Annotated in this window: 50 protein-coding genes and 2 pseudogenes (2 of these 52 running past the window's edge); 31 read left to right on the forward strand and 21 right to left on the reverse strand. The window is 70.4% G+C overall.

Annotated features, from left to right (window positions below; translation table 11 throughout):
• Positions 1–1,720, reverse strand: partial view of a PA14 domain-containing protein gene (locus tag OG385_RS00480; RefSeq protein ID WP_266850745.1) — the 5' portion only. Its footprint begins 890 nt before the window's first position; the window shows 1,720 of its 2,610 coding nt (coding positions 1–1,720); its start codon is at positions 1,718–1,720; its stop codon lies off the left edge, out of view.
• A 133-nt stretch (positions 1,721–1,853) separates the two neighbouring features.
• On the opposite strand from OG385_RS00480, the gene OG385_RS00485 reads away from it, so the two are divergent.
• The 6 genes from OG385_RS00485 (at position 1,854) to OG385_RS00510 (ending at position 8,899) form a co-directional block, all read left to right on the forward strand.
• Positions 1,854–2,927 carry a LacI family DNA-binding transcriptional regulator gene (locus tag OG385_RS00485; protein ID WP_266850747.1) on the forward strand — a complete coding sequence of 358 codons (1,074 nt, stop codon included), beginning with the start codon at positions 1,854–1,856 and terminating at the stop codon, positions 2,925–2,927.
• A 191-nt stretch (positions 2,928–3,118) separates the two neighbouring features.
• Positions 3,119–4,207: an ABC transporter substrate-binding protein gene (locus OG385_RS00490; RefSeq protein ID WP_266850749.1), complete on the forward strand. Its 1,089-nt coding sequence runs from the start codon at positions 3,119–3,121 to the stop codon at positions 4,205–4,207.
• A gap of 50 nt (positions 4,208–4,257) precedes the next feature.
• Entirely contained in the window at positions 4,258–5,769 is a 1,512-nt protein-coding gene (locus OG385_RS00495) for a sugar ABC transporter ATP-binding protein (RefSeq protein WP_266860525.1), read from the forward strand.
• Positions 5,762–6,724, forward strand: a complete 963-nt coding sequence (locus OG385_RS00500; protein ID WP_266850751.1) for an ABC transporter permease — start codon at positions 5,762–5,764, stop codon at positions 6,722–6,724. The genes OG385_RS00495 and OG385_RS00500 overlap by 8 nt, the downstream gene beginning before the upstream one ends.
• Before the next feature lie 5 nt (positions 6,725–6,729).
• Positions 6,730–7,740 (forward strand): ABC transporter permease, encoded by a 1,011-nt coding sequence (locus OG385_RS00505; protein ID WP_266860527.1) that lies wholly within the window; start codon positions 6,730–6,732, stop codon positions 7,738–7,740.
• Positions 7,741–7,912: 172 nt separating this feature from the next.
• Positions 7,913–8,899, forward strand: coding sequence for a DMT family transporter (locus OG385_RS00510; RefSeq protein WP_266850753.1), 987 nt, complete (start codon positions 7,913–7,915; stop codon positions 8,897–8,899).
• Here the strand turns inward: OG385_RS00510 and OG385_RS00515 are convergent.
• Positions 8,869–10,197, reverse strand: a complete 1,329-nt coding sequence (locus tag OG385_RS00515) for a transglycosylase family protein (RefSeq protein WP_266850756.1) — start codon at positions 10,195–10,197, stop codon at positions 8,869–8,871. The genes OG385_RS00510 and OG385_RS00515 overlap by 31 nt on opposite strands.
• A 396-nt stretch (positions 10,198–10,593) precedes the next feature.
• On the opposite strand from OG385_RS00515, the gene OG385_RS00520 reads away from it, so the two are divergent.
• The 3 genes from OG385_RS00520 to OG385_RS00530 all read left to right on the forward strand — a co-directional run bounded on the left by OG385_RS00520 (position 10,594) and on the right by OG385_RS00530 (position 12,899).
• Positions 10,594–11,376: an SAM-dependent methyltransferase gene (locus OG385_RS00520; protein ID WP_266850757.1), complete on the forward strand. Its 783-nt coding sequence runs from the start codon at positions 10,594–10,596 to the stop codon at positions 11,374–11,376.
• A gap of 99 nt (positions 11,377–11,475) precedes the next feature.
• Positions 11,476–11,850, forward strand: coding sequence for a PadR family transcriptional regulator (locus tag OG385_RS00525; RefSeq protein ID WP_266860529.1), 375 nt, complete (start codon positions 11,476–11,478; stop codon positions 11,848–11,850).
• The gene (locus tag OG385_RS00530) at positions 11,847–12,899 is read left to right on the forward strand and encodes a hypothetical protein (protein ID WP_266850758.1); all 1,053 of its coding nucleotides are present in this window, start codon (positions 11,847–11,849) and stop codon (positions 12,897–12,899) included. The genes OG385_RS00525 and OG385_RS00530 overlap by 4 nt, the downstream gene beginning before the upstream one ends.
• A gap of 88 nt (positions 12,900–12,987) precedes the next feature.
• On the opposite strand, the gene OG385_RS00535 is transcribed toward OG385_RS00530, so the two are convergent.
• A complete protein-coding gene (locus OG385_RS00535) occupies positions 12,988–14,316 on the reverse strand; it encodes an ROK family transcriptional regulator (RefSeq protein WP_266850760.1) in 1,329 nt (442 codons plus the stop codon).
• Positions 14,317–14,457: 141 nt separating this feature from the next.
• Here OG385_RS00535 and OG385_RS00540 point away from each other — a divergent pair, with 141 nt between their 5' ends.
• The 5 genes from OG385_RS00540 (at position 14,458) to gndA (ending at position 20,845) form a co-directional block, all read left to right on the forward strand.
• On the forward strand, positions 14,458–15,783 hold the full coding sequence (locus tag OG385_RS00540) for a sugar ABC transporter substrate-binding protein (protein WP_266850761.1): 1,326 nt from the start codon (positions 14,458–14,460) through the stop codon (positions 15,781–15,783).
• A gap of 13 nt (positions 15,784–15,796) precedes the next feature.
• On the forward strand, positions 15,797–16,861 hold the full coding sequence (locus OG385_RS00545; protein ID WP_266850763.1) for a carbohydrate ABC transporter permease: 1,065 nt from the start codon (positions 15,797–15,799) through the stop codon (positions 16,859–16,861).
• Positions 16,854–17,762 (forward strand): carbohydrate ABC transporter permease, encoded by a 909-nt coding sequence (locus OG385_RS00550; protein ID WP_266850765.1) that lies wholly within the window; start codon positions 16,854–16,856, stop codon positions 17,760–17,762. The genes OG385_RS00545 and OG385_RS00550 overlap by 8 nt, the downstream gene beginning before the upstream one ends.
• A gap of 121 nt (positions 17,763–17,883) precedes the next feature.
• Positions 17,884–19,239 carry a GH1 family beta-glucosidase gene (locus tag OG385_RS00555; protein ID WP_266850767.1) on the forward strand — a complete coding sequence of 452 codons (1,356 nt, stop codon included), beginning with the start codon at positions 17,884–17,886 and terminating at the stop codon, positions 19,237–19,239.
• Between the two features lie 166 nt (positions 19,240–19,405).
• A complete protein-coding gene (gene gndA, locus OG385_RS00560; RefSeq protein WP_266850769.1) occupies positions 19,406–20,845 on the forward strand; it encodes an NADP-dependent phosphogluconate dehydrogenase in 1,440 nt (479 codons plus the stop codon).
• 557 nt (positions 20,846–21,402) lie between these two features.
• Here the strand turns inward: gndA and OG385_RS00565 are convergent.
• The 3 genes from OG385_RS00565 to OG385_RS00575 all read right to left on the reverse strand — a co-directional run bounded on the left by OG385_RS00565 (position 21,403) and on the right by OG385_RS00575 (position 23,961).
• Positions 21,403–22,020: an aspartate/glutamate racemase family protein gene (locus tag OG385_RS00565; protein WP_266850771.1), complete on the reverse strand. Its 618-nt coding sequence runs from the start codon at positions 22,018–22,020 to the stop codon at positions 21,403–21,405.
• Between the two features lie 100 nt (positions 22,021–22,120).
• Positions 22,121–22,552 carry an aspartate 1-decarboxylase gene (panD, locus tag OG385_RS00570; protein ID WP_266850773.1) on the reverse strand — a complete coding sequence of 144 codons (432 nt, stop codon included), beginning with the start codon at positions 22,550–22,552 and terminating at the stop codon, positions 22,121–22,123.
• 137 nt (positions 22,553–22,689) lie between these two features.
• Entirely contained in the window at positions 22,690–23,961 is a 1,272-nt protein-coding gene (locus tag OG385_RS00575; RefSeq protein ID WP_266850774.1) for an MFS transporter, read from the reverse strand.
• A gap of 269 nt (positions 23,962–24,230) precedes the next feature.
• Between OG385_RS00575 and OG385_RS00580 the strand changes: the two genes are divergently transcribed.
• On the forward strand, positions 24,231–25,436 hold the full coding sequence (locus OG385_RS00580) for a CdaR family transcriptional regulator (protein ID WP_266850776.1): 1,206 nt from the start codon (positions 24,231–24,233) through the stop codon (positions 25,434–25,436).
• Here OG385_RS00580 and OG385_RS00585 read toward each other — a convergent pair.
• Positions 25,426–27,309 (reverse strand): alkyl/aryl-sulfatase, encoded by a 1,884-nt coding sequence (locus tag OG385_RS00585; RefSeq protein WP_266860531.1) that lies wholly within the window; start codon positions 27,307–27,309, stop codon positions 25,426–25,428. The two genes, OG385_RS00580 and OG385_RS00585, sit on opposite strands and share 11 nt — an antisense overlap.
• Positions 27,310–27,401: 92 nt before the next feature.
• On the opposite strand from OG385_RS00585, the pseudogene OG385_RS00590 reads away from it, so the two are divergent.
• The 4 genes and pseudogenes from OG385_RS00590 to OG385_RS00605 form a co-directional block, all read left to right on the forward strand.
• Positions 27,402–27,785 (forward strand): annotated as a pseudogene (locus OG385_RS00590) (SDR family NAD(P)-dependent oxidoreductase); the annotation flags it as partial.
• Positions 27,786–27,884: 99 nt separating this feature from the next.
• Positions 27,885–28,010 (forward strand): annotated as a pseudogene (locus OG385_RS00595) (IS5/IS1182 family transposase); the annotation flags it as partial.
• An 84-nt stretch (positions 28,011–28,094) separates the two neighbouring features.
• Entirely contained in the window at positions 28,095–28,835 is a 741-nt protein-coding gene (locus tag OG385_RS00600) for a class I SAM-dependent methyltransferase (protein WP_266850778.1), read from the forward strand.
• A 610-nt stretch (positions 28,836–29,445) separates the two neighbouring features.
• Positions 29,446–30,063 carry a transglycosylase SLT domain-containing protein gene (locus OG385_RS00605; RefSeq protein WP_266850780.1) on the forward strand — a complete coding sequence of 206 codons (618 nt, stop codon included), beginning with the start codon at positions 29,446–29,448 and terminating at the stop codon, positions 30,061–30,063.
• A gap of 261 nt (positions 30,064–30,324) precedes the next feature.
• On the opposite strand, the gene OG385_RS00610 is transcribed toward OG385_RS00605, so the two are convergent.
• The 5 genes from OG385_RS00610 to OG385_RS00630 form a co-directional block, all read right to left on the reverse strand.
• Complete coding sequence (locus OG385_RS00610; protein WP_266850782.1) at positions 30,325–30,747, reverse strand: hypothetical protein; 423 nt, start codon at positions 30,745–30,747, stop codon at positions 30,325–30,327.
• A gap of 170 nt (positions 30,748–30,917) precedes the next feature.
• Complete coding sequence (locus OG385_RS00615) at positions 30,918–31,811, reverse strand: NAD-dependent protein deacetylase (RefSeq protein WP_266850784.1); 894 nt, start codon at positions 31,809–31,811, stop codon at positions 30,918–30,920.
• A 138-nt stretch (positions 31,812–31,949) separates the two neighbouring features.
• Positions 31,950–32,645 (reverse strand): N-acetylmannosamine-6-phosphate 2-epimerase, encoded by a 696-nt coding sequence (locus tag OG385_RS00620; RefSeq protein WP_266860533.1) that lies wholly within the window; start codon positions 32,643–32,645, stop codon positions 31,950–31,952.
• 186 nt (positions 32,646–32,831) lie between these two features.
• On the reverse strand, positions 32,832–33,824 hold the full coding sequence (locus tag OG385_RS00625) for an ROK family protein (protein WP_266850786.1): 993 nt from the start codon (positions 33,822–33,824) through the stop codon (positions 32,832–32,834).
• Positions 33,821–34,531: a GntR family transcriptional regulator gene (locus OG385_RS00630; protein ID WP_266850788.1), complete on the reverse strand. Its 711-nt coding sequence runs from the start codon at positions 34,529–34,531 to the stop codon at positions 33,821–33,823. The genes OG385_RS00625 and OG385_RS00630 overlap by 4 nt, the downstream gene beginning before the upstream one ends.
• A gap of 244 nt (positions 34,532–34,775) precedes the next feature.
• Here OG385_RS00630 and OG385_RS00635 point away from each other — a divergent pair, with 244 nt between their 5' ends.
• On the forward strand, positions 34,776–36,173 hold the full coding sequence (locus OG385_RS00635; protein ID WP_266850790.1) for a sugar porter family MFS transporter: 1,398 nt from the start codon (positions 34,776–34,778) through the stop codon (positions 36,171–36,173).
• 137 nt (positions 36,174–36,310) lie between these two features.
• On the opposite strand, the gene OG385_RS00640 is transcribed toward OG385_RS00635, so the two are convergent.
• Positions 36,311–37,288, reverse strand: a complete 978-nt coding sequence (locus OG385_RS00640) for a TIGR03557 family F420-dependent LLM class oxidoreductase (protein ID WP_266850792.1) — start codon at positions 37,286–37,288, stop codon at positions 36,311–36,313.
• A gap of 200 nt (positions 37,289–37,488) precedes the next feature.
• Here OG385_RS00640 and OG385_RS00645 point away from each other — a divergent pair, with 200 nt between their 5' ends.
• The 3 genes from OG385_RS00645 to OG385_RS00655 all read left to right on the forward strand — a co-directional run bounded on the left by OG385_RS00645 (position 37,489) and on the right by OG385_RS00655 (position 41,075).
• Positions 37,489–37,863 (forward strand): VOC family protein, encoded by a 375-nt coding sequence (locus OG385_RS00645; protein ID WP_266850794.1) that lies wholly within the window; start codon positions 37,489–37,491, stop codon positions 37,861–37,863.
• Between the two features lie 412 nt (positions 37,864–38,275).
• Positions 38,276–39,730, forward strand: coding sequence for an MFS transporter (locus tag OG385_RS00650; protein WP_266850796.1), 1,455 nt, complete (start codon positions 38,276–38,278; stop codon positions 39,728–39,730).
• A gap of 175 nt (positions 39,731–39,905) precedes the next feature.
• Entirely contained in the window at positions 39,906–41,075 is a 1,170-nt protein-coding gene (locus tag OG385_RS00655; protein ID WP_266850798.1) for an epoxide hydrolase family protein, read from the forward strand.
• 78 nt (positions 41,076–41,153) lie between these two features.
• Here the strand turns inward: OG385_RS00655 and OG385_RS00660 are convergent, their stop codons facing one another.
• The gene (locus OG385_RS00660; protein ID WP_266850800.1) at positions 41,154–41,345 is read right to left on the reverse strand and encodes a DUF6381 family protein; all 192 of its coding nucleotides are present in this window, start codon (positions 41,343–41,345) and stop codon (positions 41,154–41,156) included.
• A gap of 261 nt (positions 41,346–41,606) precedes the next feature.
• Between OG385_RS00660 and OG385_RS00665 the strand changes: the two genes are divergently transcribed.
• The 3 genes from OG385_RS00665 to OG385_RS00675 all read left to right on the forward strand — a co-directional run bounded on the left by OG385_RS00665 (position 41,607) and on the right by OG385_RS00675 (position 42,605).
• Positions 41,607–41,846 (forward strand): DUF6296 family protein, encoded by a 240-nt coding sequence (locus OG385_RS00665; protein WP_266850802.1) that lies wholly within the window; start codon positions 41,607–41,609, stop codon positions 41,844–41,846.
• 72 nt (positions 41,847–41,918) lie between these two features.
• Positions 41,919–42,179, forward strand: a complete 261-nt coding sequence (locus OG385_RS00670; protein WP_266850803.1) for a type B 50S ribosomal protein L31 — start codon at positions 41,919–41,921, stop codon at positions 42,177–42,179.
• Between the two features lie 63 nt (positions 42,180–42,242).
• On the forward strand, positions 42,243–42,605 hold the full coding sequence (locus OG385_RS00675) for a DUF488 domain-containing protein (protein ID WP_266850805.1): 363 nt from the start codon (positions 42,243–42,245) through the stop codon (positions 42,603–42,605).
• A gap of 131 nt (positions 42,606–42,736) precedes the next feature.
• On the opposite strand, the gene OG385_RS00680 is transcribed toward OG385_RS00675, so the two are convergent.
• Complete coding sequence (locus OG385_RS00680) at positions 42,737–43,339, reverse strand: MBL fold metallo-hydrolase (protein ID WP_266850807.1); 603 nt, start codon at positions 43,337–43,339, stop codon at positions 42,737–42,739.
• A 207-nt stretch (positions 43,340–43,546) separates the two neighbouring features.
• On the opposite strand from OG385_RS00680, the gene OG385_RS00685 reads away from it, so the two are divergent.
• From OG385_RS00685 to OG385_RS00695, 3 genes are read left to right on the forward strand one after another with little or no spacing between them, the layout of a single operon-like run.
• Positions 43,547–45,517, forward strand: coding sequence for a RiPP maturation radical SAM C-methyltransferase (locus OG385_RS00685; RefSeq protein ID WP_266850809.1), 1,971 nt, complete (start codon positions 43,547–43,549; stop codon positions 45,515–45,517).
• Positions 45,511–46,722 carry a hypothetical protein gene (locus OG385_RS00690; protein WP_266850811.1) on the forward strand — a complete coding sequence of 404 codons (1,212 nt, stop codon included), beginning with the start codon at positions 45,511–45,513 and terminating at the stop codon, positions 46,720–46,722. The genes OG385_RS00685 and OG385_RS00690 overlap by 7 nt, the downstream gene beginning before the upstream one ends.
• Complete coding sequence (locus tag OG385_RS00695; protein WP_266850813.1) at positions 46,719–49,145, forward strand: peptidylprolyl isomerase; 2,427 nt, start codon at positions 46,719–46,721, stop codon at positions 49,143–49,145. The genes OG385_RS00690 and OG385_RS00695 overlap by 4 nt, the downstream gene beginning before the upstream one ends.
• Positions 49,146–49,212: 67 nt before the next feature.
• Here OG385_RS00695 and OG385_RS00700 read toward each other — a convergent pair whose 3' ends face one another.
• From OG385_RS00700 to OG385_RS00720, 5 genes are all read right to left on the reverse strand, one after another.
• Positions 49,213–50,046: an ABC transporter permease gene (locus OG385_RS00700; RefSeq protein WP_266850815.1), complete on the reverse strand. Its 834-nt coding sequence runs from the start codon at positions 50,044–50,046 to the stop codon at positions 49,213–49,215.
• Positions 50,033–50,800 carry an ABC transporter permease gene (locus OG385_RS00705; RefSeq protein ID WP_266860535.1) on the reverse strand — a complete coding sequence of 256 codons (768 nt, stop codon included), beginning with the start codon at positions 50,798–50,800 and terminating at the stop codon, positions 50,033–50,035. The genes OG385_RS00700 and OG385_RS00705 overlap by 14 nt, the downstream gene beginning before the upstream one ends.
• Before the next feature lies 1 nt (position 50,801).
• Positions 50,802–51,794, reverse strand: coding sequence for an ABC transporter ATP-binding protein (locus OG385_RS00710; protein WP_266850816.1), 993 nt, complete (start codon positions 51,792–51,794; stop codon positions 50,802–50,804).
• Positions 51,791–54,106 carry a putative PEP-binding protein gene (locus tag OG385_RS00715; RefSeq protein ID WP_266850818.1) on the reverse strand — a complete coding sequence of 772 codons (2,316 nt, stop codon included), beginning with the start codon at positions 54,104–54,106 and terminating at the stop codon, positions 51,791–51,793. Before OG385_RS00715 ends, OG385_RS00710 begins: the two co-directional genes overlap by 4 nt.
• A 105-nt stretch (positions 54,107–54,211) precedes the next feature.
• Positions 54,212–54,358 (reverse strand): hypothetical protein, encoded by a 147-nt coding sequence (locus OG385_RS00720; protein WP_266850820.1) that lies wholly within the window; start codon positions 54,356–54,358, stop codon positions 54,212–54,214.
• 330 nt (positions 54,359–54,688) lie between these two features.
• Here OG385_RS00720 and coaD point away from each other — a divergent pair, with 330 nt between their 5' ends.
• Positions 54,689–55,165, forward strand: a complete 477-nt coding sequence (gene coaD, locus OG385_RS00725; protein ID WP_266850822.1) for a pantetheine-phosphate adenylyltransferase — start codon at positions 54,689–54,691, stop codon at positions 55,163–55,165.
• Between the two features lie 26 nt (positions 55,166–55,191).
• Here the strand turns inward: coaD and OG385_RS00730 are convergent, their stop codons facing one another.
• On the reverse strand, positions 55,192–55,671 hold the full coding sequence (locus tag OG385_RS00730) for a hypothetical protein (protein ID WP_266850824.1): 480 nt from the start codon (positions 55,669–55,671) through the stop codon (positions 55,192–55,194).
• Between the two features lie 189 nt (positions 55,672–55,860).
• On the opposite strand from OG385_RS00730, the gene OG385_RS00735 reads away from it, so the two are divergent.
• Positions 55,861–56,554, forward strand: partial view of a sensor histidine kinase gene (locus tag OG385_RS00735; RefSeq protein WP_266850826.1) — the 5' portion only. It continues 503 nt past the right edge of the window; the window shows 694 of its 1,197 coding nt (coding positions 1–694); its start codon is at positions 55,861–55,863; the stop codon falls past the right edge of the window.

Here is a 56,554-nt window from a genome sequence, read left to right on the forward strand (position 1 = left end):
AGTAGCTGCCGACCCGGTCGGAGCCGACGGTGACCCTGAGCCGGTAGAGATGCGGATCGTCCGCCGACCAGAGGTGCGGCTCGGGCACCGGTACGTTCAGTGCCGCGCCGGTACGGCCGGTGGCGGTGCCCACCTTGCGCTTCCCGTCATACGCGGTGGCCGTGACGGGCACCCCGTCGCGTACGCCCCGCACGTCGACGGCGACCTGCTGCGCCGTGATGTCCGGGGTGAGCTTGAGGGAGTCCGCGTGGTCGGCCGCGACCGGCTCCATCCACACGGTCTGCCAGATGCCCGACGACGGGGTGTACCAGATGCCGCTCGGGTCCAGGCGCTGCTTGCCCATCGGCGGATTCTCGCCGCCCTTGGCGTCGGTCGGGTCATAGACCCCGACGATCACCTCCTGGGTGCGGCCCGGCTTCAGCGCGTCGGTGATGTCCGCGCTGAACTTGTCGTAGCCGCCCTTGTGTTCGGTGACCTTGGTGCCGTTGACGTACACCTCGGCCTGCCAGTCGACCGCCCCGAAGTTGAGCTGGAGCCGCTTGCCCGAGCCGACCTTCCAGCCCTTGGGGACGGTGAACGTACGCCGGTACCACATCCGGTCCTCGTGCCGCTCGATCCCGGAGAGCTGCGACTCCACCGGGTACGGCACGAGGATCTTCTCCGCCAGCTTCTTGCCGACCGGCGGCTTCTCGCCCGCCTTGGCAGCGGCGAACTGCCAACTGCCGTTGAGGTTCTGCCAGTCGTCACGGGTGAGCTGGGGCCTCGGGTACTCGGGGAGTGCGTTGGACGGGCTGACGTCGTCCGCCCACTTGGTGCGCAGTTCGTACTCGGAGTCGTTGCCGCCGCTCGACCAGAAGGCTCCGACCGTCTTGCCGTCCCGGCCCTTCAGCGCGCCCTTGCCGTCGTAACGGATGTCCGCGAGGCCGTTGGCGCCGCCGCCCTTCTTGCCGACCACGGGCTTCTTGAGTGCCACGATCAGGCTGCGCGGGTCGGCCGGGTCCGCCTTGACGGCGCCCAGCGGCCAGGTCGCGCCGCCGATGACGGCATCGAGATGGCCCGCCAGTCCGGCGGGCACGGGCGCGAGCTTCTGCGCGAAGTCCAGCTTGAGGGTGCGGCCGGACTTCTGGACGGTGGCGGCGATGGCACCGTCGTAGTCGTAACCGTCGGGCAGCCGGAACGCGGACTGCGGGACCGGCGTCTTGGTGCCGCCCGGCGGGGTCCACTTCAGATGGAGGTCGGACCCGCCCTCGTGCTCGAAGTACTCGATCTTGATGTCGTAGGCCTTGCCCGCCGTCAACTCGACCGGCTGGGAGGTCTGTTCCTTCTCCCAGTCGTCCACCCAGTGGTCGATGACCGGTTTTCCGTCGATCCAGAGCCGGAAACCGTTGTCGCCGATCATCGAGAACGTGTGGGCGCCGGACTTCTCCGGGACGATCTTCCCGGTCCAGCGGACGCTGTCGTTGTCCGACTGTCCGGTGGCGGACTGGAGCCGTGACTCCAGGGTGGGGAAGTCGATATCCGGGTCGAACCCGGTGGCTTTGAGCTGCCCGAAGTCGAAGGCGCCCGGGGCCGATTGGGTGTAGTACTCCCCCTTCAGCCCGTGGGCTGTGACGGCGGGACTCGGGTGTGCGGGCGTGGCGGACGCGGCCGGCAGGGCGGAGAGCCCCGCGAAGCCGGTGACGGCGGCGAGGAGTAGGGCCAGATTTCTTCGGATGCGCACGGATCCTCCTTTGGTGAGGAAGGGTGGCGGCTCGTTGCGACAGTCTGTACAACGTTGGAAGGAACGGCAGTTGGCATGACAGCACGACTCCTGCCTGCTGTCCAGCGGCATGACCACTCGGAGGGGAGACTCAGTGGGCGTAAGCCTCAAGGACGTCGCCGGGCTCGCGGGCGTCTCGATCAAGACCGTCTCGAACGTGGTGAACAACTACCAGCACGTCACTCCGGCCATGCGGGCCAGAGTGCAGGCGGCGATCGACGAACTCGGCTACGTACCGAACCTCACCGCGCGCCACCTGCGGAAAGGCCGTACGGGAATCCTCGCGCTCGCGGTGCCCGAACTGGGCAACCCCTACTTCGCCGAGCTGGCGGGGGCCGTCATCGACGCGGCGGCCGAGCACGACTACACGGTGCTGCTCGACCACACCCGGGGCGAACGCGAACAGGAGATCCTGGTCAGCCAGGGCTTCCGGGGCCGGGTCATCGACGGGCTGATCCTCTCCCCCATCGAGCTGGAGGCCGACGACCTGCGCAGCCGGATCCACGACGCCCCGCTGGTGCTGCTCGGCGAGCGCGAGTACGACCTGCCGTACGACCACATCGCGATCGACAACGTCGCGGCGTCGCGCAGCGCGGTGCGGCATCTGATCGGACTCGGCCGCACCCGCATCGCGTACCTCGGCGCGCGCACCGACCGGATCAACAGGCCCGCCCAGCTGCGGCTTCGTGGCTGGCGCGAGGAGCTGACCGCCGCCGGTCTGCCGGCGCCGGACACTCTGGTGGCTCCCACCAGCGGCTGGGACCGGGATGACGGGGCGCAGGCGATGGCCTGGCTGCTGGACTCGGGCCGGCGCCCGGACGCGGTCTTCGCCTATAACGACCTGGTCGCGGTCGGTGCGATGCGGGTGCTCTCGGAACGGGGACTGCGGGTGCCCTGGGACGTGGCGGTGGTGGGGTTCGACGACATCGCGGAGGGCAGGTTCGGCGCGGTCACCCTCACCACCGTCTCGCCGGACAAGCAGTCCATCGCCCGGCTCGCGGTCGAGTCGGTCATCGACGGTCTCCAGGACTCCGAAAGGGGCCCCGGAACGGGATCCGGCAGCAGCTCCGGCCGGCACCCGGGGCAGGTGGCCGACGCGCCGGCCGGACGTGAACTCGCCGCGGAATTCCGGCTGGTGGAGCGGGAGAGCACCCTGGGCCGCCGGTGACGCGGCATCAGGCCCGGTATCGGCTCCGGCGCCGGGCCCGATATCGGGTTGTCAGGTACGCGAAGGGTTTACAGGACTCTTCTAACGTTGTAAAAAGTGGCCCGGAACGCTGAGTCGACTCGTACGAGCCCGCCTCCCGTGCCTCGTTGCCACGGGCCCGCGCCACATCTGGGGACGCCATGAATCCGACCATGCTCCTTCGACGTACCACCAGCAAAGCCCTACTCGCCACCGGTCTCGCCGCGAGCCTCGCGCTCGCCTCCGGCTGCGCCAAGTCGGAGGACGACGGCGCGAAGGACACCTCCGCCTCGTCCGGCAAGGGCGATTCGGGCCAGGTCGTCGCCACCCCGTCCGCCGGGGACGCCAAGAGCTGCACCATCGGTCAGTTCGGCGGCAAGAAGCTCGACATCAAGAGCGCCACCATCGGTTTCTCCCAGTCCGAGAAGGAGGCCAACCCCTTCCGGATCGCCGAGACCGCCTCCATGAAGGCCGAGGCCCACAAGCGCGGCCTGAAACTGCTCACGGCCAACGCGCAGTCGCAGTTCTCCAAGCAGATCAGCGATGTCCAGGACCTGATGGCCAAGGGCGCGGACCTGCTGGTCATCGCCCCGCTGAACTCGGACGGCTGGGGACCTGTGCTCCGCACGGCGCGGGCGAAGCACATCCCGATCGTCACCGTCGACCGCAAGATCAACGCAACCCCGTGCAAGGACTACGTCAGCTTCATCGGCTCCGACTTCGTCCAGCAGGGCAAGCGGGCGGCCGACCAGATGATCGCGTCGACCGGCGGCAAGGGCAAACTCGCCATTCTGCTCGGGTCCGCGGGCAACAACGTCACGACCGAACGCACCAAGGGCTTCAAGGACGAGCTGAAGGCGAAGGCCCCCGGGCTCAAGGTGGTCTTCGAGCAGACCGGTGAGTTCGTCCGCGAGAAGGGCCAGCAGGTCACCGAGCAGCTCATCCAGTCGAATCCGGACATCGCCGGGATCTACGCGGAGAACGACGAGATGGGCCTCGGCGCCGTCAACGCGCTCAAGGGCGCGGGCAAGAAGGCCGGTGCGGTGAAGATCGTGACCGTGGACGGTACGCGCAACGGCGTCCAGCAGATCGTGGACGGCTGGATGAGCGGAGATGTGGAGTCCAACCCGCGCTTCGGACCGCTCGCCTTCGAGACGCTCGACAACTTCACCAAGGGCCAGAAGGTCCCGCAGAACATCATCATCCAGGACAGCGAGTACAGCAAGGACAACGCCAAGTCCGACATCGGCAAGGCGTTCTGAGCGTGGAGGCGCCGGAACAGCCGGTGAACAGGGAGGCGCCGGAACGGCCGGTGCTGTCCGTCACCGGTCTGACCAAGACGTTCCCGGGCGCCCGTGCGCTCGACGGGGTGGACTTCGCGGTGCGGCCCGGCGAGGTCCATGCGCTGATCGGTGAGAACGGCGCCGGGAAGTCCACCCTCATCAAGGTGCTGACCGGCGTCTACCGTCCCGACGAGGGCGAGTTGACCTACCGTCAGAGGCCGGTGTCGTTCGCCACCCCGCTCGCCGCACAGCACGCCGGGATCTCCACGATCTACCAGGAGGTGAATCTGGTCCCGCTGCTGAGTGTGGCCCGCAACCTCTTCCTCGGCCGCGAGCCCCGCAACCGTATCGGCCTGATCGACTTCCGCCGGATGCACCGCGAGGCGGACGAGGCACTGTGCTCGCTGGGGGTACGGACCGACGTCCGCAGACCGTTGCGTTCGCTCGGCGTCGGCACGCAGCAGATGGTGGCACTCGCCCGTGCGGTCTCGGTCGACGCGCGGGTGGTCATCATGGACGAGCCGACGTCCTCACTCGAACCGGCGGAGGTCCGGACCCTGTTCGGGGTGATCCGAATGCTGCGCGAGCGCGGGATCGCGGTGATCTATGTCAGCCACCGCCTTGAGGAGCTGTACGAGGTCTGCGACACCGTGACCGTGCTGCGGGACGGCGAAGTCGTACACACCGGACCAATCGCCGAGCTCGGCCGGCTGCGGCTGGTCTCCATGATGCTCGGGCGCGAGATGGGCGAGGTGCGCAGCGAAGGCCTCACTCAGTTCACCGGCGGACACGCCGACGAGACCGAACCCGTGCTGCGAGCCGAGGAATTGACGATCCGCCATGTCCTGAAGGATGTTTCGATCGGCATCCGGCCCGGCGAGGTGGTCGGGCTGGGCGGGCTGCTCGGCTCGGGCCGCAGCGAGACCGCCAAGGCCATCGCCGGCGCGCTGTCGCCCGAATCGGGGCGAGTGCTCGTCGCGGGTGGCGCCGTCCGTACGGGATCAACCCCCGCGGCCATCCGGGCGGGCATCAGTCTGCTGCCGGAGGACCGCAAGGCCGAGGGCATCGTGCCGGGGCTCTCGGTCCGGGAGAACATCGCACTCGCCGCGCTGCCGGGGCTCTCGCGCTTCGGCCTGGTCGACGAGAAACGTATCGACAGCATCGTGGAGACCTTCATGACGCGTCTGCGGATCAAGGCCGCGGGCCCGCACCAGAAGGTGGGCGAACTCTCCGGCGGCAACCAGCAGAAGGTGCTGCTCGCCCGCTGGCTCGCCATGCGGCCCAAGGTGCTGCTCCTCGACGAGCCGACCCGGGGCATCGACGTCGGTGCCAAGGCCGAGGTCCAGAGACTCATCGACGAACTCGCCGAGGACGGACTGGGCGTGCTGCTGATCTCCTCGGACCTGGAGGAGCTGATCGAGGGCTCCGACCGGGTGGTCGTCCTGCGGGACGGCGCCGTCGTCGCGGAGCTGTCGGGTGACGCCGTCACCGGGGAGCAGTTGCTGCGAGCCATCGCGGCGAAGGGCGGGGACGATGACTGACCTGGCGCTCCGGCGCACTTCGGCCGACCGCGACCGGCTGCTGCGGCTCCTCCAGGAGTACGGGGTGTACGCCGGGGTGGCCGTGCTGATCGTGGCCAACATCGCCTTCACTCCGCACTTCCTGTCCGCGGAGAACTTCCGTACCCAGGCCGTGCAGGTCGCACCGGTCCTCATCGTGGCGCTCGGGATGGCGCTGGCGATCGGCAGCGAGGGCGTCGACCTGTCGGTGGGCTCGGTGATGGCCCTCTCGACCTCACTGGTCTCGCTCTATCTCGGCTACGGGGTGTGGATCGCGCTCATCACGGCCGTCATCGGCGGAATCGTGGTGGGGGTGGCCAATGGCTCGCTGATCGCGTTCATCGGTGTCCAGCCCATCGTCGCGACACTGGCGCTGATGGTCGCCGGACGCGGGGTCGCCCTGGTCCTGCTCCCCCAGCTCAAGGACATCCACGACCCCCGGATGGCGTCGCTGGGCTCGGGGGACGTGCTCGGCATCCCCTATCTGGTGCTGATCGCGGCAGCCCTCGCCCTGGTCGTCGCGTTCACCGTGCGACGTACGACGTTCGGCAGGCAGCTGCTGGCCATCGGCGACAGCCGGCCGGCCGCGCAGCTGGCGGGACTTCCGGTCCGGCGGGTGCTGATCCTGGTCTATGTCTGTTCCGGGGTGCTGGCCGCCGTCGCCGGTGTCCTCGCGTCGGCGCGCCTGCAGGCCAGTGACCCGACCTCGCTCGGCACTCTGATGGAACTCTCCGCGATCACCGCCGTGGTCGTCGGCGGTACGCCACTGAGCGGCGGCCGCATCAGGATCGGCGGCACCGTGGCGGGGGCCGTCCTCATCCAGCTGCTCACCGCCACGCTCATCAAGCACGATCTGCCGCCGTCCTGGACGCAGATCGCTCAGGCCGTGGTGATCGTGCTCGCGGTGTACGCGGCACGGGAACGGGGGAAGCGGTGACCGCCGTGCAGACCATCGGGACCGGCCGGCCGACCGAAGGGGCCGGGCCGGACGGCCCGACCCGCGGGGAGCGGATCAGCGCACTCGCCCAGCAGCACGGCGCGCTGGTGACACTCGTCGTCGCCGTGATCGCTGCCTCGCTGAGCTTCGACACCTTCCTCACCACCGACAACCTCGGCAACATGGCCGTCTCCTCGGCCTTCCTCGCCGTCGTGGCCCTCGGTATGACCTTCGTGATCATCACGGGCGGAATCGACCTGTCGGTGGGCTCGCTCTTCGCGCTGGGGGGCGTGCTCGGCGCCTGGGGCTCGCGGTACGGGACCGTGGTGGCCCTGCTCCTCCCGTTGGCGGTCTGCGGGCTGATCGGCCTGGTCAACGGCCTGTTGATCGCGAGGGCCAGGCTGGCACCGTTCATCGTGACACTCGCGTCGCTGCTCGCCGCACGCGGCATTCTGCTGGCGATCACCCATGAGGGCGCGACGACCTATCTGGTCGACGACACGTCGTTCTTCGCCCGTCTCGGCCAGAACAAGCTGCTCGGCGTCGGGGTGCCCGTCTGGATCACGGTGGCGCTCTTCGTGCTGGGAGCGGTGGTGCTGCGCCGCACCCGCTTCGGCCAGTACGTGTACGCGGTCGGCGGCAACGAGGACGCGGCAGCGCTGATGGGCGCCCCCGTCGCCCGTACGAAGACCACCGTGTACGCGCTCTCCGGGGTCTGCGCGGGGCTCGCGGGGGCGCTCAACGCGGCCTGGCTGGTCTCCGGTGTCACCATCCTCGGCTCGGGCATGGAGCTGGAGGCGATCTCGGCCGTCGTCATCGGCGGCACCCTGCTGACCGGCGGATTCGGCTTCATCAGCGGCTCGCTCGTCGGTGTGCTGCTGCTGAAGGTCATCCAGAACGTCATCAACCAGATCGGCTCGCTGGACTCCGCGTACCAGCAGGTGGTCAGCGGCGCCTTCCTGGCGGCCGTGGTCATCGCCCAGACCTGGCTGGGCAGGCGCCGCAGGATGCTGTGAAGCCCGGCCCGCCGCCCGGGGCGGCGCGTGGCGTCACACCGGACGGATCCCGGCCTCCCGCACGACCGCCGCGAGGACTACGCCCCGGGCAGCCACGTACTGCTCTGGTAGTACGAACGATTCGGTGCCTGGGTACGACGACATTACGGCCGAAAGGAGAGATCGTTGATACATGAGTGCCCTCGCGCTGTCCGTGCTGCTGTCGCTGGTCTCCGCGGTCGCGTATGCGGCCGGAGCCATCGTGCAGGAACGCGTCGCCGCGGCCACCCCCGGCAGCCCGTACGCACCTCTGCGTCATGGCGGCTGGTGGGCCGCCATGACGCTGAACGGCCTCGGAGCGGGACTGCACGTGGTCGCGCTGGCGTACGGGCCGCTGAGCCTGGTGCAGCCGCTCGGCGCGCTGACCATCGTCTTCGCACTACCGATGGCCGCCGTGTTCGTACATCGCAAGGCGGGCGCTACCGCCTGGCGCGGCGCGATCATGGCCGCCGTGGGTCTGGCCGGGCTGCTCGCGCTGACCGGCGGTGCGGACAGCGGCACGCTCCCCGGCGGTGAGCGGACCGTACTGGCGCTCGCGACCTTCGGCGGGATCGCGGTGCTCTTCCTGGCGGCCCTGCGCGTGCGCAAGCCGGTCGTGCGGAGCATTGTGCTGGCGACGGGCGCGGGCGTGGCCTTCGGCGCCGCTTCCGTCTTCACCAAGACCGTCGCGGTGGACCTGACCTCGCACACGCCGACCGCAGAGTGGGCGAGCCTGCTGGCGATCGCCGGGTTCGCGGCGACCGGAGTGCTGCTCTCGCAGGCGTCGTACCGGGGAGCCGGTCTCGCCGCCCCGCTGGCGACCGTCACCGTCGTCAACCCGGTGCTGGCCGCGGCGATCGGGGTCACGCTCTTCGGCGAGCAGTTCCGTTACGGGGTGGCCGGTACGGTGCTGGCGCTCGCCTGCGGTGTCGTGGCGGCGGGCGGACTGATCCTCCTGACGACGGAGCGGCTCTCCGCCGACCGGCCGGGGTCCGAGGACGAGCGCGTGTCAGGGGACCGGCAGAACTCCGCCCAGGTACCACCACCCGGCGGCCCCGCGGGACCGGCGCCGCGGCTGGTGCCCGCGCGCACCAGGTCCAAGAAGGACGATCACACGGTGACGCCGCCCGCCCTGAGGTAGGCCAGCGGATCGGTGTCGCTGCCGTACTCCGGGCCGGTCCGCGCCTCGAAGTGCAGGTGCGGACCGGTGGCGTTCCCGGTGGCCCCCGAGCGGGCGATGCGCTGTCCCCGCTGGACGTTCTGGCCCATTCGGACGGTCACTGCGGACAGATGGGCGTACTGGGTGTACGTGCCGTTCGTATGCCGGATGACCACCTGGTAGCCGTAGGCCCCGCCCCAGCCCGCGGCGACGACCCGGCCCGCGGCGACCGCCTTCACCGAGGTGCCGGTCGGGACCGGGAAGTCGATACCGGTGTGGTGGCCGCTGGACCAGGACCCGCCGGACGCACGGTAGGGCGTGGTGTGGTGGCCGGGTACGGGCGCGACCAGGGCCGTCGATGCCGCGGCCGGCGCCGCGGAGTGGTGTTCCGCGGAGTGGTGTTTCGCGGGCGGCGGTGTCCGGCGCGGTTTCGAGTGCGGCGCCGCGGGCTCGGCAGGGGCCGCTTCGGTCCGCGTCGTGCGGGGCTTCGCGGGGCCGGTCCTCGCGGGCGCGGTCTTCGCGGACCGGGGCTCCGTGGGGCCGGCCGGGTGCCCCGTCGTGGCCTTCTGCTGCTGCTCGCCGATGCTCAGCCGCTGGCCGGGACGGATCAGATCGGGGTCGGCGCCGACCACCCGGCGGTTCCCCTCGTACAACCGGTGCCAGCCGCCACTGACGTTCTCGGACTCGGCGATCCCGGAGAGCGAGTCGCCGCTGACCACGGTGTAGGCGGCAGGGTGCGCGGCGGGGGCGGTGGACGCCGCCGGTCTCGCGGACGGTGCCGGCCGGGTCCGCGACTCCGGCTCGCTCCGGGGCTTCGCGGTCCGCGCCCCCGTGCGAGTCCCCGTGCCAGTGCGGGCTCCGGCCCCCGTGCCCGTCCGTACGGCGGTCTCCGGGGCGGCGTCGTCCCTGCTGAGCCCGGCCCGTACCGAGCAGACCGGCCAGGCCGTGGGCCCCTGCGCCCTGAGCACCTTCTCCGCGACCGCGATCTGCTGCCGCTCGGTCGCCAGGTCCGCCCGCGCGGCGTAGACGCCACCGCCGTACGCCTGCCAGGTGGAGCGGCTGAACTGGAGCCCGCCGTAGTAGCCGTTGCCCGTGTTGATCTGCCAGTCGCCGGTGGATTCGCAGCGCGCCACCTTGTCCCAGACGTCCCCCGATGCCGCGCCGGCCGAACCGGCGGTGAGCAGCGGGAGCGCGAGTCCGGCACCGCCGGCGGTGACCGCGAGCGAGGCACGGTTGATCCGGCTCGGCTCGTAACGGCGATGACGACCGGATGCGGCCATGCTGGGCTCCCCCACTCGCGCGTCGGACACGCCCGTCGGTCACGTCCGTCGGACCCGTCGCAGGGCGCAAAAGTAAGGCCGCTGTGGAGGGAATGACAAGAGCGCGTGTGCACCGTAACTTCGCGGGCGGTCCCGGAGAGCGGTCGGAGTGCCGCGGCTGACAGCGCATCCGGTCGGATGACCCACGCCGAACCGGCAGCCGGGCTGCGGCCGTTGGCCGTATCCGACGGGCCGGCGGCCGCACGGCGGGACCCGTGGTCCCGGCGCCCGGACCGTGCCCCGGCACCGACCGGCCCCGGAGTGACAGACTTCGAGGTGGGGACGGGCGGCTGAGCGGTGCGTGAGCGCCTGGCTCCGCCGCCCTCCCGCCCCCTTCGGACCCGCAACGGAGCACCCATGACGGCAGGCAACCCCAAGCACCAGATCGACACCAGCAAGCCGCACCCCGCGCGTGTCTACGACTATCTGCTGGGCGGCAAGGACCACTATCTCGTCGACCGTGAACTGGGCGAGCAGCTGGCCGACTTCATCCGGGTCGGAGCGGAACAGAACCGGGCGTTCATGCACCGCGCCACCGCCTGGGCCGCGCACCAGGGCATCGACCAGTACCTGGACATCGGCACCGGAATCCCGACCGAGCCGAACCTCCACCAGATCGTCCAGGAGATTATTCCGGCGGCCCGGGTCGTCTACGCGGACAACGACCCCATCGTGCTGCGCCACGCCGAGGCCCTGCTGGTGAGCACCCCGGAGGGCGCCACCCACTACATCCAGGCCGATGTCCGCGAACCGCAGGTGATCCTCGAACACGCCCGTACGTTCCTGGACTTCAGCCGGCCGGTCGCCCTGTCGCTCATCGCCATCATGCACTTCATCCTGGACGAGGAGGACCCGCACGCGATCGTGCGGGAGCTGGTCGGCCGGCTGCCGTCCGGCAGCTGCCTCATCCTCGCGCAGGCCAGTCTCGACTCGTTCCCGGAGGCCGAGGAGCATGTGGCCAGTACCTACTCCAGCCACATCCCTTTCCGGCCCAGGGCGCGCGCCGAGATCGTGCGGTTCTTCGACGGGCTCGACCCGGTGGAGCCGGGCGTGGTGACGGCACCCGAGTGGTTCAAGGACACACCCGCACCCGAGCTCATTCCGTATCCCGGCTATGTCGGCGTGGGGCTGGTCCCGTAGCGGCGTAAGGGCCCCGCGCGGCGGGCGACGGCGCGCTCACTCGCCCTCTCGCTATATATCGGAAGCCGATATAACATGACCCACATGGCTTCCCGAGGCATGACCCAGGCCGCGTTCTTCATACTGACCGCACTGATCGACGAGCCGAGACACGGTTACGGCATCGTGCGCGAGGTCGAGGAGCTGTCCGACGGCGAGGTCCAGCTCCGGGTCGGGACGCTGTACGGCGTCCTGGACCGGCTGGCGGCGGACGGGCTCATCGAACTGGACCGCGAGGAGGCGCAGCAGGGCCGGCTCAGGCGGTACTACGCCCTCACCGACGACGGTGCCTCCGCACTGTCCGCCGAGGCGGAGCGGATGGCCGCCGGAGCGCGTACCGCGACCCGCCGGATGGCCGCGCACCGCCCGGCGGACGCCCGCGCGCAGCCCACCACCCGGCCAGGACGTCCGGGCCTCGCAGGAGGTGGCGCATGACCACACTGCTCGAACAGCGCTACCGGACGGTGCTGCGGATGCTGCCCGCGTACTACCGGGCCGAGCGGGAGGAGGAGATGGTCGAGACCTATCTGGACGACATGGACGAGGCCGATCAAAACCTCGTGCGCCCCGCGTGGGGAGAGGTGGCAAGCATCGCCACCCTCTCGGTCCGCACCAGGCTGGGCAGCGCGGGTGCCCCGCCCCGCTACGCGGCCATCGGATCGGCGGTGCGCCTCTTCGCCCTGCTGAGCGTGGCGCTCCTGGCAGCCGACGCCCTCACCCAGCGGGCGCTTCCCGCCGCCTGGCTCACCGGCGCCGCCCCCAAGGACCGGGCCGACTTCATGAGGACATTCACCGGCAATGGGGTGCTCATGGGGGTGGCCCAGACCCTGCTCTGGGTGCTGCCGCTGGCCTGGCCGGTGGCGTACGCCGCGCTGCTGCGGGACCGCCGGCGGGCGGCGTTCACGCTCGCCCTGCTCGGGGCTGCGCCCTCGCTGTCGTACCTCGTCGGCCGGCCGATGGGCCAGGGGCTCGGGGTGGCGCCGTCCGCGCTGACGGTCGTGACGGCCGCGACGGCCTGGCTGACGGTCGCCGCCGTCGGGTGCGGGTACCACTCGGACGCCCCGCCCGCCCGGCTGCCGTTCGCTCCGGCGGGCCCCGCGCTCCTGGGCACCTGCGTACTCATGGGCGGTTCGATGGTGGTGTGGCCGCAGGGCGCGGACTCGGTCTGGGGCAGTGGCACCGTCGTCGTCGCGGCGGGCTGCGCCTGGTGGGTCGCACGGATCCGGGCGTCGCGGCGCGGCGCGGGGACCCCGGAACCGGCCCTGCCGCTCGCGCTGGCTGTGCTCGGGACCGTCGTTCTGGCCCAACGCTGCGCCCTGATGGGCCTGTTGACGTCGGCGCAGGCCCCGTACTCCACCATCGTCGGCGGTGAGATCCAGGCGGCGGCCCTGGCCGCACTGGTGGTGACGCTGACGGTCAGCGGTACCCGCGGTCTGCTCGCGCGGACGAAGGCCACCGCCGCCGGCGCCGCCCCGCACGCCTGAGAACGGGGCCGGGCCGGCGAGAGCCTGGCAGAGCGGCAGGTCCGGCACCCGCCCGAGCGCGACCGTGGGGGGGATGTCGGCCCCCGCCTCATCGCCGTTCGACCACGACAGGCCGCCAGTTCCCCTGCCCCCGCAGCAGCGCGGCAGGTCCGGCGCCCGCGTCCGGGGCATCGTGTCTGCGGTGCCTGCCGCCGCGGGCGAGGAAATCGGCGAGCGGCAGCGTGGCCGCCCCCAGTGTCACCGCGTCGGCGCCCAGTGTGCCCAGGTCGATGGTGACGCGCCCGGCCGGGTGGTGCATCGCGTACTCCTTCGCGTACCGGCGCACGGCGGGCAGCAGTGCCGGACCGAGGAGCAGTCCGGCCCAGCCCCCCACCAGGATCCGTTCGGGGCGGAAGAGGTTGATCAGATCGGCGATGCCCGCCCCCAGATACTCGGCGGTCTCGTCCAGCAGCCCGGCAGCGGCGGTGTCGCCCGCGCCGCCCCCGGCGGTGGGCAGCGCCGCGGCGAGCAGGGTGGCGAGGGCCGTCTCCTCGTCGGCTGCCGCGGCCGGAGGCCCGCCCGACTCCAGCCACCGCTCCCGGATGGCCTCGGCGCCCACGTACGCCTCCAGGCAGCCGGGCGAACCGCAGCGGCAGCGCCGCCCGCCCACCCGTACGGTGGTGTGCCCCCACTCGACGGCCCTGCTGTCCGCGCCGCCGTACAGCTCGCCGTCGACGACGACGCACGCGCTGACTCCGGAACCGAACAGCACCACGACAGCGTCGCTCGCACCACGCCCGCCGCCGAACCACATCTCCGCCTGGCCCAGGGTCTTGGCCCCGTTGTCGATGAAGAGCGGTACCCAGGAGGGGAGTTCGGCCGACTCGCGGAGCATCGCCTCCAGCGGGACGGCGTCCCAGCCGACGGTCTGGCCGTGCACGACGACGCCGTCGGGCCCGTCCCGGTCGATGATCCCCGGTACGCCCACCCCGACGCCGACCAGCCGGGCCGCGCTCACGTCCGCCTCCCGGAGCACATCGGCGACGGCTTCGCGGATATGGCCGACGATCCGGCCGATGTCATAGCCATGGTGCACCAACGGACGTTCAGCACGCGCCAGTTCACCCAGCGACAGATCGAAGAGCTCGACCCGGACGCGGGTCTCCCCCACGTCGATCCCGATCAGATGGCCGCTCGCGGGGGCGACGCGCAGCAGCGTGCGCGGACGGCCGCCCTCCGACTCGACCACCCCGGCCTCTTCGAGCAGTCCGTCGGCGGCCAGTTCAGCGACCACATTGCTGATCGAACCCGAGCTCAGACCGGTGGCCGCGCCGAGCTCCTGACGGCTCAGCGGCCCGTCGAAATACAACCGTTGCACTACCTCTGCGCGGTTGCCGCGCCGCAGGTCACGCACTGTTCGTCTGCCCTGTTCAGCCATGTGGCTCCTTCCCGGTAGGCAACATACCCCTGTGAAAGCTCTTGACCCGACCTTCTCTCACTACTTAACTCACGACCTGAATTAAGTCGTGAAGGCCGTTCGAATCCTGAACGCAGCCACCCCGGGAAGGGGCCAACGAACATGCGCAGTATCAGAGCCGCAGCAGCAGTCGCCGTCACTCTCACCACGCTCGCCGGAGCCACGGCGTGCGGCGGAGGCAGTGACCCCAGCGGCGGGGGCAGCAACGCGTCCCCCAAGACGCTCACCTACTGGGCCTCCAACCAGGGACCGGACATCCCCGCCGACAAGCGGATCCTCACGCCCGAACTGAAGAAGTTCGAGAAGCAGACTGGCATCAAGGTCAAGCTGGAGGTCGTGCCCTGGGCCGACCTGCTCAAGCGAATCCTCGGGGCGACGACCTCGGGCCAGGGTCCCGATGTGCTGAACATCGGCAACACCTGGTCGGCCTCGCTGCAGGCCACCGGCGCTCTGCTGCCCTGGAACAAGGCCAACTTCGCCGCGATCGGCGGCCGCGACCGATTCGTCCAGGCGGCCGTGGCATCGGCGGGCGCCCCGAAGAAGGACCCGGCGGCCGTCCCGCTGTACTCCCTCTCGTACGCGCTCTACTACAACAAGAAGATGTTCGCCGACGCGGGCATAGCCAAGCCCCCGGCCACCTGGGACGAGTTGGTCGCCGACGGCCGGAAGATCTCCGAGAACGGCACCAGCGGCAAGTGGGGCCTCGGCGCCGAGGGCGGCAACCTCTCGGAGAACATCCACCAGGCGTTCGTACTCGGCAAGCAGCACGGGGCCGACTTCTTCGACGCGTCCGGCAAGCCGACCTTCGCCTCTCCCGGTGCCGTGGCCGCCGTGAAGCAGTACGTCGACCTCATGGGCAAGGACAAGGTCATCGCGCCGGGCAACGCGGAGTACGCCCAGAACCAGTCGCTCAGCGATTTCTCCAAGGGCAGGACCGCCATGGTGCTGTGGCAGGCCGCCGCTTCCACCTTCGCCGCCCAGGGGATGAAGCCGCAGGACTGGGGGGCTGCTCCGGCGCCGGTCGAGTCCGGCCCCCCCGGGCAGGGGAAGAACGTCAACTCCATGGTGGCGGGCATCAACATGGCCGTCTTCAAGAACACGAAGAACACCAAGGGCGCGCTGAAGTTCGTGAAGTTCATGACCAGCGACGAAGAGCAGAAGATCCTCAACAAGGCCTATGGCGCCGTGCCTCCCGTCACGGCCGCCCAGTCCGACCCCGCCTTCAACGTGCCCGGGGTGAAGGTCCTCAAGGACACGCTGACCCAGAGTGCGGCGCCGCTGCCGCAGGTGGCTTCGGAGTCCCAGTTCGAGACGACCGTCGGAACCGCCATCAAGGAGCTGTGGGCCGACGCCGCTGCCGGAAAGACCATCACGACGGCCTCGGTCAAGTCCAAGCTCACCAAGGCGCAGCAGCAGATGACCCAGTGAGGCACTGACTCCGATGACCTCCCCTCCGTCGCCAGAGCCCCAGTCCGTCACCCGAGGATCCGCCGCGCCCCTCCTTCTGGAGACCACGTCCCAGCTGCCGCCGGCGGCCGGCGGCGATGCCCTGAAGTCCGGGGGTGCGCGGCGGCCACGCACCCCGCGCATCCCCGACCGGATCCGCCGCGGCGGCCTGCCGTACCTGCTGCTGCTGCCCGCACTCGTACTCGAACTGCTCATCCACATCCTGCCGATGGTCATCGGCATCGTGATGAGCTTCCGCGGCCTCACTCAGTTCTTCATCCGCGACTGGAACCGGGCGCCCTGGACAGGCCTGCACAACTTCAGGATCGCCGTCGACTTCAACGCCCCGATCGGCGATGCCCTCCTCCACTCCTTCTATGTCACCTGCGCGTTCACCGTGCTGGCCGTCGGCCTCTCCTGGCTGATCGGTACCGGTGTGGCGATACTGCTCCAGGAGGACTTCCGGGGCCGCGGACTGCTGCGGACCGTCTTCCTCATCCCGTACGCCCTGCCGGCCTATACCGCGATCATCACCTGGGCGTTCATGTTCCAGCGGGACAACGGGCTGGTGAACCACGTACTCCACGACCAACTGGGCATCACCGACAAGCCGTCGTTCTGGCTGATCGGCGACAACAGCTTCTACGCCCTCGTCATCGTCGCCGTCTGGAAGTCCTGGCCGTTCGCCTTCCTGATGGTGATGGCGGCGCTCCAGAACATTCCGCGCGAGCTGTACGAGGCGGCCGCGATCGACGGCGCCGGGATGTGGCAGCAGATCCGCAAGATCACCCTGCCGTCACTGCGCTCCGTCAACCAGGTCCTGGTCCTGGTCCTCTTCCTGTGGACCTTCAACGACTTCAACACGCCGTACGTCCTGTTCGGCAAATCCGCACCCGAAGCCGCCGACCTGGTCTCCATCCACATCTATCAATCCTCGTTCGACACCTGGAACTTCGGCAGCGGCTCGGCCATGTCCGTGCTGCTCCTGCTCTTCCTGCTGCTGGTGACAGCCGTCTACTTGATCTTCACGTCGCGCGGGAGGAAGAGCGCCGATGTCTAGTACCAGCACCGCACCACACTCCCCCGCCGCACAGTGTCCGGCCACCGTCCACCGCTCCCCCACCGCGCCGCCGCGGTCCTTCATCTGGACCCGGCGCGTGCTGCTCACCCTCGTGTTGCTCTTCACCCTGGTGCCGGTGTACGTCATGATCAGCAGCTCGCTGAAGCCGCTGGGTGATGTGGCGGGCAAGTTCTCCTGGATTCCCACCGGGTTCACCGTCCGCCCGTACATCGACATCTGGAGCACGATCCCGCTCGCCAGGTACTTCATGAACTCGCTGATCGTGGCGGGTGCAGCGAGCGTCTGCTCGGTGGTGGTCGCGATCTTCGCGGCGTACGCGGTGAGCCGCTACCGCTTCCGCGGCAAGCGGGTCTTCACGGTCGCGGTGCTCTCCACCCAGATGGTCCCCGGCATCCTGTTCCTGCTCCCGTTGTTCCTGATCTTCGTGAACATCGGGAACTCGACCGGCCTCAGCCTCTATGGCTCCCGCGGCGGTCTGATCCTCACGTATCTCACGTTCTCGCTGCCGTTCTCGATCTGGATGCTCATCGGGTACTTCGACTCCATCCCGAAGGATCTGGACGAAGCGGCGATGACGGACGGCTGCGGGCCGCTCGGGGCGCTCTTCCGGATCATCGTCCCCGCGGCGGTCCCCGGCATCGTCGCCGTCACCCTGTACGCGTTCATGACCGCGTGGGGCGAAGTGCTCTTCGCGTCGGTCATGACCAACGACACGACGCGGACGCTCGCCGTGGGGCTCCAGGGCTACTCGACGCAGAACGACGTGTACTGGAACCAGATCATGGCCGCCTCACTCGTCGTCAGCGTGCCGGTCGTCGCCGGCTTCCTGCTCCTCCAGCGGTACCTCGTCGCCGGCCTGACCGCCGGCGCGGTGAAGTGACCGCCCCGCCCAGCACTTCCCGTGGCGCTCATTTCATCCCGAACCATCCCAGCTCGGCACAGCTCATCACAACTCAGCGCACAGCAGCATATACAAGTACCGTGCAGCAGAAAGGCAGCCCGTGAACGAGTACAACTCCCTTCCCGCGGACTTCACCTGGGGAGTGGCCACGGCGGCATATCAGATCGAGGGTGCCGTGGCCGAGGACGGCCGTTCGCCTTCCATCTGGGACACGTTCTCGCACCTTCCCGGAAAGATCGACAACGCCGACAACGGCGATGTGGCCTGCGACCATTACCACCGCTGGCGCGAGGACATCGGGCTGATGAAGCAGCTCGGCGTGGACGCGTACCGGTTCTCCGTCGCCTGGCCGCGGGTCGTGCCCGGCGGCGACGGACCGGTCAACGAGAAGGGGCTCGCCTTCTACGACCGGCTGGTCGACGGCCTGCTCGAAGCCGGCATCACCCCCTTCCCGACCCTGTACCACTGGGACCTTCCGCAGACCCTGCAGGACCGCGGCGGCTGGCCGGCCCGCGAGACGGCCGAGCACTTCGCCGAGTACGCGGCCGTGGTGGCCCGGCGGCTCGGCGACCGCGTGAAGGACTGGACGACGCTGAACGAGCCGCTCTGCTCGTCGTGGATCGGCCATCTGGAGGGCCGGATGGCACCCGGCCTCACGGACATCACCGCCGCCGTCCGTGCCTCGTACCACCTCCACCTGGGCCACGGGCTGGCCACGCAGGCGGTACGGGCAGCTGTCCCCGGGGCCCGCGTCGGCATCGTCAACAACCTCAGCCCCTGCGAGGCGGCCACCGAACGCGAGGAGGACCGGGCTGCGGCCGTCCGCGCCGACGGACACACCAACCGCTGGTGGCTCGACCCGATCCACGGGCGCGGCTACCCGCAGGACATGGTCGATCTGTACGGTGTCCGCCTCCCGGTCCGTGCCGGCGACCTCGACACGATCGCCACCCCGCTCGACTGGCTCGGCGTGAACTACTACTTCCGCAATGTCGTCACCGACGACCCGACGGGTCCGCCGCCGCACGCCAAGCAGGTCTATCTGCCCGGCGCCCGCCGCACGGCGATGGACTGGGAGGTCAACGCCGACGGTCTGGAGAACATCCTGCTGCGGGTGGCGAACGAGTACGGGGCGCGGAAGATCTACGTCACCGAGAACGGCGCCGCCTACCCCGACGTGGTCCGCGCCGACGGCTCGGTCGACGACCCGGAGCGGGTCCAGTACCTCGACGAGCACCTGGCCGCCTGCGCCCGCGCCGCCCGCAGGGGTGCCCCGCTGGCCGGTTACTTCGCCTGGTCGCTGCTGGACAACTTCGAGTGGGCGTACGGCTACGACAAGCGGTTCGGCCTGGTGCACGTCGACTACGCGACGCAGCGGCGCACCGTCAAGAGCAGCGGGCACCGGTATGCGGACATCGTCCGCTCCACCCGCGGCCGGGGGCGGAAGGCCGCGTGAACGGTGTGATGGCCCCCGTGGAGTGGGGCAGGCGTATCCCCGGAACGGCCGCGCTGACCAGTACGCCGCCCGGCCCACAGATCCCGACGGGATCGGGCTGCCGGACGTACGGTCCGGGTATACGCCCAGGCGTGGCATCCCCCCACGATTCCGAGGAGCACGGCCAATGAGTGGAACAGCCCAGATCGGCGTCACGGGACTCGCGGTGATGGGCCGCAATCTCGCCCGTAACTTCGCACGCAACGGATTCACCGTCGCGCTGCACAACCGCACGGCGGCCAGGACGCACGAGCTGGTGGAGGAGTTCGGCGAGGAGGGCGCCTTCGTGCCCGCGGAGAGCCCGGAGGCGTTCGTCGATGCTCTGGAGCGCCCGCGCCGGCTGGTGATCATGGTGAAGGCGGGTGACCCGACCGATGCCGTGATCCAGGAGTTCGCCCCGCTGCTGGAGAAGGGCGACGTCATCATCGACGGCGGCAACGCGCACTTCGAGGACACCAGGCGCCGCGAGAAGGAGCTGCGCGAGCGGGGCATCCACTTCGTCGGCACCGGGATCTCGGGCGGCGAGGAGGGCGCACTCAACGGACCGAGCATCATGCCGGGCGGCTCCGCCGAGTCGTACGAGTCGCTCGGGCCGATGCTGGAGAAGATCTCGGCGAAGGCCAAGGACGGGGCTCCGTGCGTCACTCATATCGGCCCTGACGGCGCCGGCCATTTCGTCAAAATGACTCATAACGGTATCGAGTACGCCGACATGCAGCTCATCGGCGAGGCCTACCAACTACTGCGGGACGTGGCCGGCTACTCCCCGGCGCAGATCGCGGACATCTTCCGCACCTGGAACACCGGGCGCCTGGACTCCTATCTGATCGAGATCACCGCAGAGGTGCTCTCGCACGTCGACGCGGCGACCGGCAAGCCCTTCGTGGACGTCGTGCTCGACCAGGCGGAGCAGAAGGGCACCGGCCGGTGGACCGTCCAGATCGCCCTCGACCTCGGCGTGCCCGTCTCCGGTATCGCGGAAGCGGTCTTCGCCCGCTCGGTCTCCGGCCACGCCGACCTGCGCGAAGCCTCCCGGCATCTCGCGGGTCCCACCGCCCGGCCCCTGAGCGAGGACGAAGCCGCGGCCTTCGCCGACAAGGTCGAACAGGCCCTGTACGCCTCGAAGATCGTCTCCTACACCCAGGGCTTCCACGAACTCTCCGCAGGCAGCCGGAAGTACGACTGGGACATCGACCTCGGCAGGATCGCCGCGATCTGGCGCGGCGGCTGCATCATCCGCGCCGCCTTCCTCGACCGGATCACCGGCGCCTACGAAGCCCAGCCCAAGCTACCGAGTCTTCTCGCCGACAAGGGCTTCGCCGACGAGATCGCCGCCGCACAGGACGACTGGCGCGCCGTCGCCGCCACCGCGGTCATCCAGGGCGTACCCACCCCCGGCTTCACCGCCGCCCTCGCCTACTACGACTCCCTGCGCGCCGAACGCCTCCCCGCAGCCCTCACCCAGGGCCAACGCGACTACTTCGGCGCCCACACCTACCGCCGTACCGACCGCGACGGCGTATTCCACACCCTCTGGGGCGCGGACAAAACCGAAATCGAAAGCTGATCCACCAGCAGCTCACCGCACCGGCCCGTGACACGGAAGGGCATACGCGAACGGAAGCAGTCGCCGCGGCCCCTGCTGTCGACTGCTGTCGACTGCTGTCGACGAGAAGTTCGCCGCAGACCGGCGGGCTCAGGACACCCTGGCGCGCGGTGGTTGTTGCCGCCGTGCGCCAGGTGTCCCCGTGCCGGCCTCCTCAGCGGTGCCCGCCTGCTACGACGCGCTGCGGTCCGACCGGCTGCCCGGTCAGCGGTGTGACACCGGGCCGGGCTGCGGCTCCGGCGTCGGGTCCGGGCCGGGACCGGGGCCAGGTCCGGGCGACGGTGTCGGCTCGGGGCCGGGCGACGGCGGTACGGGGTCGGGCAGCGGATCGGGCAGCGGCGGCGGCTCCGGGGCCGGACCGGGGCCCGGCGGCGGGGTCGGCGAGGGCGGCACAGGATCCGGACCGCCCGGATTCGGCGGGGCAGGGCGGGGATACGGATGCGTCACGGTGGACCTCCCACAGTACGGCTGCGTGTCCTGACCAATGTCTCCCGCTCCGCCTGCCCACGCGCGCCGGGTCAAACCAGTCCGGCCGCCGCCCGCAGCCCGGGAAGCGGGCTCGACAGCACCGGCACCGCAGTGCTCGTACGGGCGGCCGCGTCCGCCATGGAGACCTGGGCCAGCACGATCACGTCGACGCCCTGCACGGCGTCGGCGGTGCGCGCCACCATGTCCAGATGTCCGTCGCGGTCCCCCGCCTCGAACCGCTCCCAGGCGCCTTCCGCCAACAGGGGGAAGACATCGGCGTCCGGGTTCGCCTCGTGGAGCAGCGCGGTGGTCGGTGCCAGCGTGCTCTCCACCGTGGCGACGACGGCGATCCGCGGCCCGATGGCCACTGCGGAGGCAGCCATCGGCCGGTCCACGCGCAGGACCGGCACCCCGGTCGCGGCGGAGGCCGCCTCGGCTACCCCGCCGATGGTGGAGCAGGTGCAGAGAACGGCGCCGGCGCCCGAGGCCGCGGCTCCGGCCAGTACCCGCCGCACCTCGCCGTCCACCGATTCGGGACCCGACTCGCGTGCACCGGCCAGCAGGTTCTCGTGCACCAGGTGGCGCATCGGAAGCCCCGGGAGGTGCCGGTCCCGCAGCTCTTCGAAGACCGGGACATGAACGGGCGAGGTGTGCAGGAGCGTGAGCATGTCCGCGATGGTAACGACGCCCCCGCGCCGCGGCCGGAGCAGGTCGGGGGCCATCCGGCAGGATGCGTTCCCGTGCCGTCAGCCCCCGGCGCCCGGTGCGTCAGGCCCCGGCGGCCAGTGACCGGGCGTGCGGAGGACGCACCTGGTCGGTACCCGGTACGGGCGCGGACGCGTCGGCGCCGAGGGCGACGATCCGGTTGTCCGCGTCGACGTGCACGACGCTCGGCCGGAGGGTACGCGCCTCGGCGTCGTCGACCTGGGCGTAGCTGATGAGGATCACCAGGTCGCCGGGGTGCACGAGGTGGGCGGCGGCGCCGTTGATACCGATGACGCCCGAGCCGCGCTCGCCCTCGATGACATAGGTCTCCAGCCGGGCGCCGTTGTCGATGTCGACGATGTGCACGAGCTCGCCGGGCAGCAGGTCGGCGGCTTCCATCAGTGCGGCGTCAATGGTGACGGACCCGACATAGTGCAGGTCGGCCTGGGTCACGGTGGCACGGTGAATCTTGGATTTGAACATGGTGCGCATCATCGGGGCACTCCTGGTTCTAGGCTCCCTGCCTGCGCTTTTGCAGGTCAAGTGCTGGCTTGCCATCTTACAGCGAGTGGCATGTCCGGTCAGCTCCCACCAGGGTTCTGAGAACTGACGCCGATCGATCGCGGTGCCGATCAATTGCCGTGCCGGCCCATTGTTTTGGGGACCGGTTGCTGACCAGTTGCCGGCTTTTCCGACACCCTTTGTGCGTCCCGCTCAGGGCGCAGCCATACCGCGGCCAGCAGGCCGGTGAGCCCGACCAGTGCCGCGGTGAGCAGGAAGGCGGTGCGGTATCCGGCGGTGACCGATACCGCGCTGTCGACGACGTGGCCGACGATCCAGGGCGACAGCACTCCCGCCAGGGCGTAGACGAAGGCAAGCGCGCCGAGGACCGCGCCGCGCTGGGACGGGGGTGTGATGCGTGCGCAGGCGGTCTGCGCGACGGTCATGATGACGTTGGCCAGCGCCATCGGGCCGAGCATGAGCAGCACCTTGACCCAGGTGGTGTCGGTGATCGCGAACAGGGTGATGGCGCCGGCCGCGAGGCACATCGCCACGCCTGCGCCCGATCCGCGCGGCGGCGTCGTGCGGCGGCGGGCCAGGAGGCCGTGGGCGACCAGGACGACGCCGTTCGCGAGGGCGGCGACGGTCACCAGGGTCCCTGCCCGGTGCAGACTCAGTCCGCAGACCGCTTCCAGATAGTCCGGCATCCAGGTCAGGTTGGTGCTCAGCATCCAGTACGCGGCGAACGACCCGAGTGCGGCGGTGAGCCAGGTCCCGGACAGCAGGATGCGGCGGTACGGCACGGTGTCCTGGCCGATGACACGGTCCGCGGAGGTTTCCGGGGCATACGGTCCTTCGGCGCCGCGCAGGGCCCAGTAGCCGGCCCATGCCAGTCCGGCCACACCGACCGCGCCGAACGCCCAGCGCCAGCCGAAGCGGTCGATGACGAACGTCAGGGTGGGCGCGGCCACCGCGACGCCGGCTGCGGCGCCGGTCAGCAGCACTGCGGTGGGCAGGGTGCGCTCACGCTGGTCGAACCAGCCGTGCAGGTGGTGCGTGGCGACGGGAGCGGCGGGCCCTTCGGCGGCGCCGAGCAGAACGCGGGTGACCAGGAGGACGCCGAAACCGGCCCCCTGCCACAGCAGCGGCAGTTGCGCGGCCGACCACAGCAGGGCCGTGGCGAGCAGCAGAACCGTCGTACGCACTGTGCGCGTCAAGTACGACACCGCGAGCGCCGAGAGGCTGAACAGCGCGAAGAAGGCGGCCGAAGCCGTGCCGAACTGCTCCCGCGTCAGACCGAGATCGTCCATGATCGGCCGGGCTGCCAGGCCCATCACGGTCTTGTCCGCGAAGTTGACCAGCATGAACGCCAGCAGCGCCCAGGTGGTCCGCCAACCGGTCATGCCGCGGCGGCGCTGCTCAGCTTGTGAACCCGGAGTCCGTGAACGCCATGCCCATGAACGCTCAGTCCGTGAACGCTGATTCATTCTGCCTGCCTGTGCTGCGTCATGAAGAACCGGTTCCTGGGTGAGGGGCCGCGGGTGCCTGCGGACGGTGTCGATCCTGCGGGTGGGACAGGGCGCCACTCCATCCGCTTGCGTCACAGTGATGGCGGCTGGCTACTGTGACGGATCACAGTGGTGCGGGGTGGAGCGAGGTGAGGTGGCCGACCGTGACGTACGTAGAGGAGCCGGAGGGGTCTGTGCCCGGTCTGTCCGCAGGGGCACGGAAGCTGGCCGCGCGGTGCGAACCGCAGGTGAACGAACTGGCCCGTCGTATGGCCCGCGGGGCCTTCGAGAACCTGGGCGGCTACGCCGAACTGCCTGCCGATGTGAAGGACGTGGAGATCGCCGCGACGGCACGCCACGCCATGCGGCTCTTCCTGCGCAGCGCGGTCCGTGGCCCGCGCCCGTCGGACGACGGGCTGGAGACCTTCCAGACACGGGCGGCCCAGCGGGCCGAGGAGGGAATGCCGCTGCAGCTGTTGCTGCGGACGTACTGCATGGGCACCCGTGAGCTGTGGCGGGAGTTGCGGAAACTGTCAGAACCCGGAGAGGAGGGCGCGCTGGTCGAGCTGGGCGACGCCCTGTTCGCCGTCCAGGACCGGGTGGTGGGCGCGGTCACCGAGAGCTATCTCGACGAGCAGTCCGCGCTGGCCGCCGAACAGCGGGAGCGGCGCCGGTCGTTGGCGCAGGCACTGCTGGACGGCACCGCACACCCGGAGCGTTCCCTCGCGGACGGGCCCGCCCTTGTGGTGTTCATGCAACTGAGCGGCGGGTCCGGGGGACCCGGCGGGCGTTCACCCGTCACCGTACGGCGGCTGGTGCGGCGCATTCAGGCCGCGCTGGACCGCGCTTTCGGCACCGAGGCGCTCACCCTGCTCGACGGCGCCGGCGGACACGCCATCGCCCCCGGGTGCACCGCGGTCCCGGACCAACTCCCCGAACTGCTGCGCGAGATCGCGGGACCGGACACCCGGCTGGGCGCGTGCGCGGTGACCGAGGCGGGCGACATCCCGCGTGCCGCTCACATGGTCGGCGAAGTCGTCCGTATCGCCCAGGCCTGCGGCCGGCCGCCCGGGCTGCATCTGCTCGACGACGTACTCCTGGAGTACCACCTCTCACGGCCCAATGAGGGCAGTGATCGCATCGCCGCTCTGCTGGCGCCGCTCGCCGGCCGGCCCGAGCTCGTCGAGACGCTCCGGACCCACCTGGCACAGCGTCAGGACCGCCGGGTCACGGCCCGCCTCCTCAACCTGCATCCCAACTCCGTGGACAACCGCCTCACCCGGATCATGGAGCTGACCGGCCTCGACCTGGGCGCGCCGCGGGACGCCGCGCTCGCCCTGGCCGCCCTGGCACTGGGCGCTACGGCGTGACGATGGCGAAGTCCGGGTCCGGCCGGTCCAGCAGACCGGCGAAAGTGATCAACGCCTGGACGTCACCGTCGATGGCCACGCTGCCGCCCGCCATCTCGTCGGCGAAGGTCGAGACGCCGCCGAGGATCGCGTTGAGGGTGGTGCGGGCCAGGCGGAGGGTGGCCAGGGGCTCTTCGCCGCGCGGGGCGTCCCCCGGCATCGAGGTGAGCGCTCCGTTGGAGACCAGTAGCGACCAGGTCTCACCGGTGTCGGTGAACTCCCAGCGCAGCAGCAGCCGTCCGGCCTCGGCGGCGCGCGGTCCGTTGATCCGTACGGCCATGGACTGGAAGACCTGCTCGGCGGTGAGCGCGGCCAGGATGTCCGGTGCGCTGCGGGTGGGGGTGCCCAGAATGCCGTCGCGCAGCTCGGCCGCTCCCATGAGGTAGAAGTTGCGCCACGGCCCGCACTCGGCCCCCTGGCCGAGCCGCTCGAACGTCTCGGCCTGTAGCGCACGGGCTTCGGAGTGGTCCGGCTCGGCGAACAGCACATGGCTCAGCACCTCTGCCACCCACCGCAGATCCCCCGCCTCGTACGACGTCCTGGCTTTGGCGACCACGGTGTCCGCGCCGCCCATGAACTCCACGTACCGCAGCGCCGCTTCGACGGGCGGATGCTGCCACAAGTGGGCCGGGTTGCCGTCGAACCACCCCATGTACCGCTGGTAGACCGCCTTCGCGTTGTGGCTCAGCGAGCCGTAGTAGCCGCGCGCGTGCCAGGCCCGGTCGAGACCTGGCGGGAAGCGCAGCTCCTCGGCGATCTCCGCGCCCGTGTACCCGGCGTTGATCAGGCGAACGGACTGATCGTGCAGATACGCGTACGCGTCGCGCTGCTCCTCCAGGAACCGCACGGCGCGCTCCCGGCCCCAGGTGGGCCAGTGGTGGGAGGCGAAGACGACGTCGGTGGAATCGGCGAAGAGCCGGAGCGTCTGCGTCAGATAGCGGGCCCAGGCACTGGGGTCCCGTACGAGTGCACCGCGCAGGGTCAGGACGTTGTGCAGGGTGTGGCAGGCGTTCTCGGCCACACACAGGACCCGCAGGTCGGGGAAGTGGAAGTTCATCTCGGCCGGGGCCTCGGTACCGGGCGTGAGCTGGAAGACCATCCGGACGCCGTCGACCGTCTCGGTCTGTCCCGTGTGGGTGATGTCGAGCGTCGGAGCGATCAGGCCGACTGTGCCGGTCGATGTCGTCTGGCCGAGGCCACAGCCGATCTGCCCGGCCGGTCCCTTGGGCAGGGAAGCGCCGTACATATACCCCGCGCGGCGGGCCATCGCGGTACCGGTGAAGACGTTCTCGCTGGCGGCGTGCTCCATGAACCCGGACGGCGCGATGATCTGCACGCGCCCCGCAGCCACGTCGCCGGGGTCGGTAACGCCACGTACACCACCGAAGTGGTCGACATGCGAGTGCGTGTAGAGCACGGCGGTCACGGGCCGCTCGCCCCGGTGTTCGCGGTACAGCGCGAGGGCAGCGGCCGCGACCTCCGCGCTGATCAGCGGGTCGATGACGATGACGCCGCGTCCGCCCTCGACGAAGGTGATGTTCGACAGGTCCAGGCCGCGCACCTGATAAATGCCGGGCACGACCTCGTACAAGCCCTGCCGCGCCACGAGCCTGCTCTGCCGCCACAGCGACGGGTGCGCGGAGGGCGGGCATTCGCCGTCCAGGAAGCCGTACGCGTCCGCGTCCCAGACCACCCGGCCCGCGTCGTCCCGCACCACGCCCGGCTCCAGGCGCGCGACGAACCCACGGTCCGCGTCCACGGCGTCCTGGCTGCCGCTGGTGTCGTCCTGGGCCTTGTCACCGTCGGCGCTGTCCTGAGGGTCCCGCTCAGTCATGGTCATGCCTGCGATCGTCACACCTCCCGCCCACGCCACGCCTGATGACAGGACACACCCCGAACGATGATCCGTCACACCCCTCACGTGCCGGGATCATCCGCGTCACCAACGCGATGATGCCGCTGCTGCGCCGCTCTGCCTCACCACGGATCGTGAACATGCCCAGCAGTGCCGGCTCCCTCACCCGGCAGTCGGGAACCGCTGCCGAGCAGACGACGGGTCCGGTGGCCGTGGCGTACACGCCGTCGAAGACGTTTCTGAACGCTGTCACCCTCCAGTACGCCCGGGAGCTGAACGGCACGAACATCCTGACCAACGCCGGCTGCCCCGGCTACGTCGCGACCGACCTCAACGGCTTCCGCGGTGTGCGTACCCCCGAACAGGGCGCGGCGATCGCCACCAAACTCGCGCCCCTGCCCGACGGCGGCCCGACCGGCAAGTTCTTCGAGGACGCCGGCGTAGTGCCCTGGTGATGTGCACGGCAGTCACCAGCCGCCGGATGAGGTGACTTCGCCCGCGCGTCTCGAACAGGTTCATCGACACCGGTTCCCACATGCCAACTGGGCACTCGCATGGGGCGGGGTGATCTGACGAATGCCGAGCGGGTCCGGCTGAAGCCGCACGTGCAGGCTTCGGGACAGCGCGGCGGACGTTGGAGCGATCATCGCAAGGTGATCAACGGGATCGTGTTCCGGGCGTGAACCGGTGCACCGTCACGGGCGCAGCACAGCCGCAGCCCAATCGTGTTGACCGCCCCCGGCAGGCAGTGCTTGAGTCGGCGCGTGGACAGCATTTCTGCCAACAGGCGGTTCTGGAACCAGCTCAGCAGCGCCTACCAGCACAAGCACGACCCGCAGATCGGCGCAACGCCCCGGCTGTGGGGCACATACGCCATCCCCGACGCGCACCTGCGCGCCCTGGGCGACGTCACCGGCAAGCGCGTCCTCGAACTGGGCTGCGGCGCCGGCCAGTGGTCCAGGGCGCTCGCCGCTGAGGGCGCCACCGTGGTCGGGCTCGACCTGTCCGAAGCCCAACTCGCCGCGGCAGCCGGCGCGATGGGAGCGGCCCGCTACCCGCTGGTGCAAGGGGCCGCCGAACACCTCCCGTTCGCCGCCGACAGCTTCGACCTGGTGTTCTGTGACTACGGCGGGCTCAGCTGGGCGCCGCCGCACCTGGCCGTCCCGCAGGCCGCACGCATCCTGCGCCGCGGTGGGCGCCTGGTGTTCAACGTCGCCAGCCCATGGTTCGAAGCCTGCTACGACGAAGCCGCCAGCCGCGTAACCACGACGCTGAACCAGGACTACTTCGGGCTGGACACCATCGCCGAAGACCAGGACGCGGTCAGCTATCAGCTCACCTACGGCGACTGGATCAGGGTCCTGCGCGGCGCAGGTCTCGTCATCGACGACCTCATCGAGCCCCGGCCCGAACCCGGAACAGCCAACGGCTACAACCAAACCGACCCGCCCGACTGGGCACACCACTGGCCGGCAGAAAGCCTCTGGGTCACCCACAAACCGTAAGCACCGCCGCACCGGGACGTGCAGGTATCCCCTCCCCCGGTGCGCTGTCGGTACAGGATCCCGTTGACGATCCTGCGCTGACTGGCCCACCGGCCGCCGCGCAGCCCTCGCAGCCCTCGCAGCCCTCGCAGCCCTCGCAGCCCTCGCAAGTCTGTGGCCCGCGGCGCGCCGAGTGTGCCGTCTTGGACCCACCCACGGGTGTTGGCGTGAACCTCAAGTGGGTGGGTTTTGCTGTGTACGGGTGGTGACACGGAGTGGTAATTCGGGGTGTCGGGACCGGTGATGTGTGAGCCCGGGCATAGGGCCCGCGTCACACAGGACGACACCTAGTAGATGCACGGCGGACCTTTCCCGCTCATTGCGGGCCCCACCCCACCCCTGTCCGGTTTGTCGCTATCTGGGGTAGTAGGTCACACAATTGCCAACGCCCAGGGCGGTCTCGCAAGGTGTTGGACGTACCGGGGAGCCGAGCGCCGGACCGGGCGAACACACCGCCCGCCATCCAGACACCGGCCCCACGACACGCACCACGGCCCCCACCGGCCCACCCGTGTCGCCGACCCCCCAGTCGGCCTCCCCAAACGACGTCCCCGAATGGAGAGGTACACCCATGACTGCCACCACCCGCCACACCCTGAACCTCCGCAAGACCACCATCACCACCATCGCCACCGCAGCAGCCGCCGCCTGCGCCCTGACCCTGGCCCCGCACGCCCACGCCGCCGAGCACACCCCCACCACACCCGCCACGGCCACCGCCGTCACCGCCGCCCAGATCACCAAGCAGGCCGACCACGCAGCCAAGGCCGCCCACGCCAAGCAGGCCGCCCACCACGCCGCGGCGAAGAAGGCCCCGACGGCCAAGCACGCCGACGCCGTCACCGCGATCGTCCACAGCACGAAGTACAGCAACAACCTCGACGGCTGGATCAAGGAATCACTGGCCATCATGAAGGCCAAGCACATACCCGGCAGCTACGAAGGCCTGCACCGCAACATCATGCGCGAGTCCAGCGGCAACCCCCACGCCCAGAACAACTGGGACGTCAACGCCCAGAACGGCATCCCCTCCAAGGGACTCCTCCAGGTCATCCAGCCCACCTTCGACACCTACCACGTCAAGGGCACCAAGAACAGCCTCACCGACCCCGTCGCCAACATCGTCGCCGCAGCCAACTACGCCGCCGACAAATACGGCTCGATGGACAACGTCAACTCCGCCTACTGACCAAGCGGAACCCCCACACCCCACGACCACCTGAGTCCGTGGGACGGCCAACCCCCAAAAGGGGACGGCAGGACTCAGGTCCAGGCGAGGGCTGGAACAGGTTCATGAGTGAACCCGTCCCAGCCCTCGTCCTCATTCCCCGCCACCGCACCCCCCGCACCGGCACCCCCCGCACCGGCACCCGCCGTCCCCCGCGAACCGGTCAGTGCCCCCGACAGCACGGTCGGGGGCACCGGTGCATCCGTGGCCGCGTTGCCGGAATCAGCGAACGCGCACCGTCACCACGTCAGAAGCGTGCAGACGCACGGCATGGTGGTCGTGCTTGCTGGTCAGGCCGTAGAGCACCGCACGGAATTCCAGGTTGCCGCGGCGCGCGGACGTGCCGTGTGCAGTGACCTGCGCATCGCCCTTGACCGCAGCGCTGCAGTTCTCCTGGTGCCACCCCTCGCCGAAGCCCTTCTCCTCCAGGCACAGCTGATGCAGATAGCCGGCGCTGTCGTCGCCACCGTGCGCCTTGATGGTGATGGTCTTGCCGACGTGTGCCGTGTGCGGCGCCGTGATGTCCACACTGCCCTTGGCGAACGCCGGCGCGGCGGCCAGCGCCACTGATGCCAGACCCAGTGCACTGATCACGGCCACACGGCCGCCCCGCGACTTCATCCCGGTCTTCTCCGTCCTGGTCATGGACTTTCCCTCCCGTGGATCTCCTCACCTGGTGAGACCCACCCCTTCGCGAAGGCGCTCGGTGCGCCTTGCTGACTACCCAGATGAGGGGGATGGCCAGCCCGTTGCGCCGTGCTCGGCTCCGTTACGGATTCACGACATATCCCCGCCAAGCGCACCGCGTGCCGGGATCAGGGACACGCCAGTGCCACGAGGGCGGTCAGTGCTTGGCCGAGTGGCAGATCCACACGGTGGGCCGCCCATCGGTCGCCGCGGGTCGGCCCCCTGTTGATGATCAGGACCGGCGTACCGGTCTGTGCCGCCCGGCGCACAAAACGCAGCCCCGACATCACCGTGAGGGAGGATCCGAGCACCAGAAGGGCGGCGGCCTCATCGACAAGGCGCCGGCACACCTCCACCCGCTCCGGCGGAACGTTCTCGCCGAAGAAGACGACGTCCGGCTTGAGCACGCCGGTGCCGCAGGCCGTACACGCCACCACCCGGAACTCGCGGACCGCTTCCTCGGGGAGGTCCACGTCGCCGTCCGGATTGACCCGTGCGGCCCGGTGGCGCTCGGCGGCCGCCTCGAACTGCGGGTTGGCCTCCCGCAGTTGCCGGTCGAGCTCCGGGCGGGTGCTGACGCGCCGGCAACCGAGGCAGACCACCCTGCTCAGGCTCCCGTGGAGCTCGATCACGTCCCGCAATCCGGCGGACTGCTGCAACCCGTCGACGTTCTGGGTGATCACCCCGGTGACGAGACCCGCTCCGGCCAGGGCGGTCACAGCTCCGTGACCGGTGTTGGGGTGGGCCCGGGTCATGGCCCGCCACCCCAGCTGACTGCGGGCCCAGTAGCGCTGCCGCGCCTGCTCGTCGCCGGTGAACTCCTGGTACGTCATGGGGGTGTGCCGCTGCAGAGAGCCGTGCTCCCCGCGGTAGTCCGGGATGCCCGACTCGGTGGACAGCCCCGCTCCGCTCAGCACGGCGACCTTGCCCCCGCGCACGGCCTCGGCCACCGCGCTCAGGTCGGTCGTGGCCGGGGGCAGTCCGACAGTCGGCTCCCAGGTCAGCGTGGGTCGCATCCGCATGCCTGCCAGCTTACGTACCGAGCGCGAGCCGGCGGGCGGGACCGGACCAGCCGGTCATCCGGAGGGCCGCTTCTCCCAGCCAGGGGAATCCACCGCAGAACTCCCCCGGAGCTACCTCAGAACTGCGTCAGAACTGCCTCACTGTGCTTGCGGCAGCGCGGCCGCGAACCGGCTCGCGATGGCGGCGGGTGCGGTGATCGCTCCGCCGACGACGACGGCCCAGGCCCCCGAGTCCATGGCCTCACGCGCTTCTTCCGGGGTGTGCAGACGTCCCTCGGCGAGGACCGGCACGTCGACACGGTCCGCCAGTTCGGCGATCAGCGCCAGGTCGGGACCTGACCGCTGCCGGCTGTAAGGGGTGTAACCGGAGAGAGTCGTGGAGATCAGATCCACGCCGAGCGCGGCGGCTGCCACACCCTCCTCGGCGGTGGACACGTCAGCCATCACCAGCCGGCCGAGCCGGTGCACCGCGTCGACGGTGTCGCGCAGGGGGCGGCCGTCCGGCCGGGGGCGGCCGGTGGCGTCGATCGCTACGATCTCGGCCCCTGCCTCGGCGACGGCTCGCGCGTGCGCCGCGGTCGGCGTGATGTACACGCCCTCAGCGCCGTCCTTCCACAAGCCGATGAGGGGCAGTGTGACGACGGCGCGTACCGCGCGGATGTCCTCCACACCCTGCACGCGGATCGCGGCGACGGGCGCACCGGCGGCGACGGACGCAGCGGCCGCCGCCATGTGCTCGGGGGCACGCAGCGGGTCTCCTGGGGGTGCCTGGCAGGAGACGATCAGTCGTCCGCGCAGCGCGTCGAGCAGTTGGCGGGCGTGCTCGGCGGACATCGTGGTCCGGCTGGGCCTGGTCCCGCTGTCGGAGGGGACGGACTTGGTCATACGTCGTTCCTTGGTCCTTTGGTGCGGCTGGTGCGGCTGGTGCGGGTGATGCGGGTGCTCTGGGTTCTCTGGGTTCTGGCTACTGGGCTCTGGTGGCTACTGCCGGTTTCCCCGGGCTATGCCGTGGGGGTGCCGTCAGGACGTGGCCGGGAGCGGCCGGCCGGCGGCGTCGCGGTCCTCCAGGAGGAGGGCCGCCGCGCCGACCACGGCGGCACGGGGGCCCAGCTTCGCCGGGACGGGGCACAGCCCGGAGGGACCGGGCAGGAGCTCCGCCACGAACGCCTCGGTCAGCGGTCGCCAGTACGCGTCTCCGATCGAGGCCACGCCGCCACCGATCACGACCCGCTCCGGGTCCATGGTGTTGACCAGGCCTGCCAGCGCGCGCCCCAGCGCCCCGGCCCCCTCGGCGAGGACCGCGCGGGCCGTGTCGCCGGCGGAACCGGAGTCCTTCCCGGCCAGGGCTGCGACCTGCCGGAGGCCCCGGCCGTCGTCATGTCCGGTCAGCTCACGGAAGCGTGCGGTCATGGCCGGGCCGGAGGCGACGGCTTCGAGATGTCCCGTACGGCCGCAGTTGCAGCCCAGCCCGGTCGCCTCGGGCACCGCGATATGGCCGAACTCACCGGCCGTCGAGTGGGCCCCGCGCAGCAATCGGCCGCCGGTGACCAGTCCGCCGCCGATGCCGGTGCCCACACTGACGTACAGCGCGGACCGGCAGCCCGCGCCGGCGCCGTAGGTCTGCTCGGCCAGGGCGAAGACATTGGCGTCGTTGTCGGCGGCCACGGGCAGTGCGAGCCGGGCGGTCAGCTCCTCGCTCAGGCGGGTGCCCGCCCATCCCGGAAGCAGGTCGTTGGCGGAGATGACGACTCCGCTGTCACGGTCGATGACACCTCCGGTGCCGATGCCAAGACCTTCGGCGAGGTGATGGCCGGGGAGTTCCCGGACCGCCGCCGCGATGGCGTCGAGCACCGCGGCCGGCCCCTGGGCCGCGGGGGTCGGCCGTACGACGGAGGTCAGCAGAGCGCCGTCGGCCGAGACGAGACCGGCGGCGGTCTTCGTTCCGCCGACATCGACACCGAGGAGGCAACGGGCTACGGATGTGGCCGCGGCGGGCCGGTGCGGAGGAGTCATGACTGTGTCCTGCGTACGGTGAAGCGGATGTCGTAGAGATCCGCCCGGTAGGTCGTCGTGGTCGCCTCGACAGGGGTCTCGCGGTGGTCCAGGCCGACGCGCTGGACCCGTAGCCCGGCACTGCCCAGCGGCACACCCAGGAGCGCCGATTCGGTGTCGTCCAGGTCAGCGGCGCGCACGATCTGCTGGGCCGAGCGGATGTCGAGCTGATAGCGCTCGCTCAGCAGGGTGTAGAGCGAGCCGGTCAGGTCCGCTTCGAGGAGCCCGGGCACCCGGTGCGCCGGGAGGTGGACGGTCTCCAGGCACATGGGCGAGCCGTCCGCGAGACGGAGCCGGGAGACCCGGACCACCTCCATGTCGGGTGTGGTGTCGAGCCGCTCGGCGATGTGCCGTCCGGCCCGTACCGTCTCGGCGGCCAGCAGCCGGGTGCCGGGTTCGAGGCCCCGTTCGCGCATGTCCTCGGAGAAGGAGGTGAGGGTGAGCGACTTGGAGACCACGGCGGGTGACACGAAGGTGCCGGCGCCCTGCACGCGGTAGACGTTCCCGGCGGCCTCCAGGGCGTCCATGGCCTGCCGGACGGTGTTGCGTGAGACACCGTGGCGGGCGGAGATCTCCCGCTCGGTCGGGAGCGGGGTGTGCGGCGGGGCCCCGGTGAATTCGGTCAGCAGAGCCAGCCGGAGCTCTTCGTGTTTGGCCTGTCTGGCCACGCGCACCACTCCCACATCCCAAGGGCACCCACAATAGGTACCAACCAATAAGGCAATTATTACGCCGGATCTTGCATATGACCAAGCCGAGTGCCAGATTGGTCCCATCCAATTTGGACAGTCGCGGTAGTGCTGCGCCCTCTACGCGGTCGGCGATGTTTGTGAACGTCTGTTTGTGAACGTCCCGGTCGCATGGCGCCCCACCCGGCCGTCCGTGTCTCCAGGTCTCGAAAGGACAAGCGCCATGGCGTCACCCGACACCACTGTGACGCAAGGGATCAGCGGCAGTCTTCGGCCGGTGATCGGCGTCGCCCTGGTCGCCGCTCTCGGCGGACTGCTGTTCGGCTACGACACCGGGGTCATCTCGGGAGCACTGCTCACGATCGAGTCGGACTTCCACCTCTCCTCGTTCAGCTCCGGTGTCGTGGTCAGCTCGATCCTGGTGGGCGCCATGATCGGCGCGGCGGTGGCGGGCAACCTCTCCGACCGCTACGGCCGCCGCCCCGTCCTGGTGGCAGCCGCGGCCATATTCACGGTCGGCGCCGCGATGGCGGCCTTCGCCCCCTCGGCGGCGATGCTCACAGCGGCGCGGGTCGTGCTCGGGCTGGGCATCGGCGTGGCCTCGAACCTGGTGCCGGTCTTCATCGCCGAGGCCGCCCCGCCCCTTTACCGGGGACGGCTGGTGGGTCTCAACCAGTTGATGATCACGCTGGGCATCGTCCTTGCGTACGCCGCCAACTACTCGCTGGAGAACGTCACCGACAGCTGGCGCTGGATGTTCGGCCTCGCCGCCGTGCCTGCTGTGCTCTTCGGCGTGGGCATGCTGTCGATGCCCGAGTCCCCGCGCTGGCTGGCCCTGCGCGGCCACACCGACCGCGCCCGGTCCGTCCTCACCCGCCTGCGGGGGCCGGGCGACCCGGCCGGGGTGGAAGCCGAACTGGCCGAGGCGATGGCCGGTGCGGGCAGGACAGAGGCCCGCACACCCCGTAAGGGCCGGTGGCGGGCGCTGACCGACCGCTCGGTGCGGCCGGTGATCATCGCCGGTGTGGGCCTCCAGATCCTCGGACAGGCTTCCGGCGTCAACACCGTCATCTACTACGCCCCGAAGATCTTCGAGAGCAGTGGACTCGGCTCCTCCTCGTCCATCCTCGCGACCGTGGGTGTCGGTGTGGTCAACCTCCTGATGACGCCGGTCGGCATGTTCGCCGTGGACCGCTTCGGCCGCAAGAAGCTGCTGGCCTCCGGCGCCGCCGTCATGACCCTCGCGCTGGCCGGTCTGGCGGTCACCCTCGCGGCCGGCGGCCGGGGCTCATCGGTTGCCTGGCTCGCGGTGCTGTTCGTGGTCGTGTTCGTCGCCGCCGTCGCCACGACGCTCAACGTGGTGGTCTTCATCATCCCCTCCGAGCTCTACCCGCTGCGCATCCGCGGGACGGCGATGAGCGCCACGATGTTCTCGAACTGGGCGATGAACTTCCTCGTCTCCCTCACCTTCCTCACCCTGCTCAACACCTTCGGCGGGGCGGGCACGTTCACCTTGTACGCGGTGGTGTGCGCGCTGCTGACCCTGTTCGCCCTCCGCTGCATCCCCGAAACCAAGGGCAAGAGCCTGGAGCAGATCGAGCAGGAACTGCTGCCGAAGTGACCGCGGATGCCCCTGCCCTGACCGGAATTCGCCCTTTCACCGGGCCCGCCCGTCCGGCGGGCCCGGTGACGGGGCGTTCCGGCTCGCCCCCCTCACCTGAGCGGCTGAGAGAGACGGCTCAGCCCCCAACGGGTGCCTCAGGAACCGGTGGTGGGCCTCAGGGCGCGCAGCTGCTGATCCAGTTCACTCCGGTAGAAGTCCATGAACCCGTCCGGGTCCGGCCCGGCGTTCTGTGTCACCAGCCGTTCGAAGCCCGCGTCCACGAAGGGCTGTGCCTTCTCCAGGAACCGCCCGGGGTCGGTGCCGCAGGCGAACGTGGACAGGATGTCCTCTTCACGCACGGTGGCGGTGGCGGCCTCGAAGTTCGCCGGGTTGGGCAGTTCGCTCATCACCTTCCACCCGGTCACCGCCCAACGCGAGGTCTCCAGGGCAGCCTTGGCGCCGATGTGCGGGTTGCGGGCCCAGGCCATTGGCACCTCGGCGTACCGCGGACCGTCGCCCCCCGCGCTGCGGTATGCCTCCACCGTCTCGCCCTTCGGCTCAGTGGCGAAGAGCCCGTCACCGAGTTCGGCGGCGATCCGGGCCGCAGCGGGGCCGCCGGCGGCCACCACGATGTCCGGGAGCTCCGGCGGGAGGTCGAAGACGCGGGCGTCGTCCAGTTTCAGGTGCCGGCCGTCGTACGAGCGGTAGCCGCCGCTCCACAGCAGCCTGATGATCTCCAGCGCCTCCCGCAGCCGTGCGTGCCGCTCGGACACGGAGTTGGGGAAGCCCTCTCCCGTGACGTGCTCGTTGAGCCGCTCCCCCGAGCCCACACCGAGCGTGAAACGGCCGTCGGACACCAGGGCGAGGGTCGCCGCCGCCTGGGCGACGACCGCCGGGTGGTAGCGGACCGTCGGGCAGGTCACTCCGGTTGCCAGACCGATGTGTTCGGTCGTGGCGGCGATCGTCCCGAGCACCGTCCAGGCGAACGGTGAGTGGCCCTGCACATCCAGCCAGGGGTGGTAGTGGTCGCTCATCTCCACGAAGTCGAAACCTGCCTGCTCCGCGAGCACGGCCTGCCGTACAAGTTCCTTGGGGCCGAAGGACTCCGCTGCGAGTTTGTAGCCGATCTGCACTTTTCACTCCTTGATCGGGCCGTCTTCTCCGGCGCCTCATGCAGGTGTGTACAGACGCCCGCTGTTCCCGGTCGGCCTTTCCGCCGTGCGGGCCGCTGCCCTTACCGCTCTTCCGCCGCAGCGGGCTGTTGGCTGAAGGTTTACGTTAAACGTAGCGGGAACTCGTTCTTCGTACAGATGTCGATATTCAGGAGGACGCGATGCCTGTCGCCACGTACAGTCTGGTGGCTCTGGACTGCTCCGAGCCGGAGTCGCTGGCCCGCTTCTACGCGGATGTGCTCGGCGGGAAGGTCGAGCAGTACGCGGAAAACTGGTACGACCTGTATGCCCCCGGTGGTGTACGGCTCGCTTTCCAGCGGGCTCCCGGATACCGCCCGCCCGACTGGCCGCAGGCCGGTGCCAACTCCCAGCAGGCACACCTGGATTTCGACGTCGACGATATCGAACAGGCCCAGGAGCAAGTGCTCGCGCTGGGCGCCACCCCCCTGGATCTGGATGACGCGGACGGCGAGCGCGGTTTCCGGGTCTACGCCGATCCGGCCGGGCACCCCTTCTGTCTCTGCCGCCGCCGGTAGCTCCCCGACGTGCTCCGGATGCGACGCCGGTGCACAAGGGTGAAGGATGGTGTGACGGGGTTCCCTCCGCGCTTCTCGGCCCGGGGGCGACTCTCCGGGTCAGCAGCCGGCCCAGCACTCGCGGACAACCGCGGATGTGCGATGGCAGCAAGGAAGTGGGTTCTCATGTCGGAGAGAAAAGGTGCAGGGGTCCAGGAAGAGCCGCAAGAAGAGCGCGGGGCGAAGGGGTCCCGCGACACGGGCTCGGACGAACCCTCCGGCGGACCGGCGGACAGGCCGGCCGGCACAGGGGACGAAAAGTCCGACACATCCATCAAGCCTCAGAAGTCCTCCCATCCGGACGCCCCCAACCTGCAGTCCGGCGGCGGCTGAGCGACCCCGGCCGTGAGGCCGACGGTGCAAAGGAACTTCTGTGGCTTCACAGCCCGTGAGCGATGCGGATCCCGGTCGGGGCGACAGATCCGGAGCCCCGGACCCGCGGCGTTGGACAGCGCTCGGTGTGTGCCTGATCGCCGGCTTCATGACGCTCCTGGACGTATCCATCGTCAACGTCGCGCTGCCCTCGATCCGCGAAGGACTGCACACCCCGGAATCCGATCTGCAATGGGTCCTGTCCGGGTACGCGCTCGCTTTCGGTCTGTTCCTCATCCCGGCGGGACGACTGGGTGACGCGAGAGGCCGCCGCGCGGTGTTCATGGTGGGCCTAGCTGTCTTCACCCTCGCGTCGGCGGCCTGTGGCGCGGCCCAGTCAAGTACGTGGCTGGTGATCGCACGGCTGATGCAGGGCGTGGCGGGCGGTCTGATCTCGCCGCAGATCTCCGCACTGATCCAGCAGATGTTCTCCGGCCGCGAACGCGGCAGGGCCTTCGGGATGTTCGGCACCGTGGTGGGCATCTCCACAGCCGTGGGACCGCTGTTGGGCGGCCTGCTGATCCAGGCGGCCGGTCCGGAGGAGGGCTGGCGGTGGGTCTTCTACGTGAACCTTCCGCTGGGCGCCATCTGCCTCCCGCTGGCCCGACGGCTCCTGCCCGACACCCCGACCGCCGGCCATGTGCGACTGCGCGACCTCGACCCCCTCGGTGTGTTTCTGCTCGGCGCCGGTGTGCTGGCGCTGCTCCTGCCCTTCGTTCAGGCCCAGCAGTGGCACGGCGAGCAGAAGTGGCTGCTGCTGCCGGCCGCGCTGCTGCTGCTCGGCGGTTTCACGTGGTGGGAGTCCCGCTGCTCCCGGCGTGGCATCCAGCCCGTACTGAACATGGAGCTCTTCCGTGTGCGTTCGTACTGGCTGGGGTGTCTGCTGATCCTGCTGTACTTCGCCGGTTTCACCTCCATCTTCTTCATCAGCACGCTCTATCTGCAGAGCGGGCTGCACTACAGCGCACTGCTCGCCGGGCTGGCCATCACCCCCTTCGCGCTCGGCTCGGGAGCCACGGCCGCCGTGGGGGGCCGGCTGGTGGGCCGTTTCGGCAGGCCGCTCATCGCCATCGGGCTGGCCATGGTGGCGGTCGGCCTTGGCGGCACAGCCCTGGCGGTACACATGGTGCCGGGCCACGGAGCGGGCTGGGCCATGGCGGCGCCACTGCTGCTGGCAGGCCTTGGGAGCGGCCTGGTCATCGCCCCCAACCAGACCTTGACACTGTCGGAGGTTCCGGTGGCGGTGGGTGGCAGCGCGGGCGGCACACTCCAGACCGGCCAGCGGGTGGGCTCGGCGGTCGGTATCGCCGCAGTGGGCTCTGTGTTCTTCGCCCAGGTGGCCGACGGCTGGCCGACCGCGTACGACCACGGCCTCATCGTGTCGGTCGCGTTCGTGGTCGCCGCGCTGATCGCGGCCCTGGCGGACATCGGCACGAACCGCCTCAAGCGGGAGTGACAGGGGGCTGCTGCCGCACTGCCGGCTGCCGGGGCCCCTCGCTGCATCGACGGGGGGAGGCGGCAATCCTCACCTGTTCTGCTGCCGGCCCGAGGCCGCCCCGGCCCCTCGCCTCGCCTCGCCTCGCACGGGATACCGCTCGAACTCCCCGTAGCACGCGCATAGGCTGAGCCCCATGCCTGACGCCGCGCCCCGCCCCGAGCCGTTCACCCGGCGGACCTCCCCCTCGGCTCTTGAGGACCTCCGGGCGCGGCTGCGCGCCACGCGCTGGCCGGATGCGCCCGAGGACGCCGGGTGGTCGCTCGGCACCGACCTCGGCTACCTCCGCGAGCTCGTGGCCTACTGGGCGGACGGGTTCGACTGGCCCGCGCAGGAGGCGGCGCTCGCCCGGCTGCCCCGTTTCCGGGTCCCGGTCGGCGGCCTCGGGATTCACTTCGTACACGCCCGGGCCGTCGCGCCTGCCGGGCCCGTCCTTCCGCTGGTCCTCTGCCACGGCTGGCCGGACTCGTTCTGGCGCTATGCGAAAGTCATCCCGCTGCTGACCGACCCCGGCGCACACGGGGGCGACCCCGCCGACGCGTTCGATGTGATCGTGCCCGACATGCCGGGCTACGGGTACTCCGACCGTCCCACCGGCCCACCCCTCGACGCTGTCGCCGTCGCCGGTCTGTGGGCCGAGCTCATGGGCACCCTCGGCTACGAGCGGTTCGGCGCGGCGGGCGGGGACGTCGGCAGCCATGTCAGCCGCTACCTCGCGCTCGACCACCCCGACCGGGTCGTGGCCGTCCACCGCACCGATGCGGGCCTGCCCGTCTTCACCGGCGACCCGGCGGACCTCGCACCCGAGGAACGGGCCTGGCTGGAGGGCACCGCGGCCTGGGGCGCGGTAGAGGGCGCCTATGCCGCCATGCACCGGACGAAGCCCCAGACCGCCGCTTTCGGGCTCACCGACTCACCGGCCGGTCTCGCCGCGTGGATCGTCGAGAAGCTCCGGGCCTGGAGCGACTGTGACGGCGACATCGAGCGGAGCTTCACCAAGGACGAGATCCTCACGAACGTCACGCTCTACTGGCTCACCGGGACCATCGGCTCATCAATGCGCATGTACAGCGCGAACGCAGCGATCCCGCCCGCGCAGCACGCCCGCCGGGTCGAGGTGCCGTCCGGCTTCTCGCTCTTCCGGGGCGATGTCGTCCGCCCGCCGCGGGCGTGGCTCGATCGCACGGCGAATGCCGTGCGCGTGACCGAACCCGAGCGCGGCGGGCACTTCGCGCCGTTCGAGGAGCCCGAGCTCTACGCGGAGGAGCTGCGGGCGTTCTTCCGCCCCTACCGGCCGGCGGGGTGAGGGTCCGTCACCTGCGTGCCCGGCCGGCAGCTCCCGCTCAGGCCCCGCCCGCCGTTCTGACGCGTCCGGATGAGGCCGTCACTCGGACGGATAGATGTCCCCGGCCGCCATGCCGCTCTCCTGCTCGCTCTGCCGGTCCAGCCTGCTCGCCTTGTCCTTCAGCCGGCGCCGCTCCTCCGGGTCGGTGGTCCGCTCGGCCGCCTGCTTCAGGTCCTGCGCCTTGGCGCGCATCTGCTGGATCCGCTTGCCGCTCTCGCCCACACCGCTCATCACAGCTCCTGGTGTTCTGGAAGGGGTCCCATCAGCGAACCAGGTACCGCTTCCTGTCGCATCCCAGACGGTCACGCACCGTATGTACGGCATTCGATCCACTCACTCTCCGTACTGCTCGGGTGCTCGTCGTGGCTCGGCATGCGCGTCCGGGCGAAACCCGGCATCGTGGTCCGGGTACGGGGCCGGTCGGCGTGCGCCGGTGCACGTGCTGGGGCGTACTCGGAAAAGCGCAGCTCAACCGGGAAGCGTGAGCCAACCATGAACACACCTGATTTTCCGGACAGCTACGAACTCGTCTTCGAGACGACGGGCGAAGGCAGCGACACCGTCCTCGTCCGGCGCACCACGATGACGGGCGCGAGCGGTGCCCCGGTCTACGCCGACGGAACGGGCATCGTGCGCGCGGAGATCAACCAGGGCGGCGAAGTGCGCATGCTGGCATCCGGAGGCCATCAGGCGCATGTGGCTCCGCTGGAAGTACACCCGCACAGATCCTGAGGCCGCCACCGCCCGGCGCTCACGGCGGCCGGGCCGAGCAGGTCCCCGCGAATCACCGGCAAGGAGCAGCAGATGAAAGAGGACAAGCACCCTTCATACGGGCCGGTCGTCTTCCGCGACCGTTCCGCCGGATATGCGTTTCTCACCAGCTCCACGGCAGGGAGCGACGAGACCATCGCCTGGGACGACGGGCAGACCTACCCGGTGATCGATGTCGAGATCTCCGCGGAGAGCCACCCCTTCTACACGGGTAAGGCCCGGGTGGTCGACTCGGAAGGGCAAGTCGCCAAGTTCGAGAAGCGGTTCGGCGACGGCGGGCAGCAGGGAAGCTAGGGCCGGGCGCCTTCCGTTCCCCCGGATGCGGCCCCGGATACCGGCAGGCAGGAGGCGGCGGCCATGACAGCCCGACCGAAGGTGCAAGTACGACGCGTGTACGAGGACCCGTCGGCCCGGGACGGGGCGCGGGTGCTGGTCGACGGCATCTGGCCCCGGGGCATCTCGAAGGAGAAGGCGGACCTGGACGAATGGTGCAAGGCCGTCGCGCCCTCGACGGACTTGCGCAAGTGGTACGCCCATGACCCCGACAGGTTCGAGGAGTTCGGACGGCGTTACCGGAGCGAGCTGGAGGAGACCGAGCGCGCCGAGGCGCTGTCCCATCTGCGCGACCTGGCGAAGGAGCGGAAGCTGACGCTTCTGACAGCGGCAAAGCGCTCCGACATCAGTCAGGCCACGGTCCTCGCCGACCTCTTGCAGCCCTAGCCTCTGGCAGCCGAAGCCTGTTGCGGACAGGGCCGGTCACAGCCATGGCCGGTTGCAGACAGGGGCCGTGGGATACACAGGGTGCCGTCGGCCGGAGCGCGAACGCGGTTCCCGCCCCGGCGTCCGCGACGTCAGGCGTGCGCGCCGGGGGCCAGCCAGCTGTAGCAGCCGCCCGCCTCCTCCTCCAGCCAGCCGTTCACACTGTGCAGACCCCGTTCGTTGATCTGCGCGTCGTGGATTCCGTACGCGCGCTCCGGTGCGACGGCGCGGACGAAGTCGATGGCCTCCGACGTACGCATCCACGAAGCCTGAAGCGGCACGAGAAGCGTCTCGACGGGCCGGTCGGGCACATGCAGCGAATCGCCGGGGTGGTAGACGCTGTTGTCGACGAGGTAAGCGAGGTTGGCGCAGTCCGGGAGCTGTCCGTAGATCCGGGCGTGCCGGCCGCCGTGCGCCGTGATGTGGAAGCCCGCCGCGGTGAACTCCTCGTCCGGGGAGACCTCGTTGACGTCGAGGCGCCCGCCGAAGTCCGCCCCCTTGGGTGCGTACACCGGCACGCCCAGGCCGCGGAGGCGCAGGATGTCCGCGTGGTCGACGTGTTCATGCGTCACCAGGACCGCGTCGGCGCCGTGCAGAGCCCGTGGCTCGCTCCAGATGCCCGGATCGATCACCAGAGTTCCGCCTCCGGGCTGCTCCATCCGGACACAGGAATGCGTGTATTTCGTCATGCGCATCTTGCGGATCATACGCCTGCAATTCGGCCAAGTCAGCTGTTGACGGGCGCCGGAGGCGGATAGGAGCCGGAGCCCGGCTGATTCCGCCCCGTGTCTTCCCGGCAATGCCCCTGACGCCGCCCGCGCAGCAGTCCTACGGCGTAACATCGGGCCAACGCCGCGTCATCCAGAGCCAGTTCGCCAAGAGCCAGGAGGAAGACCGCCGGAATGCGCCAGCCCTTACCCCTCCTTAGGACCGAAGCCGGAAATGATCACGGGTCGGCTCCTGCCCCGTCCCGGAGCCTCAGAGTGGCGCTGGTCAACATGCCCTGGGCGCGAGTCGACGCCCCGTCGATCCAGTGTGGCCTCCTGCAGTCCATCGTGCGCGAGCACGGTCACACCTGCGATGTGCACTATCTGAACGTCGAACTCGCCGCTCTTCTCGGCCATGATCTGTACGACGGACTTTCCGACGTACACGCCGAGCGTCTGCATCTGCTCGGTGAATGGCTCTTCTCCTTTGCCGCATTCGGTGAAGTGACCCGCGAATCGGAGTACTTCGCCGAGTATCCGGAGATCGAGGCCACCTGGTCGGGGCTCTCCGGTGGAGGCATGGAGGAACTTGTCGCATTACGGCGTGACGTCCTCCCCGGCTGGCTGGCCGAATCCGTCGAAGGCATCGACTGGGGCTCGTACGACGTCGTCGGCTTCTCCTCGACCTTCCTGCAGAACACGGCGTCGCTGGCGCTCGGCAGGCTCCTCAAGGAACGGTTCCCCAGCCTGGTGCTCGTCTACGGGGGCGCCAACTTCGACGGTGAGATGGGCACCGAGTATCTGCGCGGACTGCCGTGGCTCGATCATGTGGTGACCGGTGAGGGGGACATCGCCCTGCCCAGGCTGCTCGCCTCCATAGCCGACGGAACAGCCACGGCCTACAGCACCTCCACTGTCGACGGAGCAGCCACAGTCGACGGGGCGCCGCTGACGATTCCCGGTGTCCACACACAGTCCCGCGGCGCTCCGCCTCCGGTGTCCGACTCACCGCGGCTCAGCGCACTCGACGGGCTGCCGCACCCCGACTACCGCGACTACTTCGAGGCGATCGGGCGGCACGACCGCGAGAGAGTGCTGGGAAGGACCCCGGTCAAACTCCCCATCGAGTTCTCCCGTGGCTGCTGGTGGGGAGAGAAGCACCACTGCACCTTCTGCGGGCTCAACGCGCTGGGCATGGGGTACCGCGCGAAGAGCGCCGAGCGGGCCCTCGACGAACTGGCCGGGCTGCTGCGGGACTATCCGGCTGTCCATGTCGAAGCGGTCGACAACATCCTCGACATGAAGTACATCTCGTCGCTCGTGCCAGAACTGGCCGCGCGCCACTGGGACGTGCACATCTTCTTCGAGGTCAAGGCGAACCTCACCCGGGAGCAGCTGGCGGGCCTGCGCAGCGCGGGGATCATGCGGATCCAGCCCGGCATCGAGAGCCTCAGCAGCGCGGTGCTCGACCTCATGCGCAAGGGTTCCAGCAAACTGCTCAACATCCGGCTGCTCAAATGGGCCGGCTACTACGGCATCGGCGTGGCCTGGAACCTGCTGACCGGATTCCCCGGCGAGACCGATGACGACTACCGCCGGCAGGCCGAACTCATGCCGTTGCTCCACCATCTGGAACCCCCCGGCGGTGCGGGCCGTATCTGGCTCGAACGCTTCAGCCCGTACTTCACCGACGACGCGTCGCCCCTTGCCGACGCGCGGCCCCGCAGCAGTTACCGGCACATCTACCCCGCCCATCTGGACCACTCGAAGATCGCCTACTTCTTCGACTACACGGCGGCGGACATCGGCTCGGACCGGGCTTTCCAGGAGCTCTCGGACGCGGCCGCACAGTGGCGGAAACGGTGGGCCGAGGGACGTCCCCGGCTGATCTACCAGCGTCTGCCGGGAAAGCTGGTCCTCATCGACAGCCGGTCGGGGCCACCCCGCCGCGCGACTCTCCAGGACTGGCACGCCGACGCCTACGAAGCGTGCGGGGACGCGCCGCGGAGCGCGGCCCGCGTCCGGGAGACGCTGGCGCGTTCCGGACCGGCGCTGAGCACCGAAGAGGTCGCCGCGTTCCTCGACCGGTGCTGCCGCTCGCGGGTCATGGTGAGCGACGAAGGGAAGTACCTCTCGCTCGCGCTGCCCGAAAATCCCGGATGGTGACACCCCGGCAGCACGCCGAGCCCACCACGGCCGGACCGCTCGGACGGAGCGGGGACCCGGGCGAGCATCCGTTGCTGCCGCTCGCCCGCCGGGTCGCCCGGCAGCTCGCCGCGCCCGCCACCGTCGGCTCCTCGTTCATCGCGGGCAGCGTCACGGCGGGTCTGGGCAACCACACCAGTGACATCGACGTGTATCTGGTGGGTGCCGGGCTGGCCCCGGCGCGCCGGCAACTGGTGCTGGACCGCAGTCGTTTCGATGTGCAGGAGCTCTCCGTCGCCGACCTCGACGCGGCGGTCGGGCGGGTGGCCGGGGCTGCCTTCCCGGGTGACGGAAGCACGGTGGTCGCGCAGCGGGACCTGGACCTCGCGGTGCGGTTGTGGAGCGGCGAGGTCATCACCGACGACGGGGCGCTGGCCCCGCTGCGGGAGCGGCTCCGCGCCGCGCCGCTGCCGCTGCGGCGTGCGCTGATCACGCACTGGTTGACCGCCGTCCACTACGAACTGGAGGACGTGGCCGGGCTGGTGGCCAACGGTGACCCGGACGCCGGGCTGATGGCCGCACGTACCGCGCTGCTGCTCGCCGGGAAGGCCGTCGCCGCCGCGTGCGGTGACTTCTACACCGGACGCAAGTGGGTGTGGCACCAGCTGCGGCGGGCGGCGCCGAGCGGTTTCCCTTACGAGGGTTTCCGGTATCTGCTGCGGTACGACCCGCTCGCGGACGGCACCGGTGCCGGTGGCGGTGGCGGTTCCGGTACCCCGGCGGGTGGCCTGTCCTCGATCGCCGGCTTCACCCAGGGCTGTCTGAGCGCGGTGGCCACGCTGGGCTGGCACGGGATACCGCTGGAGCACTGGCCCTGCTGGCCCGGCGTGTCCGACCGGCCCGGCGTGTCCGACCGGTCCGAGCCGGGTTCTACGGCCCCGGTCGGCTCCCAGCAAGTGCCGGGCCTGCTGCGCCGCGCCCCGGGATTCAGTCCCCGCGCCCACAGCGGCGGAGTCGTCCTCGCCCTGCCCGCGCTGCGCCGGGTCCGGCTCAACCCCGATGTGGCGCTGGTCTGGGCGCTGTGCGACGGCGCGCCGCCCAGCACGGTGACCGGCCGGGCGCAGAAGCTCCGGGAGGCCCACCCCGCGTACGCCGGACTCACACCGGACCGGTGCGCGGTGATCATCGAACGGCTCGTCGCAGCACGGCTTGTGGAGGCGCTTTGACCAGCAGCGGACTTGTACGCGGAGTGGACGGAGCAGTCGACGGCGCAGTGGACGGAGCAGCAGACGGGGCAGCGCGCGGCGCCGCGGCGGGCACCACGGTCGTCCACGAACACAGCGCCGGGCTCGACGCGTTTCTGGCGCTCCAGCGGGAGTTGATGGGGCGCTTCGCCTGGGAGTACAGCATTCTGCCGCGGCCGGTGGAGCCCGGGATCGTACAGTTCCGGGACGGCATCCGGGCCTGGCGCCGGGAGGGCCTGGAGACCCTGCCCCGGTGGATCGCCACCGCCGGCGGCCCCCGGGAGCTGACCGATCACGTGGAGGGCGCCGGACTCCGCGACGGCACACGGAAGATCGCCGACGCCCTCACCGGGGCAGAGCCCGTGCTGCGGGAGGCGCTGGCGGCCCTGGCCCCGGGACGCGACCGGGCCGTGGAGGGCCTGGACCGGCTGCTGGACCTTCCCCGGACGGACGGCCCGCTGCGGGAGGCGCTCGGCGTACCGGCGCCGGACGAGGCGCCGTTCACCCTGCCGCTGTATCTCGTCCCGCTCGCCCCCCATCCGCCCGCGTCGGGTTTCCTCACGGAAGGGGGCGACCTCGCCGCTGCCTACATCGACTGCCGCCGCTTCACCGGGACCACCCTCGCCGACGGGGTACTGACCCTGCTCGGCTGGGCGCTCCTCAAGTCCTTCCCCTCCGGCCCCCGGCACCTCTCCAGGGAGGTCGCCGCCCGGCTTCCCGGGGCCACGCCGTACAAGCGCAGGCTGCGGGCCGTTCTGACGAAGATCCTCGTCGAGATGACCGCCGGCCATCTCATCCGGGCCGGGGACCCGCGGCACCGGGACTGTGTCGACGTACTCGGCACGGCCTGGCGCTACCCCCGGCTGCACGCCGTGGCCGAGCGGCACTGGACCCGCTTCCTGACCGGGCTCGCCGACCGCTCGGACGCCCTGTCGGCCATGGCCGGCGAGATCTCCCGGCACAGCCCACGCTGGTACATCGACCATGTGGACGCCTCGGCGCTGGCCGCCGACTTCTATCTGATGGAGTGGCTGTCCGCGGCGGGCGACCGGTCCGCGGCACGGCGGCTGGCCGAGTGGCTGCCGCAGCTCGGCCAGGAGTTCGCAGGTCAGCTCGATCTCATCATCGGGGCCGAACTCGGCCACTACGAACGGGTACGGCCCGGCACCGTACCCGCTCCCCTCGCCGCCTTCCTGCGGGATGTGACAACCGGCGACAGCCGGGTCGCCTGGCCCCGGACCCGCAGCGCACTGGGTCAGGCGCGCGCCCTGGATCTCGCCTGCCGGGCGTTCGCAGGACCGGGCGCTGAGTACGGCGGTGAGGCCTGGGCGCCGGTCGCCGGGATGCTGCGCCGCTACACCCGCCGTGAACTGCCGCTCTCCGTCTTCGTCGACCAGTGCTTCACGCTGGAGCACAACAACGGCTCCCTCTTCGACAAGTACTGCGACACCGACCACGTCCTCACCGTGCTCGACGCACAGGCGGCCGGTGACGTGGACACACTGGCCGAGCACGCGTCTCCGGAGGTACGGGGGCGCTGGGACCGGTACCGGAGGCAGGCCGCGCAGGGGTACGACACGACGTGGCTCGGCGGGCCCGAAAGCCGGCCCGCGGACGGCACCCGGAGCGACGGCACCACCCCGGCCGACGGCATCCCCCGGACCGGCAGCGTTCCGGCCGACGGCTCCACCCCGACCGTCGGCGCTCCTGCCGACGGCCCCGCGGACCGCACCCCACCGGCCTCGTACACGGCGCTGACCGTCCGCGACGGCGAGCCCGGAGCCATCGGCAGCGGAAGCTCTCTGGAGATCAGTGCGACGGCGCCCGACCGGGCACCCGGCCCGCGGGAGCCGGTGCACACCCGGCGCCCGGTGTTCCGGCGCCCCTTCCCCCTCACTCTCCACCGCTACCAGGAGGCGCGGGCTTCGCTCCGTACCGGACTGGGGGACATCGAAGTGCGGTTGTGGCCGCGGCTCGCCCCGTACACGGTCGACAACTTCGTGGGGCTCGCGCGGGGCACCCGCGACTGGACCGACCCGCTGTCCGGGGAGCGGGGCGCCGGTGGCTTCTACGACGGTACGGACTTCCACCGCCGGCTCCCCGGATTCCTCGTCCAGGGAGGTGACCGCAGCGGTACGGGACAGGGCGGCCCCGGCTACCGGATCCCGGAAGAGGTGTGGGAAACCGCCGTCTTCGACCGGCCGTTCCTGCTCGCCATGGCCAACTCGGGCAAGGACAGCACGGGTTCACAGTTCTTCATCACGCTGGCCGCCGCTCCCCATCTCAACGGTCTGTACACACAGTTCGGCGAGGTCCGCGATCCGGCCTCGCGCCACGTCGCCGCCGCGGTCGCCGCGTCCACCGCACCGGTCCGGCTGCACACCGTGGATATCGTCGCTTCCTGATCCGGAACCCACTTCCTGACCGAGCACAGGGCACAGGGCACAGGGCATCGGCACCGCCAGGCCACGCCTATTCGAAGTCGTCGTGCCCCTGCCGGTGCGCCCGGCGGATCTGGACCGTGGTCACCACTGCCGCGGCGACGGCCCAGGCCGCGCCCACCGCGGCCTCCATGAGGGCCTGTCCCTCCCAGGGGGCGCCGTCCAGGGCCGCACGCAGCGCGATGAGGCCGTGGTGCAACGGCAGTACGCTGCCGACCGCGTCGATCCACGGCAGCCGCCCGTTCGGCAGGAAGGCGCCGCTGCACAGGATGATCAGGTAGGCGAGGAGGTTGTTGGAGAGGACTTCCGCCCGTCTGCCGATGGCGAGGCTGCCCGCCACCAGACCACAGGCGGTCAGCGTGCAGGACATCAGCGCGTACAGCCCGAGGAGCGGAAGGAGATCGAGGCCGAGGCTTGTCAGGCCCGCGATCGGGGCCACCAGCGCCAGATTGACGACCAGGACGGCGAGCCCTGCGACGGGATACGGCGCCGAGCGCGCCAGGAAGACGGCCGCGGGATGCAGCCTGCCGGTCCGGATCCGCCAGAACGTCGCGGACTGTTTGTCCGTCACCGGCACGTTCGCGACGCCGACGACATTCATCGTGGCCATGCCGAGGGCGAGCGCGCCGACGAACGCGTACCGCCGGTGGTCCGGGCCCGCCACCACACCGCCGAGGAGGGTGAAGAAGATGGTCTGCAGAACCACCCGGGGCACCGTCGCGCTCACCAGGATGACCGGCGGGTTGACGGCCCGGTACTCGTTCCAGCCGAGCCGCGCCGTCTCCGCCATGGCCCACAGCCAGGCCGACGCGGGCGACGGGGCGCCCTCCGCGGCGCGGTGGGCGAGTTTCTCAGACGAGGTCAAGGGTCCCCTTCCGGCGTGCCTGGTCCACGGACCGGCCGAGCGACCAGGACGCGACGGCGGAGTACACCACGGTCAGCCCGATCGCGGCGGCCAGGGGCCACAGGTCGACCGTGCCGGACGCCGCGCCGGACAGGAACTCGTGGATCCAGCGCAGACTGACGCCCGCCGACACCCACTGGAGCCAGACCGGCAGTGTGTCGTGCGGGATCAGCAGGCCGCCCACGATGAACACCGGGTACATCAGGGCACTGGACCAGGCGAGCCCGTGTTCGGTGAGGAGGAACAGACAGGACACGAGCATGCCGAGCGCGGTGCCGGACGCGATGGCGGTGAGAAGGGCCACCAGGACCCAGACCGGATGCTCGACGCGCACGGGTATCCCGAGTACGGCGACGGTGACGGCCGTGCTGACCAGGATGACGGCCGTGCTGTAGAGGGTGGCTCCGAAACTCTTCCCGAGGAGGACGAGTTGCGGCCCGTGAACACCGGAGACACAGCGGGCCAGTGTCCCGTACGTGCGTTCGCGGCGCAGCACACCTCCCGCCATCCAGACCGTGGAGCTCCACATGGCGGTGAGCATGACGGCCGAGACGAGCCAGGTGGCGCGGCCTGCCGCCGGGGACCGGGTCCCCATGGTGACCACGAGGAAGACGGCGGGCTGGACGGCCGACCCGATGATGACCAGCGGGCTGCCGCGCATCGCGCGCTGTTCCGTGCGCAGCGCTGTCCATACCGCCCAGGGCGCCGCCCCCATGTCACTCACCGGCGGCCGCCTCGGCCTTGAGCGCGGCCCCGGTCCTGAGCCGCTCCGAGACCTGCGTGTACACGTCCTCCAGCCGGACCGGCGCGACGTCGACATCGAGGATCTCCGCGCCCAGCATGGCCTGCCCCAGCTGACCGAACGACGAGTGGCCCCAGTCCCGCACCCGCAGCCGGGCCGTCCAGATGGCGCCGTCGTGTGTCACGGACGCGACCTCGATGGTGTCGCCCGAGAACTGCCCGGCGCCGGGAGCGGGGCCGCGGCCGCGCACCGTGACGGTAGCGGTGAAGTCGGCGAGCCGGGCGAACTCCGCGGTCGGCAGGTCAGCCGCGACAGAGCCGTCGGCGAGCACCAGGACCCGGTCCGCGAGCCGCTCGATGTCCAGCAGGTAATGGCTGGTCAGGAGGACCGAGACACCGGTGTCCCGCAGGGCGGCGACGGAGCCCCGGAGCCGTTCCGCCTCGACCGGGTCCAGCCCCACGGTGGGCTCGTCCAGCAGCAGGAGACGTGGTTCGGCGATCATCCCGATGGCGATGTGCAGGCGCTGGCGCATGCCTTTCGAGTACGTGTTGACGGCCCGGTCCGCGGCGTCGCCGAGGCCGACCTCACGGAGCGCGGCATCGACCCGCAGGCGCATCCCCCGTCGTCCGACCCCGGCCAGCATCGCGAAGAACCGCACATTGTCCCGGCCGGTCAGCTTGCCGTACAGGCCGCGGTCCCCGCCGAACACCACCCCCAGGGAGCGGCGCACCTCTTTCACGTGGGTGGTGACGTCGAGGCCGAAGACCTTCGCCGTTCCGGACGTGGGCAGCAGAAGCGTGGAGAGGATCTTGGTGAGTGTGGTCTTGCCCGCGCCGTTGCTGCCCAGCAGACCGACGATCTGGCCCTGCTCGATACGGAAGCTGACGTCCCGTAAGGCGAGGATCTCCTCGTCCTTGGCCCGGAAGCTCCGCGAGAGCCGGTCCACCTCGACAGCGAAGCCGGTCATCCTTCGTCCCTTCCGTCGTGTGCGTCCGGTCCGGCCGGGACGGGTGCGCCCGGGACCCGGAGCCCCGCGCGGGCACGCGCGAGGCGGGCCTGCGGCAGCTGCGGCGGAACGCAGGACAGATAGTCGATGCCTGCCGCGGTCAGGAAGCGGACCGCGGCCGGGTCGCTCGCGTGCTCGCCGCAGACACCGATCGAAAGCTCCGGCTTGACGGCTCGCGCGGCGGTGATCGCGCTGCTGATCAGTCCGCCCACCCCACTCGCGTCCCAGCGTTCCAGCGGTGAGTCGTCCACGATACCCAACTCGATGTAGCGGGGAAGCAGTTCACGGTCGGCATCGTCCCGCGAGAGACCCCACACCAGGGACGTCAGATCGTTGGTGCCGAGAGAGAGGAAGTCGGCGCGGGCCGCCAGCTCGCCCGCGAGCAGCGCGGACCGCGGTGTCTCGATCATCACGCCCAGCGGGATCCGGGGGCGGTCGGGGGCGTGCCCCGCCGCCGCGAGTACTCCGTCCAGGATCCGCCTGACCGCGTCGGCCTCAGCGGGTGTGCTGACCATCGGCACCAGAACCTCGGGCCGGGGGTCGGCGCCGTCCCGGCGCAGGCCGTCGGTGGCTGCGACGAGCGAGCGCAACTGCGTCGCGGTGAGGTCGGGCATCAGCAGTCCCAGACGTACACCCCGTACTCCGAGCATCGGGTTCCGCTCCCCCAGTTCCCGTGTCACGGCGAGCCGTTCGGGGTCGGGGCCCGGCCGGCCAAGGGCTCGGGCGACGGCCTCCTGCGCGGTCAGCTCGGCCAGATCCGGCAGGAATTCATGGCGGGGCGGGTCCAGCAGGCGGACGGTGACGGGCAGCCCGTCCATGGCGGCGAGGATCCGGGTGAACTCCTCGCGCAGCCAGCTCCCGAGGGCGTGCAGCGCCTCCTTGGACTCGGGCCCCGGCGCAGCGAGCAGCACCCGCTCCAGCAGGGGCTGGCGGTCGCCGAGAAACATGTGCTCGATACGGCACAGACCGATCCCGGCCGCTCCGGCCTCCCGGCCGCGCCTGGCGTCGGCGGCGTTGTCGGCGTTGGCCCGCAGACCGGGTCCGGTCACGGCGTCGGCCTGCGTCAGCAGCCATGCGGCGGCGTCCGTGACCTCCGGGCCGGACCGGGTGCCGGAGGCCGGGGTGCGCAGGCCCCGGTGGACGGCGCCGGCGCCGCCGTCCACGGTGACCGGGTCGCCGTCGGCGATGACCGGGCCGTCGCCGGCGCGCAGGGTGCGCCGGCCGGCGTCCACGGCGGAGTGCGCGAGCGCCGTGACACAGGGGCGGCCGAGCCCCCGTGCGACCACCGCGGCGTGGGAGGTCCGGCCGCCGCGTTCGGTCACGACGGCCGAGGCCGCGAGGAGCCCCGGAAGATCCTCCGGCCGTGATTCACGCAGTACGAGGACGGGGTCCTGCCCCTTCTCCCGCAGGGCCACCGCATCGGCTGCGGAGAACACGGCCACTCCGGCGGCCACGCCGGGTGAGACGCCGATTCCGGTGACCGCGGGCGGGCTCCCGGCGAGCCGGACGGCAGGCGACAGGGCGTCCGAGAGCGTCGTTGTGTCCACCCGGGCCAGCGCCTCCGGGCCGCTGAGCCGGCCGGCGCGGCCCGCGTCGGCGACGGAACGCAGCAGGGCCGCGCCGGTGAGCCGTGCGGGGCGTACAGCGAGGACGTACGGGTGGCCGTGGTCCACGACGAACTCCACCCGGACCGGGCGGCCGACGCGTTCCTCGGCGGCGCCCACCACCGCGGCGAGCTCCGCGCCCCACGGTTCCCGCGTGACCAGGGAGGCGAGGCTCTCGCCGCCGCGCGTCAGGAGTTGCCGCCCGGCCCCTCCCGGCCGGTAGCTGCCGCTGACCCCCGGTTCGCCGGTCTCCGGGTCCCGTGAGTACGCCAGGCCGGTGCCGCTGCGGGGGCCGGAGCCCTGAGGCATGACGGTGAGCACGACGGGCACGACCGGTTCGCGCCGCCGGGGTCCGGCCTGCGCACGGACCGCCGCCACGGTCTGACCGATCGCCGTTTCCGGCTGCTCCCCCGCCAGCCGGGTGCGCAGTTCCGCACGCCATGCGCGGACGGACCGTTCCCCGGAACAGGCCACGAACCAGGGCGCGTTCGCCTCCGTCAGTCCGATGTGGAACAGGCGCTCCTCAGGCCGGTCCAGCGGATGCGCGGAGAGGAGGACCGGATCCACCGCCGCACCGAACCTGCGGCCGGGGTCGAGCGCCGCGACAGCAGCGCACACGGCCTCCTCGTCGGCGTCCGGAGGCAGCACGGCGTGCGGAGGCACCGGCATTCCGAGAAGTGCCGGATCGATGAATTCGCTCCCGAGCGGCTGATGATGCGAAGGTCCCGACATGCCGAGCACGTCGGGACCTCCGGCTGCGCCAACTCTCAACTTCTACAGGGCCCGCACGCCGTCGGCGTGAACACCCAGCAGATATACGCGGTCTTCAAGGGCTTCGGCTTCTTCCGGCGCGAGCGGAGAGAAGTCGAGTTCCGTCAGGTCATCGGTCTCGTTCGTGGTCTCACTCGTGATTTTGGCCATGCGCGGAAGACTATGGGAGTCAACCGAGCGTTCATCAGACGGACCTCAGCCATCTTCGGACCGCACCGTTCCCGTCGTTCCCATTCCGTGCTCGCGGCGCAGGCCCGGACTGTCGAACGAGGCCGGAAGGAGGTGGGCCCGTGGCCCTCCGATTCCTGAACGCGCAGGCGGAGCAACGGACATGAAGAGCGATCATGGCTGATTTTGATAGGGCGCCCAGTGCCCGTACGTACGGCTGGGGCTACCGGGCCGCCCCCGGGGTCAGCCGCCCGGCGTCGCGGTCTCCGGCACTGCACTGCCGGGGGTGGCCGCTTGATACTCTTTCCGGTCATGCGAGCCCTCTTCCCAGGATCCTTCGACCCGGTCACCCAAGGGCACCAGGACGTACTCCGGCGCGCTGCCCTCCTGTTCGACGAGGTCGTCGTGTGCGTGATGTTCAATGCGAACAAAACCGGCCGCTTCCCCGTCGAGGAACGGCTGGTCCGGCTCCGCGCGGCAGCGACTGACTTGAGCAACGTCACGGTTGACTCCCACACCGGCGGCCTGCTGGTCGACTACTGCCACCGAGCCGGAATCGACGTCGTCATCCGCGGAGTCCGCGGCGTTCCCGACCTGGACTACGAAATGCCGATGGCCCGCATGAACCACGAACTGGCCGGAGTCGAAACGTTCTTCCTCCCGGCAGACCCCGCCCTGGCGCACATCTCCTCCACCCTCGTGACCACGATGAGTCAACAGGACCGTGTACCGAACAGTGATGTGAGCGAACTTCTTCCGACAAGTGGGGGCGGCAGCGAGGGCCCCTGAGAGGGTGTCGGCACGCCGTCCGGGCGTCAGCCGCCCGCGAGGGAGGTCGACCGGACGGCCGCCGCTGCCCGCTTGCGCCGCCTGCGCAACAGCACGACGACGAGCGCGAAGACCTGGAGCACGAGTTCCACGCCCGGCAGGTCGGCGGTCGTCTCCGAGTGGACGTGTCCGGTGTGGCGGATCGTGCCGGCGGGCCGGCCGTCGTCACCTGTCATGGTGTACTCACGGCTTGCCGCCGCGGTCTGCCGGAACGGGATGACCCGCCCGGAGCACGTCATGTTCCAGCTTCGGCGCACCCGGTCCGTGGTCGCGACGACGGTCCCGTCGGAGTCGAGCAGTTCGTAGACACCACTGAAGCGGTGAGTGCGGACGAGGTAGCCGGCCCCGCGCAGTGTGAACCGCGCGCCGATGCTGCCTCTGCTCAACGAGAACGCCGTCAGCGCCCGGCCGCCCTCGGTGAGCTCGTACTCCTGGCTCGGCAGATGGATCCTCTTCGCGTGCAACATGACCTCATCGCACCATCGATGCACCGGCCGGACCCATGCCATGTGTCATGCATGACCGGGTGACAACCCGAACGGGAGCGCCGATCACGGGCGGGCCATGCTTGTCTCCATGACCCGTGCATCACTTCGATCCATGCGTCGCCTCCCCCGGCCGCCGCTTGTGCGCCCCTGCCGCAGCCGGGCCGTAACATGACCGACGTGGGTGTACGCGATCCGGACGAGTTCTCCGCCGGCCAGTGGCCGGACTGGGGTTTCTGGAAGGACCAGCCGGGCAGCACCCGGGGCCGCGTGGCCGTCGCCACGGCGACGGCGCTGGCCTCCCTCACCTTGATCGCACGGGCCGAGGACATCGCGCACGGCTCCAGGCCTCCCCTGCTCACCTCGCTCACCGTTGGCCTCGTCGCCTGCTACGGCATCGGCTGCATGCTGGCGCCCTGGTACGGACCGGTGGCGCTGCGCCGGGGACGCGTCGCCATCGTGGCCATGATGTTCCTGCTCGGGGCGGCACCCGCGGTGCTTCTCGCGTCGCCGTCCTACCTGACCGATCTGACCTATGCCCTCGCGATCGGACTCATGCTGCTGCCGCTGCGCCATGCGCTGCTGCTCGGCCTCGTCACGGTGCTGGGGCAGATCGTCTGGATGCGTCTCGTCCAGGGCGAGGTGGCCTGGGCGCAGGTGGCCATCCTCGTCGGCGTGACCGCGGCACTCGGCACCGTCTTCGCGCTCAACTTCACGATCGGTCACCTGCGGGCCGCGCGCGAGCAGGTCAAGAGACTGGCCGTGAACGAGGAACGGGCACGGGTCGCCCGGGACATGCACGACGTCCTCGGCCACAGCCTCTCCACGATGACCGTCAAACTGGGGCTGACGCGGCGCATCCTGG

The sequence above is a fragment of the Streptomyces sp. NBC_01306 genome (assembly GCF_026340465.1).
Taxonomy (GTDB): Bacteria; Actinomycetota; Actinomycetes; order Streptomycetales; family Streptomycetaceae; genus Streptomyces.

Coding starts and splice junctions, on each gene's coding strand:
- OG385_RS00520 (WP_266850757.1), top strand. CDS start 10,594: ATGACGGCAGGCAACCCCAAGCACCAGATCGACACCAGCAAGCCGCAC.
- OG385_RS00670 (WP_266850803.1), top strand. CDS start 41,919: ATGAAAGAGGACAAGCACCCTTCATACGGGCCGGTCGTCTTCCGCGAC.
- OG385_RS00540 (WP_266850761.1), top strand. CDS start 14,458: ATGCGCAGTATCAGAGCCGCAGCAGCAGTCGCCGTCACTCTCACCACG.
- OG385_RS00710 (WP_266850816.1), bottom strand. CDS start 51,794: ATGACCGGCTTCGCTGTCGAGGTGGACCGGCTCTCGCGGAGCTTCCGG.
- OG385_RS00545 (WP_266850763.1), top strand. CDS start 15,797: ATGACCTCCCCTCCGTCGCCAGAGCCCCAGTCCGTCACCCGAGGATCC.
- OG385_RS00510 (WP_266850753.1), top strand. CDS start 7,913: ATGAGTGCCCTCGCGCTGTCCGTGCTGCTGTCGCTGGTCTCCGCGGTC.
- OG385_RS00705 (WP_266860535.1), bottom strand. CDS start 50,800: ATGGGGGCGGCGCCCTGGGCGGTATGGACAGCGCTGCGCACGGAACAG.
- OG385_RS00530 (WP_266850758.1), top strand. CDS start 11,847: ATGACCACACTGCTCGAACAGCGCTACCGGACGGTGCTGCGGATGCTG.
- OG385_RS00680 (WP_266850807.1), bottom strand. CDS start 43,339: ATGCGCATGACGAAATACACGCATTCCTGTGTCCGGATGGAGCAGCCC.
- OG385_RS00665 (WP_266850802.1), top strand. CDS start 41,607: ATGAACACACCTGATTTTCCGGACAGCTACGAACTCGTCTTCGAGACG.
- OG385_RS00500 (WP_266850751.1), top strand. CDS start 5,762: ATGACTGACCTGGCGCTCCGGCGCACTTCGGCCGACCGCGACCGGCTG.
- panD (WP_266850773.1), bottom strand. CDS start 22,552: ATGATGCGCACCATGTTCAAATCCAAGATTCACCGTGCCACCGTGACC.
- OG385_RS00525 (WP_266860529.1), top strand. CDS start 11,476: ATGACCCAGGCCGCGTTCTTCATACTGACCGCACTGATCGACGAGCCG.
- OG385_RS00730 (WP_266850824.1), bottom strand. CDS start 55,671: ATGTTGCACGCGAAGAGGATCCATCTGCCGAGCCAGGAGTACGAGCTC.
- OG385_RS00660 (WP_266850800.1), bottom strand. CDS start 41,345: ATGAGCGGTGTGGGCGAGAGCGGCAAGCGGATCCAGCAGATGCGCGCC.
- OG385_RS00715 (WP_266850818.1), bottom strand. CDS start 54,106: ATGCCGGTGCCTCCGCACGCCGTGCTGCCTCCGGACGCCGACGAGGAG.
- OG385_RS00575 (WP_266850774.1), bottom strand. CDS start 23,961: ATGACCGGTTGGCGGACCACCTGGGCGCTGCTGGCGTTCATGCTGGTC.
- gndA (WP_266850769.1), top strand. CDS start 19,406: ATGAGTGGAACAGCCCAGATCGGCGTCACGGGACTCGCGGTGATGGGC.
- OG385_RS00690 (WP_266850811.1), top strand. CDS start 45,511: ATGGTGACACCCCGGCAGCACGCCGAGCCCACCACGGCCGGACCGCTC.
- OG385_RS00490 (WP_266850749.1), top strand. CDS start 3,119: ATGCTCCTTCGACGTACCACCAGCAAAGCCCTACTCGCCACCGGTCTC.
- OG385_RS00620 (WP_266860533.1), bottom strand. CDS start 32,645: ATGTCCGCCGAGCACGCCCGCCAACTGCTCGACGCGCTGCGCGGACGA.
- OG385_RS00610 (WP_266850782.1), bottom strand. CDS start 30,747: ATGACCAGGACGGAGAAGACCGGGATGAAGTCGCGGGGCGGCCGTGTG.
- OG385_RS00685 (WP_266850809.1), top strand. CDS start 43,547: ATGCGCCAGCCCTTACCCCTCCTTAGGACCGAAGCCGGAAATGATCAC.
- OG385_RS00655 (WP_266850798.1), top strand. CDS start 39,906: ATGCCTGACGCCGCGCCCCGCCCCGAGCCGTTCACCCGGCGGACCTCC.
- OG385_RS00605 (WP_266850780.1), top strand. CDS start 29,446: ATGACTGCCACCACCCGCCACACCCTGAACCTCCGCAAGACCACCATC.
- OG385_RS00645 (WP_266850794.1), top strand. CDS start 37,489: ATGCCTGTCGCCACGTACAGTCTGGTGGCTCTGGACTGCTCCGAGCCG.
- OG385_RS00515 (WP_266850756.1), bottom strand. CDS start 10,197: ATGGCCGCATCCGGTCGTCATCGCCGTTACGAGCCGAGCCGGATCAAC.
- OG385_RS00550 (WP_266850765.1), top strand. CDS start 16,854: ATGTCTAGTACCAGCACCGCACCACACTCCCCCGCCGCACAGTGTCCG.
- OG385_RS00635 (WP_266850790.1), top strand. CDS start 34,776: ATGGCGTCACCCGACACCACTGTGACGCAAGGGATCAGCGGCAGTCTT.
- OG385_RS00585 (WP_266860531.1), bottom strand. CDS start 27,309: ATGACTGAGCGGGACCCTCAGGACAGCGCCGACGGTGACAAGGCCCAG.
- OG385_RS00565 (WP_266850771.1), bottom strand. CDS start 22,020: ATGCTCACGCTCCTGCACACCTCGCCCGTTCATGTCCCGGTCTTCGAA.
- OG385_RS00625 (WP_266850786.1), bottom strand. CDS start 33,824: ATGACTCCTCCGCACCGGCCCGCCGCGGCCACATCCGTAGCCCGTTGC.
- OG385_RS00615 (WP_266850784.1), bottom strand. CDS start 31,811: ATGCGGATGCGACCCACGCTGACCTGGGAGCCGACTGTCGGACTGCCC.
- OG385_RS00535 (WP_266850760.1), bottom strand. CDS start 14,316: ATGGCTGAACAGGGCAGACGAACAGTGCGTGACCTGCGGCGCGGCAAC.
- OG385_RS00720 (WP_266850820.1), bottom strand. CDS start 54,358: ATGGCCAAAATCACGAGTGAGACCACGAACGAGACCGATGACCTGACG.
- coaD (WP_266850822.1), top strand. CDS start 54,689: ATGCGAGCCCTCTTCCCAGGATCCTTCGACCCGGTCACCCAAGGGCAC.
- OG385_RS00675 (WP_266850805.1), top strand. CDS start 42,243: ATGACAGCCCGACCGAAGGTGCAAGTACGACGCGTGTACGAGGACCCG.